Origin of the sequence: Marinomonas sp. KMM3893 (genome assembly GCF_004352855.1) — a bacterium.
GTDB classification, from domain to species: domain Bacteria; phylum Pseudomonadota; class Gammaproteobacteria; order Pseudomonadales; family Marinomonadaceae; genus Marinomonas; species Marinomonas arenicola.
Map to the genome: position 1 here is coordinate 115,344 of NZ_SJSC01000005.1, position 57,671 is coordinate 173,014.

The following is a 57,671-nucleotide window of genomic DNA, read 5'->3' on the forward strand; positions in this document are numbered from 1 at the left end:
CGCTTCGGCAATTTGTTTATCATTACCCGTGGATACTACATCCTCAAGTATAACACGCGCACCCTCATCGTCGCCCATATCCATGTAAGCTCGCGCCAAATCTAACTTGGTCGCTATTTCGTCGCCGCTGGCATCAAAAAAGTCGAACTCTTCTTCCTCATCATCAACGTCTGCGCCTTCGGCGGCTTCTGCCTCTCCGAATGAAGGCACATCGATGTCGGCCAAATCGTCTTGGGCTTCGGCTAAGGTTTCTTCAATACTGGATGCCAAAGACTCATCTGGCGTTTTATCAAACAACGCAGACTCATCAACCGCGTCTTGTTCATCATCGTTTAGCAAACTAGAAACAAAAGATTCTTCTTCACTGAATTCGCCGCCTTCTTCTTCGTCAGCCAACTCAGGCTCAGGCTCAGGCTCTACCGTCGGCACTTCATCGTCAGGAATGGCTTCTAATTCTGGTTCTAGATCGCCAAAGCCACTGTCCAGATCATCGTCTTCCGCCAACTCATCCATTTGCTCATCTAATGATGCAAATGGATCATCCAAGTCATCGTCGATAATCTCTTCTTGACGTTCTTCTGGAAGCTCTTCTTCCGGCAAAGACAAATCTTCTGCGAAGTCGAATATTTCATCGTCCAGATCTTGCTCTTCAACGCTATCGTCCAGTAACGCTTCTTCCGTATCCGATCCATCCAGATCAAAATTGAAAGGATCTTCTTCTGGCATTTCCTCTTGTTCTTCCGCTTTCGCAGCAACCACTGGCGCACTAGCAGCGGCGGCGGCAACCGCAGCAGGCGCTGCTAAGTCAAATTCGTCTGAAGCAGGTTTAGCCTCGTCTTTCTTTTTCCCTAGGCGGCGCATCAACAAGCCCCCTAAGAAACCAAATAACAGCAACACAACGGCGGCGATAGACACCACAATCGGATTACCAAAAATTTTGTTTTTAAGTGAATTTTCTTCCGCTTGCTCTTTGACTCTGCGAGCTTGATCCGCTTCTAGCAGCTGATCAACAGTGTTCTTTTGCTCCTGCAACGACTGCTGCGCACTGGCAAACTGTTTCTCAAGTTCTGCCATTTGCTTATCTTTCAACGCAATCAGTTTTTGCAAGGTCTCTAATTGCTTATTAAGATCACCAAGCTGACTTGAGAGGTCTTCTTTTTCACGTTTTTCTTTATCCAGCATTTCTTCAGCAGCGGACAACTTAGTGTTTAAATTCGCAACACTTTGACCGTTACCCGCATTCGAACTCGCACTGCCTTCAGGCAATAGACTTTGCCCAGATGACAGGGTCAATTTATCGGAATCTGATACCGGTGACTGAGAAGCGCCTTTGGCTTTCGCCTGCGTGTTCATTTGCGCGCGTTCTATTTTTGATTTGTTCGCCGCAACACCCTTCAGCGCCATCCATGCTCTATGCTGACGATTAAATTCTTTTTGCGAAAGGGATTTATTAAACAGAGCGATCTGCTGCTCCGTCGGCAAGCGAAGAACAACCCCTTCTTTAAGCAAATTGATATTATCTGAGTAGAACGCATTTTTGTTCAATGCTTGAATGGCCATCATGGTTTGATAAATATTCAAGCTATTTGAACGCTGATTTTTATCCGCAATCGACCATAAGGTATTGCCTCTCGTGGTAAAAATATTACCCCGTGATGGCATCTGCTCAGCGCTGGAGGCGGCATCACGAAAGACCGTATTCGAAGAGGCTTGCTGAGAAGGAAGCTTAGCTGAACGCACTAACTCTTTTTGGGCTTTATCAACCAAAGCGGATTGATTGAGCGGCGCTTGATACTCACGCACCACCTGTCCGCTAGGCCAGCGAGCCGCCAAGACGAAGTGCAGTTCTTTTTCTTTAATGGGCTGTGCGGACGTCACCGCAATGACCAGACCTTTGCCGTTATTCGCTCGTTGCACATTAAATTTGAGCAATGACAAATCGGCAGCAGGCGCAAAACCAGCCTGACGGAACTCACCTTCACTGCCCAAGCGAACCAAAATATCTTCAGGCGTCAAAACGCCATAATCAGAGAGCGCAATCTGCCCTCGAAAAGGTTCATCCAGATTTGATTGAGAAGTTAATTCACCCAGCTCCAATGCGTAACCGCTCGACACATAAAATGCCCCCGTAACGGCCAGACTAATGAGGGTTTTTCTGAGCATAATATTCCCTTCTTGTTCAAAAATGGCGATAAATACTAATCTAAGTATCTTACACGACTCGCTATTTATCAATAGCTTTAGAATCAATGGTTTGTCTTATAATATAAGATTCGAATAATCGTCTAAATAGTCTACAATTTTACCCTTTAAATGCGAATAAAGTCCTCTCGATAGAGAAACCCTTGTACATAATCCACACCCATCAATGTCGCAAACGCCAAATCCTGGTCCGTTTCCACGCCTTCTAAAATCACACTTTTGCCCGTGGCGTGAGCAAAATCAATTATCTTAGAGACAAACACCATATAGCGTTTATCATCTTGCATTTTAAGAACATGCTTATCAAGTTTAATCCATTCCACCAATTGCATAACAGAAACCGATAACATGGATCTAGGGTTACACAAATCGTCTAATGCTGTACCTATCCCCAAATTACTAAAGGTCTCTATCATCGACAAACTCATCAAGGCATCGTTAATCTCAGAGTTCTCAATTAACTCCACCACAACCCGCCCTTTTCCGACTTGCTGAATCGCCCCTAGAATTGGATTATCCAGCACTTCACCACCACAGGCATAAAAGGCATCTTGATCCAAATTAACAAACACCTGATGATTTTTGGGCATGTGCTCTAGCTGCAAACACTTTTGCGCGTATTCCACCTGATACAAGGACAATGGATTATCATGCAAAGAAGAATAAACAAGATCTGGACGTATTGCCTTTCCCGTCACATCATAAAATCGAGAAAGCGCCTCGTAAGCCACCACTTCATTTGTTTTCAACTTAACAATAGGCTGATACTCCACCCCAAATCGTTGATGCTCAATCAAATCCAACAACACACCATTCAACAAGTGAGGCACTCAATTCTTCCTTTTTTAGAAAATAGACAAAACAAAAGAAGATAATAGTTCTCATTAACAAAAAAATAAAGCACAAAAAAAAGCCCCGCATGAGCGAGGCTTCTTTTGTATCAATGACTTAGGCGATGATTACATCATTCCGCCCATGCCACCCATACCGCCCATGCCACCCATATCAGGCATAGCAGGAGCATCATCTTTTGGAGAATCAGCAATCATTGCTTCCGTTGTGATCATAAGACCAGCAACAGAGGCCGCTGCTTGAAGCGCCGAACGAGTTACTTTCGCTGGGTCAAGAATACCCATCTCTAGCATATCGCCGTATTCACCAGTGGCTGCGTTGTAACCGTAGTTACCTTCACCTTGTTTCACTTTGTCTACTACCACAGAAGCTTCTGCTCCAGCGTTAGTCACGATTTGGCGCATTGGCGCTTCCATCGCACGCAAAGCAAGCGCGATGCCTACGTTTTGATCTTCGTTATCGCCTTTAAGGTCAACTACTTTTGTTAGTGCGCGAACCAAAGCAACACCACCACCAGCAACAACACCTTCTTCAACCGCAGCGCGAGTCGCGTGAAGCGCATCGTCTACACGTGCTTTTTTCTCTTTCATTGCCAATTCAGTGGCTGCACCGATTTTGATCACTGCAACACCGCCTGCCAATTTAGCAACACGCTCTTGAAGTTTCTCTTTATCGTAGTCAGAAGAAGAGTTAGCGATTTCTGCGCGAATTTGCTCAACACGACTAGTAATGTTTGCTGCAACACCAGCGCCATCAACAATCGTTGTGCTTTCTTTTGTCAAAGTAACGCGCTTCGCGGTACCAAGCTGCTCAATCGTTGCTTCTTCAAGTTTGATACCGACTTCTTCAGAAATAACAACAGAGCCAGTTAGAATCGCGATGTCTTCTAGCATTGCCTTACGACGATCACCGAAACCAGGCGCTTTAGCAGCAGCCACTTTAACGATGCCGCGCATCGTGTTAACAACCAAAGTTGCCAACGCTTCGCCTTCAACATCTTCAGCAATGATCAACAATGGACGTGATGCTTTAGCAACACCTTCCAAAATTGGCAACAAATCGCGGATGTTAGAGATTTTCTTATCAACCAATAGGATGAATGGGTTTTCTAATTCCGCACTCATTGTTTCTTGGTTATTGATGAAGTAAGGAGATAGGTAACCGCGGTCAAACTGCATACCTTCTACTACCGCTAGCTCATCTTCAAAGCCAGAACCTTCTTCTACTGTAATAACGCCTTCTTTACCAACGCGCTCCATTGCTTCAGCAATGATTTTACCAACAGAAGAATCAGAGTTAGCAGAAATAGTACCTACCTGCTCTACCGCACGAGTGTCTTTACAAGGCGTAGAAAGCGCTGCGATTTCTTTCACAACGGCATTCGCAGCTTGATCGATACCACGCTTAAGATCCATAGGGTTACGACCCGCAGCAACCGCTCTTAGACCTTCTGTAATGAAAGACTGAGCAAGTACTGTGGCCGTTGTTGTTCCGTCACCAGCAACATCATTGGCTTGAGAAGCAACTTCTTTCACCATTTGAGCGCCCATGTTTTCGAACTTGTTTTCCAGTTCAATTTCTTTCGCAACAGTCACACCGTCTTTAGTTACAAGAGGTGCTCCGAAAGATTTTTCAATAACGACGTTACGGCCTTTAGGACCTAATGTTACTTTCACTGCGTCTGCAAGAACGTTTACACCTTTCAGCATTTGCTGACGAGCGCCATCTCCAAATTTAACTTCTTTAGCTGCCATTTTCTTATACCTTAACTGTTGTAAGTGTTATGAATCGTAATAGAACTGTGGGACGAATTAGGCTTCAATAACGCCGTAAATTTCATCTTCTTTCATGATAAGCAGTTCTTCACCTTCGATTTTAACGGTTTGACCGGAGTACTGGCCAAACAACACGGTGTCACCCACTTTAACGGCCAAAGCTTGCACATCGCCATTTGATTGAATACGGCCAGTGCCAACAGCTAAAACCTCGCCTTGAGTAGGCTTTTCTGTAGCAGATCCTGGTAAAACAATACCAGATGCAGTTGTTGTTTCTTCTTCTTTACGTCGAACAACGACACGATCGTGCAAAGGACGAATATTCATTGATCAATCTCTCCAATTAAAAAACAATACCAGGACTCCCCTGGCAGGACTACACTCACCTACTAAGGCAAGTAACTATATCGAACTCTTATATACGGCTAACAAAAAGCATTTCAACCCTTAACCGTAATTATTTTTTATCAATTAAATCATGGTCATCTTTCGATTCTCTGGAATACTCACCATCAAATACATCCCCTCTTTTCTCGGAGTATTGACCGCCTTGAGTTCCCCATTGACCACCGCGCTTCATCATAGAAGCAATAAAATTCACCACTAAGCCTGCGGCCACTAATTTACGCACTGGCGGAATCAACAATAACCCACCAATCGCGTCAGTCATAAAGCCAGGAATCAAAAGACACAAGCCAGCAAAAAGCAACATAATGCCTTCTGCTACTTCAGAAGCGGGTAATTCGCCGCGGCGCATTTTTTCTTGCGCCTTCATAGAAGTCTCTAAACCTTGCTTACGAATCAAGGTCACCCCTAGAATAGCGGTCAGGAAAACCAACCCAATGGTTGGTAAGGCGCCAATGCTACCCCCCACTTTAATCAAGAGTGTTAACTCAATGACTGGAATTAGAATAAAAAGTAACAGCGCAAATCTCATATTTACCTTCTTTATATTAAGTTCAATTACGTATCTGAGGGCGAAGCGGTGACTAATCAAGCAATAGACAACTTTAAATCACAAGTCTTTTTAATTTTAAACAACGTCCCTCGTGGGGAATGCATTGCTTATGGGGAATTAGCCGCGCTAGCCGGTTTCCCAAATCACGCCAGACAGGTGGGCGCCATAATGAAAAACCTACCTAAAGACACAAACTTACCATGGCATCGCGTGGTTAACGCTCAAAAAAGAATCAGCTTCCCTGAAAACACAGAAGGCTATTTAAGACAAAAAGAGAAATTAGAGCAGGAAGGCTGGGTAATTATCGGCACTAAACTTGCCATGAAGACAGACTAACACAAAAACCAAGAGGACCAGGCGAAAAACACCACACCCAAAAAGAGAAATAGAATGCCAAACTCATCCGTTTGGCATTGGTACCAGAAGCGACGAAGAACTAGTCGCGAAAGTTAGTAAATTGCACTGGCTGATTCAAATCTGCGCCACGCAACAACGCCATAACCTGCTGCAGATCATCACGCTTTTTACCGGTCACACGCAATTGCTCACCTTGGATCTGCGCCTGAACCTTGATTTTGCTTTCTTTGATCATTTTAACAATGCGCTTTGCTTCGTCGGTCTCAAGACCTTCTTTCATTTTCACATCTTGAGCGACTTTCATATTGCCTTTTACAATATCGCCTTTCTCCATACTCTTTAGATCAATACCGCGCGCCACTAGCTTTTGGTTCAAAATATCAGAAAGCTGACGCAATTGAACTTCCGCCTCTGCGTGCATAACAACGCTGGATTTATCTTTCACTTCAAAGCTTGCTTTTACCCCTTTGAAATCATACCGTGTGGTAATTTCTCTGTTTGCTTGGTCAACGGCATTGGTCACTTCGTGCCAGTCCAGTTCGGAAACAACGTCAAATGATGGCATTTTTATGCTCCTTTGCATGTTCAATGATTGATTTGGGCGCGATAATAACAGGGATTGAAATAAAATACCTAATGGAACTCCTACTATGAAAACCACACCTTGGCTTGTTGTCGGTGCCGGCGCCATTGGTCTGCTCTGGACTTGCAAACTTAAAAAGCTCGGCTTCAATGTCCATTTAGTTTATCGAAAAGAAGATCCCAGCAATACACTCACCCTAGATGAGTCACTGGCAGGCGCAGAAGACGCCCCCACATTGTCCGAATACAAAATCAAACGCTTCAAGGCCTCCCAGCTAAAACCCACTTACGACAAAGTGCTGTTTTGCACCAAAGCCTACGACCTAGTAGACGCTTACCAGTCCGTTGCAGAACACATAAGCGACACCGCCGACATCGCCTGCCTTTGTAATGGCCTTGGGGTTCAAGACCGCTTGCAACAGAGCATCAAACCAACACAAACTTTGTGGGCTGGCACAACCAGCGAAGGCGCCTTAAAAATCGCACCGAACAAGGTCAAACACACAGGACTTGGCGACACCTATTTTGGCCCATGGCGCCCTGAAGACACAGACAAAACATTCCCCATCCCCGATCTAACCGTCGCCAACATCCACCAAAGACTGATCGAGAAATTGGCAGTAAACGCCATTATCAATCCGATCACCGCCATTTACGGCATCCAAAACGGCGACATTTTGCACAGCGACTACAAGACTCTGTTTAAAACAGCCACCGCTGAGCTGGCCACTTTTTTCACCCAATCTGACTTTTCATTGCTTGAATACAGCAAACATCTCAACACGGACAATCTCATCAATCGTATTTCGACCGTTGCCCAACTGACACGTTTAAATCGCTCCTCCATGCACGAAGACTTACGATTAAAAAGACAAACCGAAAACGAATTTATTTCTGGTTATTTGGTTGAACAAAGCAACAACGCATTGCCCATTCAAGCCGCTCTCTACCAAGCCATCGCACAACCCGAACAGCGTGAAGAAATCAAAAAAAAGCTACTAAACACCGTTTAGTAGCTTTTTTAAAAAACGCTGGACGTGCATTTGATGCGCCCTCAACAAGCAGCACATAAAATACACAAAGACGTTAGATCTTGCTGATTTTTTCTTTTGTCAGCGTGATTTTCTTGTCTTTATAAAGGGCGCCCAAGGCTTTCTTATAGGTCGCTTTACTCACCTTGAAGACCGCATAAATGGCTTCTGGAGACGCTTTATCGGTTAATGGCGACTCACCGTTGTGCGCGTCTAGATAGTCCAAAATATCATCCAAAATATTTCGTACTTTCTTATAGCCAACTTCTTGAAGACTTAAATCGATTTTACCATCTTCGCGAATTCGCTTGATAAACCCGGTGGTTTTTTCGCCCTTACGAAGCTGTCTAAAGGCATCTTCGAAAAACAACACGCCCCAAAAGCGATTATCAATCACACATTTAAAGCCGATATTGGTTTTGTCACCAATGATAATATTCACTTTTTCGCCGACTTTATACGGTGCTTCTTCGCGATTCAGCAAAGCATCCACTCGCGTCGTCGCCACGATACGGTTGGTAATATTATCTAGATAGATGAAAAGTAAATGCGTTTCACCCTCTTCCACTCGATTCTTTTGCTGACTAAAAGGCACCAATAAATCTTTCGGCAACCCCCAATCAAAAAAGGCACCCACCTGATTCACGGCAATCGCCGTTAACGCAGCAAATTCGCCCACTTGTGCTTTTGGAAGCTCCGTTGTCGCGATCAGCTTGTCATCTGAATCTAAATAAACAAACACTTCTACGTCCTGACCCACTTGAAGGTCTTTAGGAACGTATCGTTTAGGCAATAAAACCTCACCTAATTCATCGGCGTCTAGATAAACACCAAACTCTTTTTCTTTTACGACTCTTAATGTATTTAAGCGCCCAATTTGTGTAGCCATGAAGTCTCCGGCATTAAGTTTTTACGCATTATAGCCAATCATTATCAAGCCCAAACTAATCGTCTGATACCTGCATACTGTTGGATAATATTTTTTCCAATTTCTCTTTTCCCATCTCTTCCATCACATCTATATTGCGTTCTGGAATGGCGTCGGTATCACCATAAAACTCAATGGCTTTTTCGACACTTGCCTCACGCAACAAATGCAACATAGGATAAGGAGAGCGATTGGAGTAATTTGAAACATCTTCCGGCTCAGTGCCAGAAAAACAGTAATTTGGATGAAAGGTCGCCAATTGATACACGCCCTCACACTCTTGTTCCAACATGATATTTTCCGCTAGATCCACAAAATCTAAATAACGATAAAAATCACTAAACAAGGTCGGAAACACAAGAATCGTGGTTTCCGTTTCTGGGTGCTCATCCAACCAATGCACCTCAGACATTAATTCTTCCAGCGCCACTTGCGACTTTTTAGAGCGCACAACGACAAATCGAACGCTTTCTCGCTCCATTTCACGCTTCGCGAAAGGGCAAACATTTAAGCCCACAATAAAATCATTCACCCACTTAATGGTTTGGGTGGTTACCAGCTCATCTGACAAATGCATGATTATCTTCTTCCTATGGTTTTGCCATTTTAGAGCAAAGCACCTAACGGGTCTAACTTAACTCGCCATGAAATAAGGTTTCGATTTCGAAACCCTATAAAACAAGGTATTATTTAAGATATGCAGCCCATTACACGAGTACTTTACCGGTAATGAGAACGAAAACATTCACTTGCTGCTCCTTTTTCCTCGCAACAGAGAGTTTACATGTCATTTGCTGAACTAGATCTTGATGTCACAATAGAGCAAGCCATCATGGATATGGGGTTTGATACCCCCACCCCAATACAAGAACAAGCCATCCCTATTGCTTTAGACGGATCAGACTTGCTGGCGACAGCGCCAACCGGCACAGGCAAGACAATTGCCTTTTGCGCCCCAGCGATTCAACACATCCTTGACCGAGATGAGCAATCTACTACCGCACCGAAAGTGATGATCCTAGCGCCAAGCCGCGAGCTTGCACGCCAAATATACAATGTCGTTGTGCAACTAACGGCACACACCAGAATTGAGTCTCAGCTGATCATTGGTGGCATTCCTTACGGCATGCAACAGCAACAACTAAGCGAAAACTGCGACATTTTGGTTGCCACCCCAGGTCGTTTGGTGGAGCTAGACGAAAAACAATGGTTGGATTTAAGCGATGTGTCCTATTTTGTCATTGACGAAGCAGACCGCATGCTGGACATGGGCTTTTCAAGCGCCATCAACCACCTAGCCAAACAAATCCCCAACGAACATCAAACATTGATGTTCTCCGCCACACTGGAAGGCGAAAAAATGGGACGATTTGCCAATGCCCTATTAAACGACGAAACACAACAACTTCGTCTTGGCGAATCCTCACGCTCCGTGCCTAGCCAAATTCGCCAGGTGGCCTACCGAGTGGACGATGAAGACCACAAAGAAGCCATTCTGAAGCACTTATTAATGCTGGATCGAGTGCAACAAGCCGTGGTGTTTGTCTCCAACCGCGAGCACGTTGACGTCTGGGTGCAACGCATTCGTAAAATGGGCCTAATGTGTGACGGTCTTCACGGCGAAATGAAACAAGGCGACCGCAGCGAACACTTGAAACAAATGGTTCGTGGCCGCTTACAAGTATTGGTAGCCACCGACGTTGCGTCTCGCGGCATCGACCTTCCTGAAATAAATACCGTAATTAACTTACGCTTGCCGCGAAAAGCAGACTCTTATGTTCACCGAGCAGGCCGAGCGTCTCGCGAAGGCGAACCTGGCGACTGCATTTCACTTATCGACATCAACGATTTGCCGATGATCGAAAAAATTCAGCGTTTTATGCAAGCCAACATTAAATTTGGTCGCATCGAAGGACTGGAAGCGAAAACCAAAGCACGCTCACCAAGCAATCGCCCAAGAAAGAAAAAAGCACCGTCTAAAACCAGAGCAAAAAAATAGCAACACCCGCTTGGCCAGCAAACACGACCAAGCACGCTCAAACGACGGACACAAAAAAGGGCTTTTTGAAAAAAGCCCTTTTTTTACACCTCACGCTTCGGCCGGTGTACCAGCCATCTGCGCGCTTTATTCATCGTCAAACACAAGCGTATGCTGCTTACGAGCCGCTTTGGTGTGTAGATAGGAGCGATTATGCTGGTTTACATGCACTTTGGTTGGCACCAATTCCGCCACTTCAATACCATGTTCCTTCAACTGCTTTGCTTTATCAGGGTTGTTGGTTAACAAACGAATTTTCGTCACACCCAATGACTTCAGCATTTCTGCGGCCACGCCAAAGTCACGACCGTCTTCTGGTAAATGCAGCATTTCATTCGCTTGGTAGGTGTCATAGCCTTTATCTTGCAGGGCGTACGCGTCTAACTTAGCGTACAAACCAATGCCGCGTCCTTCTTGGCGCAAATAAAGAATGTAACCGCCTTCCTCATTAATACGGTCTATGGCCTCATCAAGCTGCTCACCACAATCACAACGCCCAGAGCCAAAGACATCCCCAGTCAAACATTCAGAATGCAATCGCACCAAAGGCACTTCGTTTTGAGCCTTTGCGTTTTTTCCCTCACAGAAAATACCAATGTGCTCTTTACCTGATTCATCTCCATTAAAAGAAATAAAATCAGCCATTACGTCGCCCGCTCTTACAGGAATTGTCACTCGACGTTTAACCGTTAACTGACCCATTGTCTCTATACTCTCTTTGTAAAATAATGCTTTATATGCGTGCATTATAAGTACTTTTCAACATACAAACTAAGGAAAACTAGATTAAATGATCTAAAGGTAAAGAAGTGCCGTCTTTGACACTGCGCAATAGAAAACTCGACTGCACTCCTGTCACCCCAGGAATCCGCGTTAACTGACCCAACAAAAAGTCATGGTATTTCTCCATATCCTCCACCACCACCTCTAGTAAATAGTCACAATTTTGCCCCGTTACCAGGTTACAGTTTCGAACTTCGGGAAAACCATTCACTTCCTCTTCAAACACGCCAAAGCGGTCTGGTGTGTGCCTATCCATGCTAATCTGCAAAAAAGCCGTTAACTTCAACCCCAAACTTGAGCGCTTTAATAAGGTAACCTTACGATCTATGATGCCACTTTCTTCTAACGCTTTTACTCTTCTCAAACAAGGCGATGGAGACAATCCCACCCGATCCGCCAACTCCTGATTAGTAAGACCAGAATCTTGCTGAATCTCCTTCAATATACTCAAATCAATCTTGTCAAACTTCATAAAACCACCATTTTTGTCCGATTTATCCAAATACTAGCAATATACTGCCAAACAATATGTGATTTTTATTAAAAAACGCAATCTTTTACCCCAAGTTTTTCGTTACTATAGAAACATAGAAAAGCGCCTATTCGAGAAGCGCATAACACACAGGGGTTTACCGACCCTCAACCAGCAAGGACCTACATCATGACGTCTTTTGACCACACTAAGTACACGCCATTCAAACCAGTGGCGATTCAAAACCGCACTTGGCCTGACCAAGAAATCACTAAAGCACCTATTTGGTCTAGTGTTGACCTGCGCGATGGCAACCAAGCACTGGTTGAGCCAATGACTGTGGAACAAAAGAAACAATTCTTCGCCCTACTGGTTGATGTTGGCTTTAAAGAAATCGAAGTGGGCTTTCCTGCTGCCTCCCAATTGGATTTTGATTTTGTACGCTGGTTAATCGAAGAAGACCAAGTGCCTGACGATGTCTACATTCAAGTATTGACCCAAGCACGCCCAGAATTGATTGAACGTACTTACGAATCCTTGAAAGGCGCTAAAAAAGCCATCGTTCACGTTTACAACTCCACCTCGACCACTCAGCGTGAGCAAGTGTTCCGTATGGACATGGCCGGCATCAAAAAAATCGCAGTAGATGGTGCCCAGTGCGTCAAAGACCACGCCGCGAAACACCCTGAAACAGAATGGGTATTTCAATATTCACCAGAGAGTTTTACCGGCACAGAAATCGATTACGCCATTGAAGTCGTCGACGCGGTTGCTGATGTATGGCAACCAACACCTGACAACAAAATCATCATTAACTTGCCTGCTACTGTCGAGGTGTCCACACCTAACCGTTACGCAGATCAGATTGAATACTTCTGCCGCAACGTGAAAAAACGCGACAGCATGATAGTCAGCCTACACACTCACAATGACCGAGGTTGTGGCGTTGCCGCTGCAGAACTAGGCGTGATGGCGGGTGCAGACCGCATTGAAGGCACCTTGCTAGGCAATGGCGAAAGAACAGGCAACATGGACATCGTGACTATGGCGATGAACATTTACAGCCAAGGTATTGATCCAGAGTTGGCACTAGGCGATATGGACCGCATCATAAGTGTGGTTCAAGCCTGCACCTTACTACAAGTTCACCCGCGCCACCCTTACGCAGGCGAATTGGTGTTTACTGCTTTCTCTGGCTCTCACCAAGATGCCATTAAAAAATGTTTGGCCAATCAGACTGACGACAAACCTTGGGATGTGGCTTACTTGCCAATCGACCCTCGCGACGTGGGCCGCAGCTACCAAGAAGTGATTCGTGTAAACAGCCAATCAGGAAAAGGCGGCATCGCTTACACTCTTGAGCAAGAATACGGCTTGGCATTGCCTCGCTGGTTGCAAGTAGAATTCAGCCCTATCGTGCAGCAATTTGCTGAAAAAGATGGCGGCGTTGTCAACGCTGAATCCATGAAGGATCTGTTCGAAAGCAGCTTCGTAACGGGCACCAGCCCTTACAAACTTGGCCGTTATGACCTTGCAAAAGAAGAGGAAGACACCGTTCGCGCAGAATTGCTTAGCGACAGCGGCAGCGTGAAAATCAGCGGATCTGGCAATGGCGCCTTGTCTGCCTTCAGTGAAGCACTAGGCAATCACTTTAACATGCGAGTGGATATCATCCAGTATCAAGAGCACGCATTGACTGTTGGCAGTGACTCTCAAGCCATCGCCTACGTTCAAGCCAATATTAATGGTGATCGCTTTAACGGCGTAGCAATAGATAACGACATTGTGTCTGCTTCTATTCAAGCCTTGCTTGCTACAGTGAACCAGAAGACACTTCAAACCCAAAACGCGGCGGTTGCTTAATAAAGCAACGCACGTGTCGACATAAAAAAACCGCTTCCATGTGAAGCGGTTTTTTTGTTTTAAAGAGCCGTTTTTTAACTAATAGCGACTTATTTAATTAATGGCTGCATGGCTGGCTCACAACGAGAAAGATCAAATCCTTTGCCAGCCACCAAGGTTTTGAGGTCGTTATAATTTGCCCCTTGGGCAGTATTTAATAGTACCCACAACACAGAAGAACGGGTGCCTGTACGGCAAAATGCCAAGGTTTTTTTCTCACCCGCCAATGCGGCGACCTGAGCGTCCACTTCGGATTCACTCAAGGTCTTCAAATCAACCGGATTATGAACATACTCAAGCCCCAATTCCGCAGCGGCTTTTTCCAATTCAATAGACAAGGGCTGATCATCCACCTCATGATCTGGGCGATTATTGATAATGCTCTCAAAGCCTAGCGCTTTTAGCTGAAGCAGATCTGCAACCGCAATTTGTGGCGCGACAAAATAATTACTCGCCAATGGGATTGGGTTATCCATCGTTATTCTCCTTCGTGTGTGATGTGATTAAGATCGGTACAATACTTTTATCAGATGAAAACCAAACTGAGTTTTGATGGGTCCCTGCACTTTCAACAAAGGGCCACTAAAAACCGCCTTATCAAACGCCGCAACCATATCGCCTTTACGAAACTCCCCAAGGTCCCCACCTTTTTTACCTGACGGGCAAGTAGAAAACTGCTTAGCCAGCTTATAAAAATCCGCGCCTTTATCCAGCTTTCCTTTAATGGATTCTGCTTCTGCTTTGGTTTTTACCAAAATATGACATGCACTTGCTGTCGCCACCCTTCTCTCCAACTCAAATATTGATCAAACTCGCATTCTAACGTATTTGATGTGATAGGATGAGATTTTACACCAAATAAGGCGACTAGGCTGTGGAACCCTATCTAGAAATTCAAGATCTCTCTCTTTTGCTCGTCGAACCTTCCGACATGCAAAAAAAAGTCATCGCCAAAGCACTTGAAGAATCCGGCATTAAGCACATTGAATTTGCCAACAACATCGAAGAAACTCTCGCACTGCTGGCCAGCTTTCCACCAGACCTGATTATTTCAGCCATGTACCTTCCTGATGGCACAGCGAACGAGCTAATCGACGCCATTCGCAGCAATGAAAGGACAGAAGAACAATGCTTTATGCTAGTGTCGAGCGAGAGTAATCAGCACAACCTAGAGCACTTAAAACAAGCGGGAGTATTGGCCATTCTGCCTAAGCCCTTTACTAATAAAGACCTCAAAAGAGCGATTTATTCGACATTGGATTTTATTCTAGAAGAGGAAATCAGCCTAGAGCTGTTTGATCCACGAAACTTACGAGTTCTCGTGGTGGACGACAGCGTCATGTCGCAAAAGTACGTCAGCCGCACCTTAAATGCCATGGGCATAAACCACATACAGGTAGCCGATAATGGCCAGCAAGCCATCGAACGTCTAAATTGCGACGATTTTGACCTTATTGTCACAGATTATAATATGCCAGAAATGGACGGGAGAGAGCTGGCGAGAACCGTTCGACAATCAACCGAACTTGCCCACATTCCCATTCTAATGGTCAGCTCCAACGCCGGCGACAGCCAGCTGTCAAACATTGCCCAAGAAGGGGTAGATGCGATCTGTGGGAAACCCTTTGAGCCTAGGGTCATTCGTCAGCTATTGGCGCAAATCTTAAATTAGATACCCCATTAAACCCAGCAGCGCACAGAAGCCTCGGCGTTAACCTGCAACAATCTGGTTACGGCCGCGGCTTTTGGCTTCGTATAAACGCGCATCAGCGATCTTAATCGCCTCTTCTAGGCCGCCATCCTGGGTTACAAACACACCAATACTAGAGGTCATAGGGATCTTAGCTTCGGTGAAGGTCATTGCCCTCAGCGCGGACATAAAACTCTGCAGTTTAGCATCAAAAGACGCCCCGCCTTCATCAATGACGCAAAATTCCTCCCCACTAAATCGAGCCACCAGCGCCTCGGGAAAAGACAGCAGCATCTGCTCGCCCATTTCTTTCAATAAGGCATCGCCAACCATAAAGCCATAAATGTCGTTCACTTGCTTAAAAGCGTCTAAATCGATCATCGCCAGCCCCACGCCCTCTGGCTTGGCGGCTTGTTTATCAAAAAACGCCTGACCTTCATCAAACAGATAACGGCGACTTCTTAAGCGCGTTAAGGAATCAACCGCATCCATATCACGAATGGTTTCTAACATTTCTTGGGACTCTAAGTTTTGAATCACCCGACAATGAAACTCTTCATGATAAAATGGCTTTTTAATGAAGTCATTCGCGCCCATTTTAATAAACCTTGCCGACAAGGCATTATCTCCCTCAGCCGATAAACCTATGATCACCAAGTCTTGGAAGCGAGTATTCTGACGTAACATTCGAACCAAATCATAGCCGTTAATGAGCGGCATATTATGATCGGTGATCAGTAAGCGAATATCAGGATCTGACTCCAACATAGACAAGGCTTCTTGACCATTTTCTACAGCAATGACGTTAAAACGGTATTGTTCAAGCAAGGCTTTAATAAACAAACGACTGGTCGACGAATCTTCCGCTACTAAGGCTTTAATTGATTGGTTTTTCCTGAGGCGTTCAATCACACTGACGACATGATTAAACGAATAGCGGCTGTCTTTTGTGATGTAGTCCAAGACCCCTTTGTTCAACAAACTTAAGCGCAGCGCATCATCATAGGTGCCCGTTAACACCACACAAGGGATCGAAAGCGACAACACAAGATCGACGATCTCCCCATCTACGGCATCTGGTAAATGAAGATCCACAATCGCCGCAAAAAAAGGCTCACTTCCTTCCTCAGTTAACACCAACTTTGCTTCTTCATAGCTGGCGCATAACACAGGTGAAAAAGAGGCGGTTTGCGACAATAAATGCTTTAAAACTTTTAATACAACGGGGCTATCTTCAACCACTAAAATTTTGTTCATAATGATAATAACAACACTTCACTAAAGGAGGACGTCTCAGGTCGATTTACACACTTATTTAAAGCTTTCCTATTGCCCTATGCTTGGGATACTTTAAAATAGTATATAAATGCATAAGTTTTTGAATATTCTATCTATTTACATAAACTTACTTGCTTATTAAGCCATTTAACAGGGTATCTCGCCGATATGCAATGTCGTTCTCACTGCGGTGCCTGTTGTACAGCACCTTCTATTTCATCCCCCATTCCAGGGATGCCCAATGGGAAAGCCGCTGGGCAGGCATGCATTCACCTTCTAACCGACTATCGTTGCGCCATTTTCAATGACCCATCCCGCCCGAAAGTGTGCCGTGATTTTAGCGCCGAAGCGATGATCTGTGGCAACAGCAGAGAAGAAGCCTTGCAAATTATCACCTCGATTGAACAAGCCACTACCCCAACGGACCACCATGTCACTGCTAGGAGCACCCTATGACGCTTACGCTGAAACGCCCCATCACACTCTTGCTACTCTGCCTCATGCTGAGCGCTTGCTCCACCACCAATACCGGCAACCGATTAGTGGTTGAGCCACCCAGCGAATCACAAATAAAAAGCAGCGTTAAAGACCAAGTCAGCATGATGCTGAACGCGTTTACCCCGGTTGCGGGCCAAGCACTTCCTAACAACACCGTTTTATCGACGTATGCTGAACGCGGCTATCGACCTATTTGGATACAAGACAAGCACATTGTGCCCTCTATCTACAAACTGGTCACCATTTTAGAAAAAGCGAACAGCCACGGCCTTAATCCAATTTACTATCATGTCGGCATCATCAAGCACTATTTGTCGCTAAAGTCCCCAACCACACAACAGCTAGCGGAAATGGACGTCATTACAACCATTGCCCTGTCTAGCTATGCACACGACATCAGCAATGGCCGCTATGAGCCACAACTGATTGACCCAAACTGGCAGCTTGATGCACCCAGTCGCGACTGGAAAGACCTACTTTCTTTAAGCACCGCGGGTGAAATGGTTGACTCTCTGCCGCTGCTTGCTCCGCGAAACCCTCAATATCAAGTGCTACAAAAGTGGTTAGTCTATTACCAACAACTTGCCAAAAAAGAAAAAGACATTGTCGTTCAACCAGGCTCAGCACTCTCAATAGGAGACGAAGGCCCTCGCGTTTCACAACTCAGAGCAAGATTAGTACAACTAGGCGACATTCGCTTCTCCACACGCAAAGTAGACGAAGACAGGTTTGATAAAAAACTAAAAGAAGCCTTACAAAGTTTTCAGCATCGTCATCACTTAAGTGCCGACGGCGCGGCTGGCGCAAACACCATTCAAATGCTCAACGTTCCGCTCAAAAAACGCGCCGAAGAAATCGCCTTCAACTTAGAACGCTGGCGCTGGTTACCCAATAAATTAGAAGCAAACCGCATTTGGGTCGACCTGACCAACTACTCAGTCGACACCTACCTAAACGGCAATCGCACCACCATGAAAACCGTGATTGGCAAACCAGACAGAATGACACCTGTGTTCAAAGGCACAATGACATACATGGTGGCCAACCCTAGCTGGCGCATTCCGCACCGTATCGCAAGAGAAAACTTATTGCCTAAGCTTCAAGCCGACCCAAATTACTTAGGCAAACACGGTTTTCGTGTATTCTCAAGCTGGAGCATTGGTGCAAAAGAGCTAGACCCGACACGCATTAATTGGAAAAACATTGCCCCTGAAGACCTTTCATTCCGCTTCGAGCAAATCCCCGACGAAGACAATGCTCTGGGTTCCTTCAAATTTATGTTCCCCAATAAAAATGAAATTTACTTGCACGACACCCCAGCCAAGTATTTATTCAGACGAACCGATCGCGCTTTCAGTTCCGGCTGTATTCGCCTCGAACACGCGGCGGCGTTTGCGAAAAACATCACCAACAACAGCCCCCAGGCAAGCGTGCTTGCTAGTGTTATGAAGAGCAAGAAGAGCAAAGTCATCACACTGCCAACTTACATCCCTGTTTACATCGTCTATTTTACCGTGGTACCCAACGCCAACGGCATGCCAGAATTTCGTAACGACATATACCACCGCGACGAGCTAATGGAACGCGCCATGGGCTACAAGGCATTTCATGTAAAAGAGTCTCTCTAGACAATAAATAACCAGAGTCTTATAAATTCAAAGCCCCCTCAACAGACAAATAAGGCCTATTGAGGGGCTCTTGCAATAACCGCTAATGCGAACCTCCTAACTCCCCCCAACTAAAAACATTAATTTTCTTAATCTAGATTTAATACAATTCACAAAAAAAACCTAAAAATATTGACAAAACAATGAGCTCCATAAAAAAAGATAGAATGAAACAGACACCATCTTTACAATCCCTGAACTTTTTTGCGCCAACTTACATTTCGTATTCACAAGCAAAAAAAGGAAGTTAATAATTACCGCGATATAGCGTGGTGACTTCCTAACAGCCCACCTATTTGACGCTATATCAAGGAACTCAAGAATGAAGTCAATTCAGTTAAAGATATCACTGTTTACAGGCTTAGCGACTCTCGTCGCGATTATTTGCCTCTCCGCTTTTTCAATAACATCCACTCAAAGCTTACAAAAAGAAGTGCAAGAACACACTCAAAGTGTTGTCCTGCAATTATTCAAAAAGCAGCTAGAAGCTCGTCTTGAAAACAGCGCCGCCCATGTTGCCGCTCTTTTCCAAAGAGCACTTATCATTAACGATGGGATTGCCCGCAGTTTTATTAGTTTAAAAAAGACCGCTCAGACATCGAGCGATGATTACAATCTACGCAACGATTTCAATGCAATTTTAAAAGACGCCTTAGCAAAACGACCTAAAATCTTAGGGGTCTATAGCCTATGGGAACCCAATGCTCTAGACAACAAAGATGAAGAATACAGAAACAAAAAAGCGGATGGCTATGATAATAGCGGGCGCTTTATACCCTATTGGACACTTTCAGGAACAGGTACTCCCAAAGTAAAAGCGTTAATGGATTACAATAATTACAACAAGCCAAATGGTATAGACCGTGTTGGTGAATACTATCTTTGCCCAAAAGACCGCCATACTAGCTGCCTAATTGAACCCTACTCTTACCCAATCAATGGAGTAGACACCTTACTCACCTCAATTGTTACTCCAATTCTAATCAATCAAGAGTTTGTCGGTATTACTGGGATAGATGTGTCATTGAAAAGCCTTGAGTCCATTGCCAAAGAACTTAGTGATGAACTTTATAATGGTGAGAATCGAGTCTTTATTGTTAGCCATCGAGGCGCTATCGCATCAGACAGCCTAGGCCAAACAACAGGTAAGAATATTCGAGATATTTTTCCAGATGCCTCAAAAAAACTGTTAAATACAAGCAATGATAGTAACTTGGAGCTAATCAGCAGCCCTGACAACAATAGTTTTCAAGCTAAAGTAGCCATTAATGTAGGAGACAATATCCCTGATTGGTATTTATGGGTGGATGTACCTAAAACGACTGTTTTAGCAGACCTTACCACCTTAAACAAATTTACCAGTGACAAACAATTTCAACAAAACATACTCTTTGTTCTTGCTGGGTTACTCATTATAGTACTTTCCATTGTTGCTATTTGGTGGCTGTCAAAACAAATATCTCGACCTATCGTAAACTTAACTAATTTTATGGAAAAAGTCGCCGAAGGAGATTTTAGACATAGACTGGAGAGCAAATCGAACGATGAATTAGGCCAACTAAGCGATGCTTGCAATCAGTTTCTTGACCAAATTCAACCACTATTGACACAAGTGGTTTCATCAAGCGATCAAATTGCGGAAAATGCAGATCAATCTGCTGCCATTTCTGCAGAAACACTAGAAGGCGCAAACAAACAACAGGATGATGTTATTCAGTTAGCTTCAGCAGTGACTGAATTAAGCGCAACCGCGCAAAACGTTGCCGAGAATACAATAACCGCTGCAGATGCCACCGCTGAAATTAAATCTAACGTGGCACAAGGGCAACAAGTACTAAACCAAGCAAACCTTTCCATTGAATCTTTGGCAAAAAACGTACAAGCCTCCAGCCAAGTCATTAATCGGGTTAGCAAAGACAGCCAAGAAATTCAAACCGTTATGGACGTAATACAAGAAATTGCCGAACAGACAAATTTACTTGCACTAAATGCCGCAATCGAAGCGGCACGAGCTGGCGAACAAGGCCGAGGCTTCGCCGTAGTCGCAGATGAAGTTCGCTCCTTAGCAAAACGTACTCAGGAATCAACTGCCGAAATCCAGAGTAAAATAGAGCGACTGCAAAACAGCGCCCTAGAAGCCGTCAATTCTATGCATATTGGCAGCGAAAGAGCCGCTGAGTCTGAACTAAGAACAACAGAAGCCAACCAAAAACTGAAAAATATTATTTACAATATCGACGAACTTAACGACCTTATCATTCAAGTGTCTAGCGCCGCGGAGCAACAACGAGCGGTAACAAACAGTATCAGCAACAATGTTAACAATATCACCGCAATTGCCACTCAAACGGCCTCTGGAGCAACCAACTCCAACGACAGCAGCCAACGACTAGAGTCTCATGCAACTCACCTCAAAACACTAGTAGCAGAGTTTAAGCTTTAACAAGTTAACCGTTGCAGGCCTGAATATAACAGCTGCCACTTAGTGTGGCAGCTGTTAACTTATCAAGGCTTGAATCCCAAAAGAAAGGTTAGTGAGCAATAATACACACGGTGATCTCTTCTCGGTCATGGTACAGATGCTTGGCCTGAAACTGATAACCAACACCGGCTTTTTGCAACTGCTTTTCAATCAACCCAAGACACAATACCACTTCTTGATAACGCTTTTTCATCGGCAATTTCAAATTAAAAATAGCCCGACGAGTCCAGCGACTAGCCAGCCATTTCGCCATCAACTCAGCCACCATGATGGGTCTTTCCACCATATCGCACACTAGCCAATCTACTGTGTAAGGCGGCTCAAACTTGAAGCCATCGGCTTTTTCATGATCCACCAAGCCTGTCGACATAAGCTCTTTTTGCATAGGGCCATTGTCTACCGCGATCACGTTAATGCCACGTTTAACAAATTGATACGTCCAACCACCTGGCGCAGCACCAAGGTCAACCGCCGTCATGCCTTCTAGCAAATCGGTGTCTCGCTTATGTTCAGGCACAAACTGCAAGAAGGCTTCTTCTAGCTTCAGCGTAGAGCGACTAGGCCCTGCTGCTGGGAAACGCAAACGACGAATGCCCATTGGGAACTCACTGCGACAGGCCGCATAAGACACCCCTAAGTAAGCACTTTCGCCATCCAATAAAAAAACATGATGGCGCACGCCAACCGCTTTATTACGCAACACACCAGATTTTTTCCAACCCATTTTTAAAGGCTTATCCAGTTTTTTAATTAACCCAGACAAGGCTTTTGCGTCATTTGTGTCGGCGGTTTCAATCCACACTTCTTCTGCAAGAGGCAATTGACGAGCCGCGTCCAACAAGGACTCCACTCGCGAGCCAGATTCAAACTCCACAACCTCATTAATCGCGATCAACTGACGCACAAAAATAAGACGGTTAAACGACAACTGCTTAATTAACTCTTCAATCGTATCCGTCTGATTAAAGCAATAGACCACATAACCCGCGTTTGGAACGACTTTAGCGTAGCCATAAAACCCTTTCTCAGACGACACTTGTGCCAACTCAGCGGCACAATCTTTCTCAAAACCCGGTCGGCAATATGCCAAAATATTTTTCATTTACTTTCCTACCCCAAAGCCACATCAGACTTGGGTTACATTTATTGACCTGACGGCCATTTTAATGACGTTTCCTGAAAGTTCGACTCTAGAAACTCACAAAACGCTGAACTGAAATGCTCCCCTACATTAGGAGAACAACGAAACTCTTGCTTCACACCTTGCCACATAAAACACAAAAAATAGGCATGCAAATAACCACGATCAGAAGGCTCACCGCCATAACGTTCATCACCAAGAATGGGCGCACCCACACTCTTTAACGCGACACGAATCTGATGTGTTTTACCGGTTAACGGCCTTAAAAAGAAAACCCGTTTGCCCTCAAACGCAGCGGAAAAAAACTGCGTCACAGCCAAATTCTCAAGCCCCTTGGTCAATTTCCACTGACCTCGTCGACTCGGCGCCATACCACCACGAACCGCCCCCTGTTTCTTTTTAGGCTTACGATTCGAAATCGCCACGTAGCGCTTTTCTATCAAATGCTGTTCGAACATATGGCCAAATGTGACCGCTGCCTCATGATGCAAAGCAACCACCAGCAAACCTGAGGTTATTTTATCCAATCGATGCACTGGGTAAAACACGTGAGAAGGATAATCACGCTTTAACGTCTGTATAACCCCTAACGTGTCTGATTCTCCATGAAAACTCATGCCTGCAGGCTTATTTACCAACCAAAAATCATCACAGCGGAACACTATGTCTAACAAAGAAGAACCTCAAAAAAGCGAAAATAAAAAAAGCCAACAGAGTTATCCCCAAACTTAGTGGACAACTCATTTGTCAATGGCATTCAAACATTAAAATGTGGGTTGTTGAGCAATAACGCGATTACGCCCTGCTTTCTTGGCTTGATAAAGTGCGGTATCCGCCAGCGCCAATACGTCTTCATAACGTTTGGTTTGGCTCGATATCGCCGCCAGACCAATACTTACAGTCACAGGAATAACGATGCCTTTTTCGGTTGTGATATAAGTGTTTTCAACCGCTTCACGCAGCGAATCCATTTTTTGTTGCGCCTCTGTTAGCGTTGTATTGCCCATAATAGCGACAAACTCTTCGCCGCCATAACGACCGATGGCGTCACCTTTATTTAAACAGGATTGCATAACCCCAGAGATCTCACTCAGAACCAAATCTCCGGCATCGTGACCAAAGGTGTCGTTAATGCGTTTAAAGTGATCGAGATCCAAAATAGCAAACACACAGGGCTGATGGTAATACATCGCCTCGGTGTACATGGTCACCGCATTCGCCAATACTTTGCGGCGATTAGCCAACCCAGTAAGCTCATCTTTCTCTGCTAGCACGCGCAAATAATCGTTCACTTTTCGCAAACGCGCGATCACCACATTGATGACCACAGCCAACGTAAACAAGGTCCATAAAAAAGTCAGAACAGCGGTCAATCCCTGGTCGGCATTGCTCATATGCACGCCTTCTAGGGGAAAGATCTCACAAGCGGTAAACAACATCACGGACAATAAAACCACACCATAACGCATGATCTTCTCATCGGGACGAAACGCCGTAAACGCATAAGCAGCCACTGTCACAAACAACCAGTGGAAATCACTACCAGGCCCAAAAAAATACAAACTTGTAACAACAATTTGCACTATGGTGCTGAAGGGAACAATTAATTTAACAAGAGAGAAGTAATGTCGAGAATGCAGATAAAAACCGAACAGGGAGATGACCATGAAAATGGCGTAAAAACCAACAACCCAGAAAGCCTGCTGCAGCGCAAAAACAAGCATCATGCCGGCATCCGTCACGCAGAGCAAAGCTAAGGCTAAATTAACAACTTGTTTGTAATTTAAATTATTTGCTGAGCCTTCTGAAATACCGAAATTGAGAAGCTTTTCCAGCCAATTGTTCTTTGAAGGTGGCACTTTATTCCTAATCTAATAAAGGCTTCACAAAAAGACGTACTATCATGAAGAACCGCGCTTGATATTTTTATTGCTTAAATTCTACCTAAAAAGCGCGATTTTTCCTACTCATTAGCGCTCAATTCGCCACTCTAGAATTAATAATTTATTTTTCTGCTAATCGAAATGCGGCAATTTTATGCACCTGCGACATCGCGGTCTGAAACTCTTGCGATACATTGTTGTTAATACGAGACTCAAAAGCGGATAAAACCTGCGCTTTGGTCGCTCCCTTTACCGCCATAATAAAAGGAAAATCAAACGCCGCTTTATACGCATTGTTGTACTCGGTAAAACGCGCCAACTCGGCGGGCGTACATTGGTCTAACCCAACCCCTGCCTGCTCTGACGTCGAAGACGGGGTTAATTCACCAGACAATGCCGCCTTCCCAGCTAAGTCTGGATGGGAGCGCAACAAAGCCAATTTCACCTCATAATCACGGCTTTCTACAATCTCATACAAGAGCGCTTGCAGTGCGCTTCGACGATCAAAATCTGCCACGCGAGGACAGCGTTGAATGTGCTGCCACGCGGCGTCAGCCACCCAGGTTGAATGCTCATAAATATCTTTATAATGTTGAATAAATTCATGCTCATTCAAGGCACTGGGCTTATTTAATAGAAGATCGGCCTGATTGCTCATATTTTGACTCTCTACTCTTGGGCTTTATAAGGGAAATGTTCACGCCAATGATGCGCAATATCAATACGACGGGCACACCAAACGCCGTCAAATTGTCGAATATATTCCAAGAAACGGCGCAAGCCGGCAATGCGCGCAGGACGGCCAATTAACCGACAATGCAAGCCAATTGATAACATTTTAGGGCTAGTTTCACCCTCCGCATACAGGGTGTCAAAGGCGTCTTTTAGGTACTGAAAAAAGTGCTCTGCGGTATTAAAACCTTGCAAGGCCGCAAACCGCATATCATTGGTGTCTAGGGTGTAAGGAATCATTAACTGAGGAACGCCGCTTTCCAACCGCCAAAAAGGCAAATCATCACTGTAATCGTCGGCGTTGTACAAGAACCCTCCCTCTTCGGCGACTAAGCGACGCGTATTTGGACTCGTTCTGCCTGTGTACCAGCCTAAAGGTCGCTGCCCCGTTAACTGGCGAATAACCTCAATCGCTTTTTGCATGTCTGCGCGTTCAGTGTCTTCATCAACATACTGGTAATCGATCCAACGATAACCATGGCTACACACTTCATGACCCGCTTCAACAAATGCCTTAGCGATTTCTGGATGCCGTTCCAGCGCCATCCCTACAGCAAAGACGGTTAATGGTATGTCCATTTCTTTGAAAAGTGACAGAACTCGCCATACACCAGCGCGACTGCCGTATTCATAAATGGACTCCATGCTCATATGGCGAACCCCTTCTCTTGCATCCGCCCCCACCATTTCAGACAGAAACGCTTCCGATGCTGGGTCACCGTGAAGAATGCAGTTTTCACCACCTTCTTCATAGTTCAATACAAATTGTAAGGCGACTTTTGCCTTATTCGGCCATTTAGGATGAACAGGATGCCCGCCATAACCTAATAAATCACGATCATAAGACATCTTTATCTCCTATATTTAACAACATCTTGTTTTGACCATTTATACAAAAGAAACTTGACCATACAGACAATTAACTGAAAATCTCGTATCCTTCGCGCCTTTCATAAAAACATTACAACAATTTAAAAAATTTGGCACGATTGTTGTTTGTATGAAACATAAATTTCAAGAAAAAACAGAGTAGCAAGTTATTAACCGATCGGTCAAAGTTTTACCGCGTCATTTCAGCAACAAGATAGAGCACACCCATTAACTTGCGCACTAAATTAGGGCGGTAGTTAAATGATTAATACGAGGTCACACAACTAACTCAACTCACGTACAGTTAGTATATTTAGGGATCATTGACTAAAATCTGCTCCTTATGAGCACAACAGCAGAGAACTTACGGTGGCGGAAACATTGAAAAAGCGGCATTCGATAGCACGTATCGAATTAGCAAATATCACTAAACAGTACCCCGGTTGCCTTGCCAATGACAGTGTCAGCTTGACGCTCATGCCAGGCGAAATTCATGCTCTATTGGGTGAAAACGGCGCAGGAAAAAGCACCCTAGTAAAAACCATTTATGGCGTTGTCGCTCCTGACAGTGGCGACATTCTCTGGGATGGCAAAGCGGTTGAAATTAAATCACCATCGAAGGCAAGAGAACTTGGCATCGGCATGGTGTTTCAACATTTTTCATTGTTTGAAACATTAACGGTCAGCCAAAATATTGAATTGTGCCTAAGCAAAACACAATTGACCTCGATTGGTAATCTTTCTCATAAAATCAGTGAGCTCTCAACGAAATATGGTTTAAACGTCGACCCTAGCCGCTACGTTCATTCATTATCCATCGGCGAAAGACAACGCGTTGAGATAATGCGCTGCTTAGTGCAATCCGTGAAGCTATTAATACTAGATGAACCAACCTCAGTGTTAACACCACAGGAAGTCTCTGGTCTGTTTGTGGTATTACGCACTTTGGCAAAAGAAGGCTGCAGCATTCTTTTTATCAGCCATAAACTGCATGAAGTGACTGAGATTTGCCAACAAGCCACCATATTGCGAGCAGGCAAAGTCATTGCAACCTGTGAACCTGCTCGAGAAACCCCCGCGACGATTGCCAAAATGATGGTGGGGGAATTGGCCGAGCAAGACGCAGGCTACTCGAAGAAAGAAGGTCATCACACGTTGTTCACCGTGAGCGCCCTGAATCTCACCACCAAACAGCCTTTTGGCACCAGCCTAAAAAACATTAACTTTGAGTTAAAAGCCGGCGAAATTCTTGGTATTGCAGGTGTTGCAGGCAATGGTCAAGATGAACTCATGGCCATAATCAGTGGTGAAGACGAGCGCAACACAGGTCACGCCCTGTCACTTGAAGAACAGAGTATTGGCCAACTCAGCGCCGGACAACGTCGCAAGCTTGGCATGGCGTACGTGCCTGAAGAACGCTTAGGTCGTGGCGCAGTGCCAGACATGAGCCTCACGGAAAATACGCTACTGACCCACAGCCAAGGTTTTATCAAAAAAGGCCTAGTGCAATGGCAACCCTTAAAAGCATACGCCAACAAATTGATCGTTCAATACAAGGTCAAATGCCACGGGGAATTCTCGGAAGCCAAAAGCCTCAGTGGTGGTAATTTACAGAAATTCATCATGGGCCGCGAAATTGGCCAAAACCCAAAAGTATTAATTTGTGCGCACCCGACCTGGGGCGTTGATGTCGGCGCGGCATTGGCTATCCATCAGGCTTTACTCGCTCTGCGCGATCAAGGCGCGGCGATTTTGCTGGTGTCTGAAGACATTGATGAGTTGTTTTTGTTAGCGGACCGCATGGCTGCCGTGTGTGACGGGCATTTATCTCCGGTTGTCAAAACCGCCGACACTAGCATTGATCAAATAGGCCAATGGATGGCGGGCACCTTTATTAGCACTCCCGCTCACCACACTGAGGAAACAACGGCATGATGCGCATCCAAGCTAGGACCGAGCCCAGTTCACTAATGAAGGTCGCATCACCACTGATCGCCATTGTGTGCACCTTACTTTTCGGCTGCATTCTCTTTTCAGCCCTAAATAAAAACCCTTTTGAAGCCTTGCATGTTTTGCTGATCGCACCTCTTTCCGACATGTACAACGTTGGCGAAATGCTGGTCAAAATGGGACCGCTATTATTGTGCGCTGTTGGCTTGTCGCTTTGTTACCGCGCCAATATGTGGAACATTGGTGCTGAAGGCCAGCTACTGGCAGGCGCCTTGGGTGGCTCGGTGGTTGCTCTGACTTTCATCGATTCAGAGTCGGTATTCGTACTGCCTTGTGCTCTGCTCGCCGGCATTGTTTCTGGCATGTTATGGGCCGCCATTCCGACCTTTCTCAAACTGCGCTTTAACTCAAATTTAATATTGACCACCATCATGTTTAACTACATAGGTCTGTATCTATTAATTTGGGCTGTCAATGGGCCTTTAAGAGACCCTGACGGCTATGGCTTCCCGGAATCCGCGTTGTTTTCAGAAGCCGCCACTTTGCCGACCTTGTTTGACGGAAGCCGCATTCACTTGGGCATTTTATTTGCCATTCTGTCTGCCTTCATTGGTTGGTTTGTGCTCACAAAAACTCACCTAGGCTTCCAGATTCGAGTCTTTGGTGCGGATGAGCCTGCCGCTAAATACGCCGGTTTTAATAGCAAAAAACTCAGCTGGTTTGTGATGCTTTTTTCTGGCGCACTGGCAGGACTGGCTGGCGTATCGGAAGTCACCGGCCCCATTGGTCAACTGGTTCCAAATGTGTCTCCTGGTTATGGCTATTCTGCCATCATAGTGGCCTATTTAGGTCGCTTGCACCCACTGGGCGCGATCGTTGCGGCCATCTTTTTGGCGGTGCTCTACATGGGCGGTGATTTAGCGCAAATTCAAATGGGCATTCCCGTGGCGGTGGTTGGTATGTTCCAAGGTGTTTTACTGTTCTTCCTATTGGCGTGTGACTTCTTCATTCGTAACCGCCTTATTTTCAACAAACAAGCTACTCATTAGGAGCCCGTTGTGGACGCAGATTTAATCGTTCAAATCTTATTTGCCGCCATTAAAACCGGCACGCCGTTATTGCTTATTGCATTAGGAGAAGTCATTTGTGAAAAGTCAGGTGTGCTCAATCTAGGCCAAGAAGGCATGATGCTCATGGGCGCTGTGGTTGGCTTCATTGCGGCCTACGCCACAGGCAACGCTGGACTGGGCGTATTGGGCGCCATGCTAATGGGCAGTTTTATGAGCCTTATCTTTGCCGTATTAGTGCTTCAGCTGGGCGCGAATCAAGTGGCCACTGGTTTGGCTCTCACCATCTTCGGCACAGGCCTAAGCGCTTTTGTTGGTTCTGATTTTGTGGGCAATACCGTGCAAGGTTTCCAGCCAATTGCCATTCCCGTGCTGTCTTCTATCCCTTACTTAGGAGACATTTTATTCAAACATGACATCTTGGTTTATCTGTCTTTCGTATTAGCGGTTGTCATTGCTTATGTGGCCAATAAAACGCGTGTGGGCTTGGTACTCAAGGCCGTCGGAGAAAACCCTCATGCGGCCAATGCCATTGGCATCAAGGTGCTGCAAGTCCGTTATCTTGCCATTCTGTTTGGTGGTGCCATGACAGGACTAGCAGGCGCCTATATGTCCCTTGTTTATACCCCAATGTGGGCCGAAAACATGACCGCTGGCCGTGGTTGGATTGCATTGGCCTTGGTGGTATTCGCCTCATGGCGCGTTGGTCGCATCATGCTTGGCGCGTATTTATTTGGCTTTGCCAGCATCATGCATTTGGTTCTACAAGGGCTGGGCGTGAACATTTCGTCCAACCTGTTGGCCATGATGCCTTACGTGGCCACTGTGATTGTTATGGTCATTATCAGCGCCGATCAGTTTAAAGAAAAATTGTTAGCCCCCAGATCTCTAGGAAAACCATTCGACCCTAGGAATATGGCGTAACGATGATAAAACGTGTGAAATCACACGCCCTTGTTTATAAATAGATATCATAAAAAAAATGCCTTAGGGCACAAAAGGAGCTCAAAATGAAACTAAAGAGTTTGTTAGTTGGTCTTGGACTGATGGCGGGGGTCAGCTTGGCGCACGCCGAAGAACCTTTCAAAGTTGGCTTTGTCTATGTTGGCCCTATTGGCGACCTTGGCTGGAGCTATGAGCACGACCGTGGCCGTGAGGAAATGCAGAAATACTTTGGCGACAAGGTCAAAACGACTTTTGTGGAAAACGTCGCAGAAGGAGCCGATGCACAACGCGTTATCACCCAGCTTGCTAAAGCAGGCAACCAAGTTATCTTTACCACGTCGTTTGGTTTTATGAACCCTACGGTCAAGGTAGCAAAACGCTTCCCTAACGTGGTGTTCGAACACGCTACTGGCTACAAACGCGCTAAAAACCTCGGCACTTACACCCTTCGCACGTATGAAGGTCGTTATGTCTCTGGTGTCACCGCCGGTCTATTAACCAAAACCAACACCATTGGTTACATTGGCGCCTTCCCTATTCCTGAAGTCATTCGTGATATTGATGCGACTTATATGGGGGCGAAAAGCGTTAACCCTGACGTTAAGCTAAAAATTGTGTGGGCAAACACCTGGTATGATCCAGGTAAAGAAACAGACGCGGCCAATGCGTTAATGGATCAGGGCGTCGATGTTCTAATACAGCATACAGACAGCCCAGCACCGCTTATTGCGGCACAAAAACGTGGCATTCGCGCGATCGGCCAAGCCTCAGACATGAGTAAATTTGCGCCCAAAGCGCACGTTTTCTCCGTCCGTGATAACTGGGCGCCGTACTACATCAAAACCGTGCAACAAGTCATGGACGGTACTTGGAAATCTCAAGATTTCTGGGGCGGACTCCATGATGATATGTTGCAGCTTACTTCTATTAACCCGAACTTACCTGCCGATGTGCGCGCCAAAATTGACGCCACTTATCAAGGTGTGAAATCTGGTACGATTCAGCCATTCAAAGGCCCAATCACAGACAACACTGGCAAGATAGTGGTACCAGCAGGCCACACACTAACTGACAAAGAGTTAGCAAAAGTAAACTGGTATGTTGACGGCATCACAGATAAAGTTCCTAATTAGTCTTTTAAGGCAGCCAACACCATTGGCTGCCTTTTCTCTTTATCCATTTTAACGTTTAACCATACCGTTTGATCCCCTTCCCACCTTTGCTTCACCAAGGGTTTATTATATTAAGGAAAGACAATGGGCTATCTAACAACACATGTTCTAGATACTGCGCACGGCACGCCCGCCGCCAAGGTATCCGTCACATTGTATCGTCTTAATGACGGCCAAAAGACGACGATAATGAACACGGTTACCAACGAAGATGGGCGCTGCGAGCAGCCGATCCTGCCCGACAGTGATTTCAAAAAAGGCGTTTATGAACTTGAATTCGCCATTGGTGACTATTACCGAAGCAAAAACATCCCATTAGAAGAGCCGTTATTTTTAGATGACGTCATCATACGCTTCGGCATCAGTGATGAATCCAGCCACTACCATGTGCCTGTGCTTGTTTCTCCCTACGGTTACAGCACCTACCGTGGCAGTTAACCAGTAATGAGGGACGACACATGAACACCAAATGGCTACAAGAAGCGGCCCGATGGGAAAAATCTGGCATCGATTTTGTGATGGTCTCAGTATTGTCGATTAAAGGTTCCACGCCTAGGGAGATCGGAGCTCGCATGTTAGTCAGTCAACATGCCTTATATGGTACCGTCGGCGGTGGCAACCTTGAATGGCAAGCCATTGCCAGAGCAAGAGAGAGGCTGGCAACAGGCGACAATGTTCCGCAAACACACGATTACCCATTGGGCGCGACACTGGGGCAATGCTGTGGTGGATTTGTGACTTTATTATTTGAGAGCATGATGCAAACACCGCTTCATATTGCCATCTTTGGCGCTGGGCACGTTGGCAGAGCCATTGTCCATTGCCTAGAAAACATCCCATGCCAAGTCACATGGATAGACAGCCGTGAACAAGAGTTTCCTGCTCATATCCCAAGCAATACTCGAGTGCAATTGAGCGAATACCCCGTTGATGAAATCAATGCGCTGCCAACCCAAAGTTACTTTTTAATAGTCACTCATAATCACCAACTGGATTTAGAACTTACCGAAGCCGCGCTAAAGCGCAATGATGCCGCTTTTATTGGTGTCATCGGTTCGAAAACCAAAAGCGCTCGCTTTCGCCACCGACTGCACAGTAAAGGTTTCAGTGACGCACAAATCGCCAGCATGCACTGCCCTATGGGCGATACAGAAATACACTCCAAACAACCGGGTGAAATTGCCATCTCAGTTTTAGCACAAGTGTTAAAAATACGAGCAACACAAGAAGTACCCGCCACACAAGCGGTGTCAATTTAATAGAAAAGAGGTAAGCCATGAGTGTAACCACACTGATGACACTGGCTGAGAAAATGCCAAAAACAGAACTCCATCTACACATCGAAGGAACCTTCGAGCCAGAGCAAATGTTCGAATTGGCAACGCGCAACAAGGTAACGCTAAAATACGCGTCAGTGGATGAGTTAAAAGCCGCCTATCAGTTTACTAATCTGCAAGATTTCTTAGACCTATACTATCAAGGCATGTCGGTTCTGCTAAAAGAAGCGGATTTTTACGACCTAACCATGGCGTACCTGCGCAAAGTACACAGTGAAAACGTTGTCCATGTAGAGATTTTCTTCGATCCTCAAGGGCATTTATCCCGTGGTGTGTCGTTCGAAACACAAATAACGGGGATCTACCGAGCACTGCAAGACGCAGAACAACAATGGGGAATGAGCTTTAAGCTTATTATGTCTTTCTTGCGCCACCTAAGTGAAGAAAGTGCTTTTGACACCCTAGAGCTGGCCAAACCCTTTTTGCATTGGATTGATGGCGTAGGGCTCGACAGCTCTGAATTGGGGCATCCGCCAGAAAAATTCCAACAGGTTTTCAAAGCCTGCCAAGACCTTGGCCTTAAAGTCACCGCACACGCCGGAGAAGAAGGTCCTCCTGAGTACGTCTGGCAAGCCATTGACTTGATCAAGGTGGACCGTATCGACCACGGCAACCGCGCCTTAGAAGACATGAATTTGGTGGCTAGCGTAAAAGAAAAGCAGTTGACCTTAACGGTTTGCCCTCTGTCCAACTTGAAGCTTTGTGTGGTCGAAGATCTCTCAGACCACCCGATTAAACACATGCTAGCGTTAGGGTTAAAAGCCACAGTGAATTCGGATGACCCTGCGTATTTTGGGGGCTACATGAACGACAACTACCGCGCCCTAATTAAAGACTCAGGCATTGATAAAGCCGAACTCTATCAATTGGCACACAACGGCATCGAAGGGAGCTGGATGAGTAACGAACAAAAAGCGGCGCACTTGGCCACATTAGCCACACTGTTCGCTTAATCGCCATTCCTCGCGCTAACCCGCAATCCTGCTCAAACACTACTGACAAGAAACCATAACATGCTATTATGGTTTCTTTTTTATTTTGAGCTTCATATCAATGACAACAACAGACTTCTCTTCCGATGCTTTTTTCCGTTTACCAAGTAACAGCCGTTATGAGGAAGTCATTAAACATCTAAAAAGAAATCGCAGTATTTTTGTATTAGCCGACTCGGAAGGTTGTTTAATCATTGATTTAGGCAGCGATAAAGTATTGCCTATTTGGCCCACCGCTGAACTTGCCACGGAATGGGGCGCTCAAGAATACGCCGGTTTCCAAGCAATGGAAGTATCTGCACAAGACTGGTCTGAAAAATGGCTAACCGGAATGAACAATGATGGTTTCTGTGTTGGCGTGGCTTCTAACTTAGCGGGCGAATGCATTGTTTCTTCTGCTCAAGAGCACCAACACGACATTCAAGCATAATCCTAATCGCCATAAAGTAATCACTTATTAGACAGTATTTTGATGACGTTGAGCTCGGCCACTAGGCACGCAACAGCCGTTTCTCAGATTATGCGCCGGAACGCTTTTATTAGCTTGTTCGCAATGGCGCTTATCTATATTGCGCCGCTTATTTCTCAGCTAAATCATGCCTCTATGAACCATGAATCTATGAATCATGGGGCTATGAATCATGAGAGCCATCAAAATACGGCCCCGTCCCTCGCCGCTCAACCCCTTGCGACATCAGACAGTGCCGCCAACCACTTTGGGTTAGAAGCGGCTTGTGGCTACTGTACGTTATTGTTTCATTTAAACTGGCTCAATGTCTTTTCGTTCTCGTTACCGATTATTCCGCAACAGGCTTACCTTGCCATTGCCGCCGCCATTTTAGAGATTGAACTGCCCCCCACTTATGCCGCCATACAACCTAGGGCACCGCCACGCCTGTCGCTCCATACTGATATCACCTAAATAACACACGACGGTTTCTAGTTAATTTAGTCACTCAACTCAGGCATTTGAACTGAGCACAAGGCTGAATTAAAAACGGTCGTCTTTATCACAGTTACCCTGTTTACCTGAAGTTTGCCGCCGCTTTCTGCGAACAGACACTCAGGCGAAACGGTTTTATGGACTTTATCTTGTTATGTCTACTGATAAAACGTTAAACAAAGCGCCTCATTCGAACGCCTTGCTAATGCTAATAACACGCCTGCACTTTTACATTGGCTTGTTTATTGGCCCTTTTATTCTGGTTGCCGCTTTAACCGGAACCCTCTATATCTTAACGCCGCAAATTGAACATGCGCTGTATAAAGACGCGCTAACCACGGACAGCACAGGGCCATCACGCCCTCTGTCGTCACAAATTGCTGCCGCCAAAGCATCACTTAATAAAGACTTAACCTTGTTCGCCGTCAGACCTGCGCCAGAACAAGGAGACACCACACGTGTGATGTTTCTCGACGCCACCACCGCCTCAGGCGCTCGCGCGGTCTTTATTGACCCAGCTACACTCGCCGTCAAAGGCGACATGGCGGTTTATGGCACCAGTGGTATTTTGCCATTTCGTATGACCCTAGACTTCCTACACAGACAACTTTTGTTGGGTGAATTTGGGCGTAATTACAGCGAACTTGCCGCATCATGGTTATGGATTGTCGCGTTCGGTGGCGTGTTCTTATGGTACAAAGGCGGCAAGAAAAACCAGCCCAATGTCGCCTCACGAACCCCTTACTTAACAACCAGAAAAAACCACAGCCAGCTGGGCCTTATTTTGTTCATTGGTTTGCTCTTTTTCTCGGCCACTGGGCTAACCTGGTCAAAATGGGCTGGCGGCAACATCTCCACGCTTCGTCAGTCTTTAGGGTGGTACACGCCATCCCCTAACACCAACCTAGTGAACATAGACGCCAGCAAAAACACCGACATCTTATTTGATCAAGTACTGGCCACAGCCCGCGCCGCTGGAATTGACGCAAATAAGATCGAGATAAAGCCCCCAAGAAAAGCCAATAAAGCTTGGTTTGTTCGTGAGATTGATCGTTCATGGCCCACACAAGTCGATTCTGTCGCCATTGACCCAAGCGATATGAAAGTGGTGAGTCGAGCCGATTTTGCCACCTTCCCAATCGTTGCCAAACTGATCCGTTGGGGTGTCGACTTCCACATGGGCGTCTTATTTGGTGTTGTAAACCAAATACTCTTAGTCTTTTTTGGGCTAGGCTTGTGCACCATGGTGGTATGGGGGTATCTGATGTGGTGGCGTCGTCGCCCTGCTCCAGGAGCCGCATCAAAACCCTTGCTAGAGGCATGGCAAAAACTCAGCATCACAACAAAAAGCGTGACCCTGGCGATCGCCATTATTCTGGGTGTGTCGTTGCCAGCCATGGGCGTGAGCCTATTGTGCTTTTTAGTCATCGACTGCATACGCTGGAAAAAAGCCGTCCACTGATCGTAAGGCCTCGCCACGCTCTCTTTTGGCGAGGCCTTACGCGGTTTTTTACTGACTCAAGAAGCCATTTCACCTAAAATACGCCATCGCGTCATTCACAACGAAAAATACATTATGCATACCGCCTCGTTACCCATTCTAAGCCAACACACCCTAAATGCACTGAGCACCATTGAGCACGAAACTCGTCGTCTTTTTCACGGTCGAGGTCGCTGTTTTGAAGGACTAGAACACATCACGGTGGATTGGTTACAAGGGCAAGTGCTGGTTTCTTTATTCAAGGCGCCTGCAGAGGATTTTCTATTGGCGCTACTGGACACTCTTGAGCAATGGACGAGCACTCCACAATGGCAATCCAGCTCAACCAGGTCCCTGTTACTCCAACACCGCTACCAACAAAATACGCCGATAGAATGCATTTGGGGCGAACATCACACTCAGCAGCTGATCACTGAAAATGGTTTAACATTTAAGCTTGATCTCGACCGAAATCAAAACAGCGGATTGTTTTTAGACATGCGCTTAGGTCGAAAATGGGTAAAAGAAAACAGTCAACACAAACGTGTTCTGAATCTGTTCTCCTACACCTGTGGTTTTTCCGTTGCGGCGCTGGCGGGAGAAGCAGAATACGTGGTGAATATAGACATGGCTAAATCGGTACTGAACAGGGGCAGAGAAAATCATCGCCTAAATGGGCACGACCTTAGTCAAGTCTCTTTCTTTGGCCATGATATTTTCAAATCTTGGGGGAAAATCAAAAAATACGGTCAGTATGATCTGATTATTATCGACCCACCTACGTTTCAGAAAGGCAGCTTTGCCATCACCAAAGATTACCAGAAGATTTTACGCCGCTTACCAGAATTACTAACGCAAAAAGGCAAGGTACTCGCCTGCGTTAACGACCCAACATTAAGCGCTCAATTTTTGATTGACGGCATGAAAGCAGAAGCCCCAAACTTACAATTTCTGTCACGCTTAGACAATCCTGCCGAGTTTCCTGACATTGACTCAGAAAGTGGCTTGAAAGCACTTATTTTTCAAGCTTGATGCTTATGTTTCAGTATTTTCTTTTTTTGATCACATAGATAAAAAAACGCAGTATTCTGCATCAATAACATCTGATCAGTCTTAAAAAAATGAAAAATAAATAAAATATTTCTCTTTTTAATGCAAATTAATTGTCTTTTATTGAGATAATGAATTTGCATTAGAAAACAACATTTACATTTTTTTCATCCTGTCATTATTAGCATTCGCCCCCTAAGAAAACACCCTTCTGGAAAAGCGAATGAAAGCAGATAACACTCAAACAAACAACAAACCAAAAAATAAACGATCGTTAGCATTATCTTATACAAGCTTGCCTATTGTTTTGGCTTTTTATTATGCCATTGTGGTTAACATCCCTCTTTATAATGATTTTTATAAAATATTATCTGGCCTAGATAATGTTCACATAAGCTTTATCATCGCTATTCCATTGTTTATTTTTTTATTGAACAGTATTATTTTTAGCGTCTTTAGCTGGCCTTATATTGGCAAACCCATTTTCGCCTTACTCTTGATCACCTCCAGCATGGTGAGCTATGTCATGTTGTTTTACGGCATCAATGTCGATTACGGCATGATCGAAAACGCATTTGAAACAGACGTCAGTGAAGCTGCGTCTTATCTCAATCTACACTCTTTCACCTGGGTGACCATCACGGGTGTTATTCCGGCTATCCTGGTCGCTCTCGTGCCAATGAAACCAGGCCTTGGGCTGCTTAAAAAGGCCATTTCTATCATAACGTTATTCGCCTTACTCTTATTCTTATTGTTTTTCACCTACAAAGATTTTAGCGCTGTTGGACGCAACAATTCTTATCTGAAAAAGATGATTCTCCCAGGGTATTATGTCTACAGCACTTACCACTATGTTCGAGATACTTACTTCTCTACACCAATGACGTTTAAGCATATTGGAGAAGACGCAAAAATAGTGGTTAAAAATGCAGACCCAAAAGTGAATGAGAAGCCTACTTTGTTTTTCTTTATTCTTGGCGAAACAGCACGCTCACAAAATTATGCATTAAACGGCTACGCCAAAAACACCAACCCTTATACTGAAAAACAAGACGTTATTTCCTTTCAAAGCGTTCACTCTTGCGGTACCGCCACTGCGGTGTCTGTTCCTTGTATGTTTTCCCAACAAGGGCGACACGATTACGACAAACAACGTTCATATAATCAAGACAACGCACTGGATATACTGCAACGCGCTGGCGTGTCTTTGCTGTGGAAAGAAAACGATGGGGGAGATAAAGAGGTTGCCAAGCGTATTCCGAAAGTACAAATCGACCGCTCGCATGACAACCAGTTTTGCAACGGTGGTACCTGCTTAGACATGGCGCTACTGCAAGGCTTAGACAGTGAAATCAATGCCATGAAAGGCAATGAAAAGCTGGTCGTCATGCATCTTATGGGCAGTCACGGACCCACCTATTATTTGCGTTACCCAAAGGCTCAACAGAAATTTTTACCGGATTGCCAAAGCAGCGAAATAGAAAACTGCTCGACCGATCAAATCGTCAACACCTATGACAATACGATTGTGTACACAGATTATGTGGTGAGCCACGCAATTGATAAACTCAAGGCACTAAGCAATCAATACAATACCGCGTTGCTTTATCTCTCGGATCACGGAGAATCTCTAGGCGAAAACGGCCTATATCTACATGGCGTACCTTATGCGGTAGCGCCTGATTTTCAAACCACGGTTCCCTTGATCTTATGGATGTCCGACGGCTTTAAGAAAAGCAAAAACATTGACGAGAGTTGCTTGAAAAAAGCCGCCAAAAACGGAGATTTTTCTCAAGATTATGTGTTCAGTTCACTCCTTGGCATTATGGATGTTCAAACCACCGCTTACGATAAGAACCTAGATATCTATCAGGCTTGTCGCTCCTAAAACCGATACCTACACTCTTCTCTTAACAAGGGAAGAGTGCACGCCAATGACACTTCCTTATAATTGCCTCTTTTTAATCACTTTAAACCCTTTTTCTTTTGTGTTTTTTTCAACCGCCTTTCACTAGAATCACGCCTTTGTTTTTCATAAACTAGGAATAAAAATGAGCGAGAAAAAGACGTCTCAAAAAAAGGAACCTAGGTTTCAGCTTTCTTATAGCTCACTGTCTTTCATTCTGGCCATTTATTATACTCTAGTCGTCAACCTTCCTTTTTATCGTGAGCTGAAAACAGTATTAACCAGCATTGGAGACATGAATGTCGTTACCATTCTGCCTATCCCGCTTTTTTTGCTGTTAATACTCAATATTATCTTCAATCTTTTTAGCTGGCCTTATGTCGGCAAAGCGTTTTTTATCTTTCTACTCATCACCTCCAGTATCGTCAGTTACACCATGTTGTTTTATGGCATTAATGTCGATTATGGGATGATAGAAAATGCGCTTGAGACAGATTCAAGTGAAGCGGCGTCTTACTTGAACCTACACTCAATCAGTTGGATTACCATTACCGGTGTTATTCCGTCCCTATTAGTGGCCTTTGCCCCAATGAAACCAGGGATTGCCTTGCTTAGAAAAGCCATCGCGATAGGCCTGTCTGTCATTCTGCTTTTGCTCTTGTTGTTTTTCTCTTATAAAGATTTAAGTGCCGTAGGAAGGAATCATGGCTCACTCAAAAGAATGATCATTCCGACCTATTACCTTTACAGCGCTTATAACTATTTACACGATACTTATTTTACTCGCCCGATCCCTTTCAAACACATTGGCGAAGACGCGACACTGAGTAACAAAAGTAGCAATGAAAAACCCACTCTGTTTTTCTTTATCCTTGGTGAAACCGCACGCTCACAAAACTACGCATTAAATGGATACGCGAAGAACACCAACCCTTATACAAAAGAACAGAACGTCATTTCATTCCAAAGCGTCCACTCTTGCGGCACGGCGACGGCGGTCTCCGTACCTTGTATGTTTTCGCAACAAGGGCGTCACGACTACAACAAAAAGCGCACTTATAACCAAGACAATGTGATGGATATTTTGCAGCGCGCTGGCGTCTCTTTACTGTGGAAAGAAAACGACGGCGGCGATAAAGATGTGGCCAAGCGCATCCCTAAAATAGTCATAGACAGATCACGCAAAGATCAATTTTGCAATGGCAGTACCTGCTTAGACATGGCACTACTGCAAAACCTCGACAGCCAAATAGCAGCCATGAAAGGCAAGGACAAATTACTGGTCATGCATGTAATGGGCAGCCATGGACCAACCTATTATCTACGCTACCCAAAAGAACAAGAAAAGTTCTTACCGGATTGCCAAAGCAGTGAAATAGAAGATTGCTCTGTAAACAGCATAGTCAACACTTACGACAACACCATTGTTTACACTGACTACGTCATTAGCCAAGCGATTAACAAGCTGAAAAGCTTAAGTGGGCAATACAACACCGCCCTTTTTTATATTTCAGATCATGGAGAATCATTAGGGGAAGATGGCTTGTTTTTACACGGTGTTCCTTATGCCGTTGCGCCAGCCTTCCAAACCACAGTGCCGCTTATTTTATGGCTGTCTGACGGTTTTAAACAAAGCAAACACATCGACGAAGCCTGTTTAAGGAAAGAAGCCAAGAAGGGCGACTTTTCTCAAGATTACGTTTTTAGTTCCTTGCTTGGCATCATGGACGTAAAAACCAACGCCTACGATAAAAATCTAGATATTTACCAGCCCTGTCGTGACTGATCGCGCGGCATTTTATTGGGCTATTTTGGCGGGCTTCCTTTTACCAAAGCGCCCTCTATAAACATCTTTAACCCCGCTGCCTGCCACTCGATTCTGCTTAGCCAAAGCGGTTCGAGTGTCAGCTAAAGCGAGTTAGGTTCATTGAAAACTTGTGCATTTTTTTACAAACAAACGCAGCCTATTCCTCTCTATTTGTCTCAACGCTTCGTAAAAACGCCAGATATTTCACGAAAATCATCAGATTCCACCATCAAAATGACTTTTTTCTTTAATAATACTGCCATATTTAGATCATATTTTTTATACTAGCGGCCTTTTTTAAAAAGTCTGACCATTTGCTCAAACTTTATCCCCTCGTTGGTCTAATCTCTACCAATAAGCAGCGCCACAGCGCTTATTTGGAACGAAATTAGGTAATTTAACTAGAAAAGGTCACTCAATGCTCGAACGTTTCTTTCAACTAAAAGCTCACAACACGACGATACGTAATGAAATCATAGGCGGGATAACCACCTTCCTGACCATGGCTTATATTATTTTCGTCAACCCTTCCATCCTTGCTCAGGCAGGCATGGATCAAGGCGCGGTGTTTGTCGCTACCTGTATTGCTGCGGCCGTCGGCTGTTTGATTATGGGGCTGTATGCGAATTACCCAATCGCCTTAGCTCCTGGTATGGGGCTTAATGCCTTTTTCACTTACGGTGTGGTTCTAGGCATGGGCTACACATGGGAACAAGCATTAGGCGCTGTGTTCCTTTCTGGTTGTGTGTTTATTCTGATCAGCGTGTTTAAAATTCGCGAATGGGTGATTAACGCCATTCCTTCTTCCTTAAAACTCGGCATCGCCGCTGGCATTGGCTTATTCTTAGCCATGGTCGCACTGCAAAATGCGGGCATTATCGTGAAAAACCCAGCCACCTTGGTCACCTTAGGTGACTTATCCAAGCCGGCGGCTATTTACGGCTTCTTGGGCTTCTTCATCATTTCTGCTTTGTCCTACTTAAGAGTCACAGGCGCGGTGATGATCGGCATTCTTTGCGTGACCGTACTGTCGATTGTGTTTGGCAACAGTGAATTTGCTGGCGTCATATCCACTCCGCCGTCTATCGCACCCACTTTTTTACAAATGGATGTGAAAGGTGCCTTTAATATTGGCATGATCAGCGTCATTTTTGCGTTCTTGTTTGTCGATCTATTTGATACATCAGGCACCCTATTGGGCGTGGGGCAACGCGGTGGTTTATTGGACAAAGACGGAAAACTTCCACGTCTTAAGAAAGCCTTACTAGCCGACTCCACTGCCACTGTGATTGGTGCTTCTTTTGGTACCTCCTCTACCACAAGCTACATCGAAAGTGCATCAGGCGTTGCGGCTGGCGGTCGTACTGGTCTGACCGCTGTGGTCGTGGGACTGCTCTTCTTATTGAGCTTGTTCTTCTCGCCATTGGCAGCGTCTATTCCGTCTTACGCTACCGCGGGTGCCTTGCTTTATGTGGCTGTGTTAATGACCAGCAGCCTTGCAAAAGTAGATTGGGAAGATATTTCAGAATCTGCACCTGTGTTGATTGCCGCCTTCACTATGCCATTGACCTACTCCATTGCACACGGTATTGCGCTGTCTTTCATCAGCTACGCGGTTATTAAGTTGCTATCAGGACAAGGTAAGCAAGTTGGTATTAGTGTTTATGTTTTAGCGGTGTTCTTCATTGTGAAATACCTGTTCTTCACATAACTCGACATCCTGCTATAGACCAAAATTACGCCCCGCTTTATGAGTGCATAAAGCGGGGCTTTTTGATAAATCGACTAGCAGATTTGTCTGCCAGGTCCTGTCTTTCTTAAAACCTCTGGGAAGTCGAGCCTCCTCACAGTCATCACTTCTCATGATCTTTTCATCAATCACTGAGGCCAACATCACTTGGTGGCGGCCACGTAAATTCATATAGACTCTTTGCTCCTTGAATAGTAAAGCAGCAGAGGTAGGACGATACGATTCATCCTATAAACGCTTAACGCCTTTTAAACGTCATCGTGCTTATGGTGTCACCTAGGTGTGTTTAGACAATATCTAGAAACGCACCAACGACAAAAAGATGAATGGTATCTCGCATGCCATTGTCGATGGTCTCTATCGGCTGTTGTCGCAATATCGACTTAATAAAAAAGCAAGAGAAAAGGTCTATAAAGTGACGATCCATAACCACTCAGGCACAACGAATGATTTGAACACGCGCTTATCGAAAAGAAGAAAGGCTCTACAAGGCCGCGTAGAATATTTGATAAAACAACGCACACCTTGCTACATTATTGACACAGAGACGGTGTTTTTGCGTACCAAAATAGTTCATAAACCTATTTTAATAGGTCTGTGATTGGTTATTTCTCTGTATACATTTTCTCATCGGCCAGATGAATTAACTCATCTAAAGTGCGGCCATCCTGCGGAAAAACGGCGGCTCCGATCGAGGCAGAAATAGAGATAGGTCTGGGTCCACAGAGAAAAGGGCTGGCTATTTTCAACTTTAAGCTCTGTTGGTACTCTTCAGACTGCCGACCTTTTTTTATTACCAAAAACTCGTCTCCCCCAATACGAAATGCAATATCATCAGGGGCTAAACAGGCTTTTATTTTCTGGGCCACCTTGATTAGCACTTTATCACCAAAACGATGGCCAAATTGATCATTAATGTTTTTAAACTTATTTAAGTCGATAAAAAATAAGATAAGAGACCCTTCTCCGTTTACTTCCTTTTCTACTTCTTTGCTTAAGGCCGTAAATTTTTTACCTAAATAAGAACGATTGTATAAACCTGTAAGTTCATCATGAATAGCCATATAATTTAGTTTTTCATAGCTTATTTTCCATTCAATTAAGCTAAGCAATAAACCTTTTATCTTATCCGCTGTTTTTTCAAAGCTTATATCCAGAATATGATCTGACTCTTTGACTAATTCAACGATCCCTTTCATATTCTCCATCGAAAAATCCATCACCCCAAGCGACTTTCCCCCTTGAGCGCCAAGCCCTTTTAGGGCTTCCAAAAGTTCATCGTTGGTACCTGTATGATGCAATATCATTTGTTCAGATTTTTTCAGAATTTGACTGCCTGAGTAATCAGAGAAATGTGAAAACACATTTTTCTTTAGTAAAGAGAAGCGCACGGACATAAAATACACGTTATCTGACAGCTCTTTCACCAAATCTGCAATGAATTGATCTAAAGTAATGGCTAAATCAGACGCTTTATTGAAATAATCTCGTTCAATCATTAAAAGCGCTTCGTTCACTCGATTTTGCTTTTCACGCTTTACCAGTGATGTGTAATCTACAATTCGGATTAGAATTCCAGTGCTTCCTTGCAAGGGAGAAACCAGAGCAGAAACATTTAATGCATGTTCTTCAGAGATGACTTTATCACGATAAAATGGCAAGATTTTCTTATGCATTTTATGGGACAACACTCGGCTCAATGATGAACTAACGGCACCATCAACAGCATCAACAAGTTGACTTGAAACGTCACCACAAAAAGCCTCAGTTAATAACAGGCCTTGATAATCTTCTTTTGCTTTAACACTGTTTTTCTGAACCCAGTCATTAAGGTATACGATTCCACCCTCGGGGTTTAAAATAATCACCCCACCTTCAATACAATCAAATGATGACAACAAAACATCAACAGGTATCAAGCCTTTCATCACTAGAGTTCCTCTAGACTTCTAAGATAATCTTGTAAGGTATCTTTAAAGGACCCATTTTCTGTAAAATCAATAACAAAGACCACATGCCCTGATAAATTCCGACTTTTTAGATAAAAATCAATTTTCAAAAGCATAATAACCGTTTCAGCGCTTTCTTTTGGGACCAACTGATTAACCAAACGTGCTGGCTGCGTATGGAAAGTATGAGGTAATAATGTGGCAAGTGGTTTATTTAAAATATTAGAAATAGTAGACAAGCAATTATTAAGAAGAATATTACCCAATTCAGACAAGGCCTCTTCTTCCAACTCTACGTCCACTTCTCCGTCAAAATCATCTCCCCCCAGCATAACATTTACCAAGTCAAGGCTACGGGATTCAGGAAAAAGCAACGCAGCCTTTCCTGAGAAAAAGCCAGAGAATTCTTGGCTAACCCCTGTTAAGGAGCTAGGTAATCGTTCTTCAAACACATGAGTCGCATCATCTAACGTTAAGAACTCTAGAATAGGGACACATAAGAGCACCTCTTCACCTGCAATTTGTGATAAAGAAGCCGCTGATTTACCCACCCCAATATTGACAAGTTCAACCACCAAATCAAATTCATCATCGCTTAAAAACGATTTCATATTAAACACCTACAACACTGGCAAGCTCTTCAGGTTTCGCTGGTTTTGCAATGAAACCTATGCCTAACGAAGCCGCTCGATCTCTAATAGCATCTTGAATATTCGCCGTTACCAAGGTTTGTTTCACTGTAGGATGAGTCATTAACAGCACTTCAGCCAATTCAAGGCCATTTCGATCTGGCATGTTGTAATCAATGAGCGCCCGATCAACCGTGACTGTCTTCAGCAGCTCCTCCGCTGCATCGGCGCTGGCCGCTTCGCTGATAATAATCGAGTCATCAAGTCGTCTTAATGCTTTAGATAAAGCCAAACGACTCACTTTACTATCGTCAACCAATAAAATTCGTAATGCCATAAGGGTCCTATTAAATTTGCGCTACTGATATAACGCCTTATGATATATGAGGTTTTCTGAATTAGAGACTGTCAGCTAACAGATATTTGTTACTCTTTGTCTATATATGTATTTTTCAGTAAAAATAAAAAATTTCTTTCTCATCAATGAAAAATTCATCCAACTCTCCCCCCTTATAAGATACCGCTCTAGCAGGGCTCTCCATTTGCACTTTATAAGCAAATAAGGCAAAAAAAACGCACAAAGAGGTCAATTTTCACACAATTTCACTCGCCGCCTTTAGCAAGATTGACGTCAATCCATAAAATGCGCAGAATTACTTGCCTATGCACCTATTGCATAGACAAGTAACTCTTAAATTCTTATTGCAAGGTTCTTCATGACATCGCCATACCACGTAATCGATGAAACACTTTTAACCAATCTCGGCTTTTTACTCGGCAAAAGCGCGCAGATAAAAGATCGCCTTCTGGATCATTATCTCGCTGTCGAAGACATAACATCGAGTCAAGCTAAGGTGCTATTCACGGTTTTCTTTCTTAAAAACCAACGCTCTTCTGACATCAGTAAAGCGCTAAACGTCGACAGCAGTGCGGTCACTCGAATGCTAGATCGACTCGAAAAGAAAGAACTGATTCAGCGTATGGCAGACCCTGATGATCGCCGCTCAGTGTTTATTGAGTTGACAACGAAAGGACATGAAATCACCTCACGAGCTTTGCCTCTTGCTAATGAAGCCATTGATAAATTAACCGAGTGCTTAACCCCAGATGAAAAACAAAGCTTGCAGCATTGCTTAGGAAAAATTGTCAATTTTTTTCACACCGAAGAGTGTCTGTTGAATAATAAAAAGGATGCAACATGCTAAAACTGGCGAAGATTACGACCTATGTGTCGCTATGCCTTCTTTATGGGTGCGCGCCACCGTCAAGTATCAAAACACACAACACCCTAACGGACAAAACCTTGGTGAGTCACGCGACTAGCCTAGAAAGCAAAAAGCTGTATTCGGCTAACTGGCCTTCTCAATCATGGTGGTTGTCGCTGGGGGATATCCAACTAAACAACTTAATCGAGCAAGCACTGCAGCACAGTCCCAACATCCAGTTGGCCAATGCTAATTTAGAAAAAGCATCCGCCTTAGTGATGGCAGCAGACAGCAAATTTGATCCCGTCGTGTCCGCCAATGCGAGCGCCACTCGCTCTCGTTTGTCTCGCTCAGAAGATTACACCTACCAAGGTAGCCAATACGGCACCCTATATGGTCTTGGGCTAAACATGAGCTATTCCTTCGATTTATGGGGAGGCAATAAAGCCGCTTGGGTTGCCAGTGTAAGCAATCAAAAAGCCGCTGAAATAGACCATCAAGCCGCGAAGATAAATTTATCATCCGCCATCATTCGAACTTACATTCAACTGGCCAATGCATATGCATTAGAAGACCTTGCCAAAGACGATTTCGAACGCACCCAGCGTATCGTTTTGATCACGGAAAAATTATTACAAAGCGGTCTAACCTCAAATGATCGCTTGTACACAGCACAAAGCAACGAAGCGTCTTCTAAACAGGTTCTAAAGCAGAGAGCGCTGAGCATTCAGTTGCTAAAAAATGCCTTGGCAACATTGATAGGCGATGGACCTGACCTTGCCAATAACATTCAGCGCCCAAGCGCGCACCTAAGCGCCAAACTCAACTTACCTGCTGAGCTACCAGCGAATCTTATGGCACATCGCCCTGACATTGTGGCGGCGAAATGGCGCATCGAAGCGGCCAGCAAAAACATTGATGTGGCCAAAACACGCTTTTACCCTAACGTCAATTTGAGCGCCAGTGCTGGCTTTAAAAGCGTGCTAGGGGACTCCATGTTTGGCGAACCAAGCCGCTCTTGGAGTGTCGGCCCTGCCATTTCCTTGCCCTTATTTACGCAAGATCTCAAGGCCAACTTGATCGATCAAAGCGCTGATTATGATTCGGCCGTGGCGCATTACAACCAAACGATCAGCAAAGCCTTTGGCGATGTGACCGACCGAATTTTGACCATTAAATCGGTTAACAAACAAATCGCAGATGCCCAACGCAGCGCCAAACTGGCTGCTCAGAGTTACCACATCACGGAAAAGCGTTACCAATCCGGGATGGGCAGTCAATTGGAAGTGTTACTCATCGAGAATCAATTATTGCAAGCTGAGTCGGCACTGACACTACTGAAAAATCAGCTACAAGAACAGCAAGCCGCTCTTATTGAAGCCCTAGGCGGTGGTTTTGGGGATGATCAAACGGTCTCTACCTCTAAACATTAATGGTGAATAAAATTATGCAAAACAACGACGCAAACACAGCAGCACCAACAAACAGCAAGCGCAAAAAAAGCTTAATCATACTGTTTATGATTATTGTCTTAGGCGCCATCGCCGTTAGCTGGTATTACGAGACATACATTGTTGGCAATCAAACAACAGACGACGCTTACGTTAATGGCAACATTGTTTCGATTACGTCTGAAACAGTCGGAACAGTCACACAAATCACCGCTGATGATGGGGATTATGTGAAAAAGGGGCAAGTCCTAGTGCGTTTTGATGAAGCAGATGCCGACATCGCCTACGAAGACGCAAAAGCAAAATTAGCGCAGGCCGTGCGCCAAGTAAGAGCCATGTTCAATAACGTGACCCAAGCGGAAGCCGTTGTCGCGTCTCAAGAAATCACCCTGCACAAGGCACAAAAAGATTACCAACGCCGTAAAAACATGGTGAAAGCCGGTGGTTTGTCACAAGAAGACTTAAGCCACGCAAAAGACATGGTCGATTCGGCACAAAAACAATTGGCGGTTTCCGTTGAACAATTAAAAGCGCAGCAATCGATGATATTTGGCACCACAGTCGAGACACACCCAGTCGTCAAATCCGCGATTGCCAACGTAAAACAAGCGTACCTAGCCAAACAACGCACACAAATAGTGGCACCAGTGACCGGCTATGTGGCTCGTCGACAAGTGCAACTTGGACAACGTATCTCTCCCAGCGCAACATTAATGGCCGTAGTGCCCTTGCATGATGTTTGGGTAGACGCCAATTTTAAAGAGACGCAACTCGACAATATGCGCATTGGCCAGCCCGTGTCCTTGGTCAGTGACCTGTATGGTGACGAGGTTGTTTTCCACGGCACAGTCGAAAGCTTGGGAATTGGTACCGGCAGTGCCTTCTCCGTGTTGCCAGCGCAAAATGCAACGGGTAACTGGATCAAAATTGTGCAGCGCTTACCGGTGCGCATTAAGCTTGATAAAAATGAGCTGGCTTCACACCCTCTTCGCATTGGTTTATCCATGAATGTCGATGTGAACACAGTAAGTCCATCAGGCAAATTATTGGCCACAGACAGCCCTGCAAAACCTCGTTTTGAGACCGACGTTTACCATCAAACGATGCAAGGCGTGGCACAAGTTATCAGCCAAATCATCAAAGAAAATGATGCGCAACGTCACCCTGCATCCGCGAACCAGCCGTAAGGACTATCTATGAGTCAACAAGAAGGGTTTCGTCCCGCTAATATGGCTCTGTGTGTGTTTGCCATTGCGCTGGGTGTTTTCATGCAAGTGCTGGATACCACGATTGCCAACGTCTCTTTGCCCACCATTTCAGGCAGCATGGGCGTCAGTTTTAACCAAGGCACCTGGGTTATTACGTCTTTCACCGTCTGTAATGCCATCGGCTTGCCTATCACTTCGTGGCTCAGCCGACGCTTTGGTGAAGTGCAGCTTTATACGGCGGCACTGTTAAGCTTTATTACCACTTCTTTTTTGTGTGGCATATCGCAAAACATGGCGGAATTAGTGGTCTTTCGAGCATTACAAGGCTTGTCTGCGGCGCCGCTTTTTCCAATGAGCCAAGTGCTATTAATGTCTATTTTCCCTCGTGCAAAACGCGGCATGGCATTGGCATTAATCGGTATGGTAGCGGTAGTAGGGCCGATCGTAGGGCCTATTTTGGGCGGTTGGCTTACCTATAACTACAGCTGGCCATGGATTTTCTTTATCAACATCCCTGTAGGATTGTTCTCCGTGAGCGTTATCTTGGCGCAATTGAAAGATCGTCCGCAGGAAAAAACCAAGCCCAAACTGGACATTATTGGCTTGACGGCCATGGTATTGGGTGTCGGAGCATTGCAGATTGTATTGGATAAAGGCAACGACCTGGATTGGTTCTCTAATCAGTGGATTATTATTGGGTCGGTCTTTGCTGCAATTATGTTGGTATTTATGGTTATTTGGGAATTAACCGACGAGCACCCTGCTATTAACTTGCGCTTGTTCGCCAATCGTAACTTTTGTATTGGCACCATATTGCTAACGTTAGGGTACGCAGGCTTTTTCAGCATCAACTTAATATTGCCCCAGTGGATGCAAACGCAATTGGGCTACACCGCATTGTGGGCAGGCCTAGCGGCTGCGCCCATGGGCATATTGCCCTTGATCATGTCACCACTACTGGGGAAATTTGGCCATCGTATGGACATGCGTTGGTTGGCCGGCAGCTCATTCGTTGTCATAGGCATCAGCTGTTACTTGCGCACCTTGTTTAATTTGGACATAGATTTCGCCACCATTGCGCTTATCCAACTGTTTATGGGCATTGGCATCGCGCTTTTCTTTATGCCAATGACAACCATATTGATGTCTGACCTTAATGGACCCGACATTGCCGATGGCGCCTCGTTATCGACCTTTATACGAACCCTAGGCGCCAGTTTCGCCTCTTCATTAACCGCTTGGATATGGGCACGAAACTCAAGCGTCCATCATTCGGTGTTAAGTGAGCAGATATCACCTTACAACCCGCTTGTATCACAGCAATTGCAAAATCCAAGCACGGCCACTTTGATGAACTTCAATCAAACATTGACGTCACAGGGCTTGATGATGTCTACCATCGATCTATTTACCATGCTAATGGTGCTGTTCTTTGTACTCACACCGTTTATTTTCTTCACGAAAAAAGCCCTAAAAGAACACTAACCATACCACCACACAGAGGCCTAGAACCATTCAAGGACAGGCACCCTTAAAAAGCAGTAACCACAAGGGTTTTAGCATGCCTGTCTTTTTTAAATTAATAAGACAGGCATCTTTAAAAGCCAACGATGACAAAGGCTTTAATATGTTTGTTCTACTAATTTATTTAATAAAAGGAGGAACTTGAGGCTAGAGCGCACATTCTCGTTTAGTGAAGTGGTTATTTGGCCTTTTTTGGCCATGAGACCCCCTCAACGCCATGCTGATACCTTGTAATTTATTCGACTATTTCAATCAGGCGAGTCGCTGAGCGCTTTTTCGGTTTCTTCTGCGATGGTGCGATTCGCAGTACTGGTCAATGGACGATGCCTGCCCGACGACTCTTCCTGTTCTGGCTTCGAACTCGGTTGCAATACACACCCAATTGTCAGATGAAATATGCAATCGCTGTAGGATGGGAAGTAAGGAGGCATCAATCGAGCCTTTTTTGCCCTCTTTCACTATGCGCCCTGTCATATCGACTAGCTCTAAATAATCCGCCAGTTTAAAAGGCAAACCGTTGGGCATGCCTTTTCGTGGATGACCGACAAAAGGATGCAGCGTCTTGGGCTGGCTGTTTTCTTTCACGGCAAGCACTCGCTTCTTAATGCTGGTAAAATCGGAGCTTTCTGGAGTGTCACTAATACCCGACCTGACTGGGTTTAAATCCACATAGGCCATGCAAGCGATCAGCGCCGATTCGTCCAATAAAGCCTGGGATTTAAAGCGCCCTTCCCAAAAGTGACCTGTGCATTCGTCTTCTAGATTAGCTCGCCGTGCAATCGGCTCGTTAAGCTCTTTCATAAACCAGCTAATGTCTGTTAAGCGTGCTCGGTAGGTTTCTGCCGCCGCTTCTGCGAGCGTAATGACATACGCTGGTAGAGTACCGCCAAGCAGGTATTGCTGAGTATAGGTCGTGCCTTTATGAAGCTTATGCCAGCGCTCTAACACCTCCACGACAGACCAGTTTTTCACAGTCACTGAATCGATATGCAGCACAACATGAAGATGGTTACTCATCACCGCATAGGCACACACATCGATCGAAAAGACACTCGCGAGGAACAGCAAACGATGCTCAACCCAACTGCGTCTATGTTCGTAGCTCGCACCTGTAAATGGATCTTCACCGCACAAAAAAGCACGACGCACACATCGAGCCACGCAATGATAATAAGGGGTATCGTCTAAGCAAACCTGCTGACTTCTGGGCATTGGCATAATCCCGTTCCTCTTCCTTGAGAAAACAAAAATTAAGTATAGAAGAAGTCTGAAAAATAAACCGAAAAGAGCGGTAAGCACCGTGGTTACAGCCTTTTTCGTATGCCTGTCTTGGGTGTAGGTCTTGGGTGTAGTTGCCGTGGTTACTGGCTTTTTCGTATGCCTGTCTTGGGTGTAGTTGAGCGTTAGGGGGTGTTAAATGGGAGGTTAAACGATAAACGCCCTTTATAAGTGCGTCTGATTGTATCTTTTGTAGTATTATTGGACAACAAATAGGTCACAATACAAAATCATGCTAATCTTGATCTATATTTTGAAGCCGCTTATTAAAATTGGCTCGCGACGTTTGACGCTAAGGACACCATGACCAATAATTTCACTTCTATTTCGACCTCTTCAAGAAGCTTGCATATCCAAGTGGCACGAACCATTGCGCGTCGTATTTTGTCTGGAGAAATGCCGCAAGGCTCAATTGCGCCAAACGAAATGACATTATGTGAACAATTTGGCGTGAGCCGAACAGCGCTGCGTGAAGCCATTAAATTGCTAACCTCTAAAGGTTTGCTTGAATCCAGACCTAAAATTGGCACCAAGGTTGTCTCAAGAGATCGCTGGAACTTTCTCGACCCACAATTGATTGAATGGATGGATGGCTTAAGCGATCCAGCGGAGTTCTGCACACAATTTCTTGGCCTAAGACGGGCGGTAGAACCAGAAGCCTGTGCTCTGGCAGCGCTCCACGCCACGCCAGAACAGAAAGCAGAGCTCACTGTCATCTTTCAGCAAATGGAAAAAGCCGCTCAGCATTTCGAGCACGATACTTGGACAAGCGTTGACTTAAGCTTTCATCGACTTATTTTCAACTCAACCAATAACGATTTCTACTTACCATTTGGCAATATTTTAACCACCATGTTTGCCACCTTTATCAAACACTCATCCGCCCACGGCGGCGTCTGTTTGAACGAACACAGGCTCATTTTTGAAGCCATTATTGCCGGCGACAGCGATGGCGCACGCAACGCCTCTCGCGATCATTTGCAATCCACTAAGCACCGTTTGCCAGAAGCCGTCTAATCTCCCTCTCTTTTAAGCGCAGCATGACGCGATAACCCTGATGCTGCGCTTAATTCCGTTTTTCTATAACAGCCTCACTCTAATTCCACCCTGGCCGTTTCTTTTCTAGCACTTCAGACCAACAGAGTGTCGTGTTTTTTTGACTAAAACATTTTTATGATATTATAATACAATTAGGCATTATAAAAATAAGACGAGGGGTTTCTATGAGCACATTTTTTCAATCTCAAGAACACGAATGGGAAGATCTGGGCAGCGGCATTAAACGCAAAATTGTTGGTCACACAGACAACTTAATGGCCGTGCATCTTTGCTTTGATAAAAACGCCGTCGGCCACCCACATGCCCATGATATTCATGATCAGATTGGTTATGTCGTAGAAGGCAGCTTTGAGGCCGAAGTGAATGGCGTAAAACAGATCTTGAAAAAAGGCGATGCGTACATTGCACAAAAACACTTTGTTCACGGTGCGGTGGCATTAGAAAACAACAGCATTTTGTTAGACATGTTCTCCCCTGCTCGAGAAGATTTCCTCAATAAAACACTCACGCCCTGATTTATCCGAACACACTTTTAGAGGTCTGAAACAAGGCAAGCGCCCTGCTTCAGACGATCTAATAAGATTATAAATCAACTAATTATAATGAAAGCGGGGTAATTGCTCTTACCTTAATAGAGTCCAACTCTATAAGCTCCCCTACTTTTGGGCGCACCTCATTGACCCACCAATCATTGTAAGTTTGCTCAGACACTTGTTGGCGTTGCTGCTCACTATCAAACTCACGCGTCCAAATAAAGAACTCATCACCCTTGTCGTCTTTATACAAATTGGTGCTGAGAATTCTCATGCCTTGTGAACGCTGGTACGGCAACAATTCGTCGCGCATCCATGTCACCCATTGGTCCGCTTTGCCTGGTTTGATTTTATATTCACGAAGTTCAACGATTTTCAAAATACATCCTTACTTAATAAAAATCCAAAGTGGCTCAATGAAAAACATCGAGAATCGCCACTTTGAGAAAAAGTCTCAACAACAGAGTCCATTAAAATGAAACCATGGCAGCCATCAAAAAATGAGCGATGAACACCATGCTATTCGCCCCTGTGTTATTAAGACTTACTGTTTAATTGCCAATCATAATCCAAGAAATCAAGGGTCAATGATTGACGCTTTAACTGGTCTACGGCGCTTGGCGTTAACGACAAATCAGCAGCATGATCAACAAGAAACGCGTCTAATGAGTCATAACCATGCCAACCTTTTTCAAAATCTTCTCGATACCATTTAAAAATAGAAGACAATGCCAAGGTGTCGCCTTGCAAACGATTGCGGCTGCGATCCGCTAAAAAAAGTCGAGTTTGCTGACTTAATAACGCATCAAGATTGTCGCCCTGATACGCCTGGTTAGCCAATGCTGGACAACCAATGCTGGCACAATTAACAGCAAAGTGAATTCGCGGGTCCTGATAACGATCAGAGCCTCGAATCAGGGTATGCTCAATATTGTCCAACGAGCGCTTCTCACCTAACAGTGGAATGAACTTTTTGCTCCAAGGCGAACGAAACAAACTACCAAGATCTTTGATTGATGTTAAATCAGGCCACTTGGTCAAAATTAACTCAACCGTCCAAGCGTTGTAAGCATTAATAAGCCAGGCTAACTGATCGTTTTTTGGCCACGCATCAAACTGTTTCTGCGTTACGCCAGACAAGCTTGTTAAATAACTATCTAGCTGCGCTTTGTCATCAGCAAAGCCTTGATAATCGACCTGACTTGCCTGCCCGCCATTCAGTAAATACACGTGTCGCTGTAGTAAGTCATTCCATTTGCTGTGATCAAAAGAAGCCGCGCTTGCAAACGCACTTTGCCCAGCAAACAACGCAAGCAGTAAAACCAGTATTTTTGTCATGATAAACGCCTCAACACCTTAATATTTTGTGATTGTGCTTATGAAAAGCTCATAAATAGTCGGCATTAGACGCAACACCTCACTCGCTTCTTACAGTTTTTCTGAAAAACTCAAACACTGGATCGGCAAAGTGAGGCAACCCCTCTCGGGATAATCTGATTTAATTCCTCTCAAGAGACGATTGCAAGAGTGCCCGAGCTTTGTCCAAATGATTCAATATTTCTTGAGCATTCTCTCCCTGCTTGGTTTTTACCGAGGTACTGGAACGGACAATTAACCGCGTCGGCAAAATCAATTGGCAATACGAATGAGGCGACTGCTCTGTGCTGTCCAACAAACGCTTAACCGCTTGCTGACCTAACGCCAAGAAATCTTGTTCCACCGTGGTCAAAGGAGGCGTAAAAAAGGCACTGTCACTGATGTTATCAAACCCGACCACAGACACCTTATCTGGCACTGATATTCCTAACTCATTTAACGCACACAGCACCCCCAAAGCCATTTGGTCGTTCGCCACCAACACAGCATCAAAAGATTGCTTCTTAGCAAGCGCATCACGAATCGCCAAATAGCCGCTTTGAGCGTCCCAATCCCCTTCATAACTTGCCACTATATTTTTCCCATTTTGCGTCAGCTCGTCACGCCATCCAGCCCGTCTTAACGACGACCCGGTTGACGCATTAGGCCCTGTAACAAGCAAAAAATTCTCTCGCTGGCAGGCGATCAAATGCTGCACGGCCATTTTGGCGCCTTCCGTATGTTCTGCACACACATAGTTCACCTTGCTGTGTTCAGGCACATCAATAAACATAAAATTCAGCGAGGTAAACTGCTCAACCAACTGCTCTGCCATCTCTTGCGTCAAGGGCACATTCACCACAATGTAATCCACTTGCTGAGAAGCCAACTCTCTGATGGCCGCTTTAATTCTGCCAAATTCATTATTTTCGACAATAGACAAAGCGGCCCCATAGCCTTTTTCATAGGCCTGCTGGCGCACCCCATTGACGATCAAAGCCACCCCATGCAAGGCGATATCAAGCGACACAATGCCCAAGGTTTTGGACTTGCCGCGACTCAGCATTTGTGCGCCTTTATTGGGAATATAGCCTAGCGCATTGATCGCTTGGTTCACTCGATCACGAGTCTCAGGGGAGACATTATCCGCGCCATTAGTGACCCGAGACACAGTTTGTGTCGATACCCCCGCTAATTTCGCGACGTCTTTAAATGTTACAGACACCCAAGCACTCCTCTCATCGGTCTAAAAAATCAGTCTTTTTTCTACTGTAGAGACAAACAATAACACATTAATGTTATCGAAAACATTTCACACGACATTGAAAAACATCAAAAAACGTTAGGTTTTTAGCGAAATAATTCTATTATCTATAACAATTGATCATTTTTTATCGTTTTGCTACTCTGCGTTTCAATTCCAGAAAGACACCAATAAATATAAATATTTACGCAAACATAGTGAGCTTCAACATGAATCAATTCATTCATTTAACCAGCCTCAATCACAGCTGCATCATTAAGGTGGATCGTGTCCCTGAAATCGTTCATTGGGGCGCGCGCATCGCTCAGATTGACGCAGACCTATTGCTCTCCACTGAACGCCCTATTTCTCAGGCTCGCCTAGACGTTGACATTCCTTTGTCTCTGTGCCCCGAATTAGGCAGCGGACACTTCAATGCGCCAGGCATCGAAGGGCATCGCAATGGCCATGATTGGGCGCCGGTTTTCCACACCACTGACACGCAAGCCAATGACCACCAAGCGGTGTTCACACTGCAAGACGACATAGCCAATCTTGAACTCACTATCGAGGTGCTACTGGATCACGATTCTGATGTCCTACAAAAACGCATTAGCGTGCGCAACCTAGGTTCAGAGGTTTACACACTCAATAAACTATCATCGACGTTAACGCTGCCTCACCATGCAAATGAACTGATGACCTTTCATGGTCGTTGGTGCCAAGAGTTTCAAAACCAACGCCAAGCGTTAGAGCACGGCGGGTTTATGCAAGAAAACCGCCGCGGCCGCACCTCCCACGAAAATTTCCCCGGGCTGTTTGTTGGCAGCAAAGGGTTTAGTGAACAACAAGGAAATGTTTGGGGCTTTCACCTCGGCTGGAGTGGCAACCACCAACTGCGAGCCGATGTGAAGAGTGATGGCCGCCGCTTTGTGCAAGCCGGAGAATTGCTACTGGCGGGGGAGATCCAGCTGGCTGAAAATGACATCTACCAAACGCCTTGGCTATATGGTGTGTACAGCAACCAAGGACTAAATGGCATTTCCGATCGTTTTCACACCTTTGTTCGCCAAAGCATTCTTCGCTTCCCAACACAAAAACCGCGCCCTGTGCATCTAAACACATGGGAAGGTATCTATTTCGATCACAACCCTGACTACATTATGAAAATGGCCAGCGAAGCGGCCGACATGGGTGTTGAGCGCTTTATCATTGATGACGGCTGGTTTGTTGGCCGCGATCATGAACGCGCCGCACTCGGTGATTGGTATCTCGATGAAAAGAAATACCCAAATGGTCTAGAGCCAGTCATTGAGCACGTCAACACACTGGGTATGGAGTTTGGCTTGTGGGTTGAACCAGAAATGGTCAGCCAAGATTCCAATTTATTCCGCGCCCACCCTGACTGGGTATTAGGCTTATCAGGCTATCAGCAACCTTCTGGTCGCTGGCAATACGTACTCGACCTGCAAAATCCTGAGTGCTTTCAATACTTATTTGACAGGCTCGACGACCTACTCACACGCTACAACATCTGCTATCTAAAATGGGACATGAACCGCGAACTCGTGCAACCTGGGCATCAAGGTAAAGCCGCCGTTCGCGGTCAAACACAGGCTTTGTACCAACTGCTGGACGCGCTAACCAGCGCCCATCCGAGCGTTGAAATCGAGTCTTGCTCCTCTGGTGGCGGACGCATTGATTTTGAGATCCTAA

55 protein-coding genes (2 of these 55 cut by a window edge) are annotated in these 57,671 nt (G+C 45.0%); 29 read left to right on the forward strand and 26 right to left on the reverse strand.

The window, feature by feature from the left end; all coding sequences use genetic code 11:
• The 5 genes from E0D71_RS13005 to E0D71_RS13025 all read right to left on the reverse strand — a co-directional run.
• A protein-coding gene (locus E0D71_RS13005; RefSeq protein ID WP_133003745.1) for a FimV/HubP family polar landmark protein crosses the window boundary here: on the reverse strand, nucleotides 1-2,163 show its 5' portion. 36 nt of this gene lie to the left of the window's left edge; the window shows 2,163 of its 2,199 coding nt (coding positions 1-2,163); its start codon is at nucleotides 2,161-2,163; the stop codon falls past the left edge of the window.
• 146 nt (nucleotides 2,164-2,309) lie between these two features.
• Complete coding sequence (locus E0D71_RS13010) at nucleotides 2,310-3,032, reverse strand: EAL domain-containing protein (RefSeq protein ID WP_133003746.1); 723 nt, start codon at nucleotides 3,030-3,032, stop codon at nucleotides 2,310-2,312.
• Nucleotides 3,033-3,161: 129 nt separating this feature from the next.
• Nucleotides 3,162-4,808 carry a chaperonin GroEL gene (gene groL / locus E0D71_RS13015; RefSeq protein WP_133003747.1) on the reverse strand — a complete coding sequence of 549 codons (1,647 nt, stop codon included), beginning with the start codon at nucleotides 4,806-4,808 and terminating at the stop codon, nucleotides 3,162-3,164.
• A gap of 57 nt (nucleotides 4,809-4,865) precedes the next feature.
• On the reverse strand, nucleotides 4,866-5,156 hold the full coding sequence (locus E0D71_RS13020; RefSeq protein WP_133003748.1) for a co-chaperone GroES: 291 nt from the start codon (nucleotides 5,154-5,156) through the stop codon (nucleotides 4,866-4,868).
• Nucleotides 5,157-5,286: 130 nt separating this feature from the next.
• Nucleotides 5,287-5,766, reverse strand: coding sequence for an FxsA family protein (locus E0D71_RS13025; protein WP_133003749.1), 480 nt, complete (start codon nucleotides 5,764-5,766; stop codon nucleotides 5,287-5,289).
• A 48-nt stretch (nucleotides 5,767-5,814) separates the two neighbouring features.
• On the opposite strand from E0D71_RS13025, the gene E0D71_RS13030 reads away from it, so the two are divergent.
• Nucleotides 5,815-6,123: an MGMT family protein gene (locus tag E0D71_RS13030; RefSeq protein ID WP_133003750.1), complete on the forward strand. Its 309-nt coding sequence runs from the start codon at nucleotides 5,815-5,817 to the stop codon at nucleotides 6,121-6,123.
• 100 nt (nucleotides 6,124-6,223) lie between these two features.
• Here E0D71_RS13030 and E0D71_RS13035 read toward each other — a convergent pair whose 3' ends face one another.
• Complete coding sequence (locus tag E0D71_RS13035) at nucleotides 6,224-6,709, reverse strand: YajQ family cyclic di-GMP-binding protein (RefSeq protein WP_133003751.1); 486 nt, start codon at nucleotides 6,707-6,709, stop codon at nucleotides 6,224-6,226.
• A gap of 85 nt (nucleotides 6,710-6,794) precedes the next feature.
• On the opposite strand from E0D71_RS13035, the gene E0D71_RS13040 reads away from it, so the two are divergent.
• Entirely contained in the window at nucleotides 6,795-7,739 is a 945-nt protein-coding gene (locus tag E0D71_RS13040) for a 2-dehydropantoate 2-reductase (RefSeq protein ID WP_133003752.1), read from the forward strand.
• 73 nt (nucleotides 7,740-7,812) lie between these two features.
• On the opposite strand, the gene E0D71_RS13045 is transcribed toward E0D71_RS13040, so the two are convergent.
• Together E0D71_RS13045 and E0D71_RS13050 are read right to left on the reverse strand one after the other, a co-directional pair.
• On the reverse strand, nucleotides 7,813-8,646 hold the full coding sequence (locus E0D71_RS13045) for a S1-like domain-containing RNA-binding protein (RefSeq protein ID WP_133003753.1): 834 nt from the start codon (nucleotides 8,644-8,646) through the stop codon (nucleotides 7,813-7,815).
• 55 nt (nucleotides 8,647-8,701) lie between these two features.
• Nucleotides 8,702-9,262 carry a DUF1415 domain-containing protein gene (locus E0D71_RS13050; protein ID WP_133003754.1) on the reverse strand — a complete coding sequence of 187 codons (561 nt, stop codon included), beginning with the start codon at nucleotides 9,260-9,262 and terminating at the stop codon, nucleotides 8,702-8,704.
• Nucleotides 9,263-9,469: 207 nt separating this feature from the next.
• Here E0D71_RS13050 and E0D71_RS13055 point away from each other — a divergent pair, with 207 nt between their 5' ends.
• Nucleotides 9,470-10,684, forward strand: coding sequence for a DEAD/DEAH box helicase (locus tag E0D71_RS13055; protein ID WP_133003755.1), 1,215 nt, complete (start codon nucleotides 9,470-9,472; stop codon nucleotides 10,682-10,684).
• A gap of 126 nt (nucleotides 10,685-10,810) precedes the next feature.
• On the opposite strand, the gene ribA is transcribed toward E0D71_RS13055, so the two are convergent.
• Together ribA and E0D71_RS13065 are read right to left on the reverse strand one after the other, a co-directional pair.
• Nucleotides 10,811-11,425 carry a GTP cyclohydrolase II gene (ribA, locus tag E0D71_RS13060; protein WP_133003756.1) on the reverse strand — a complete coding sequence of 205 codons (615 nt, stop codon included), beginning with the start codon at nucleotides 11,423-11,425 and terminating at the stop codon, nucleotides 10,811-10,813.
• Nucleotides 11,426-11,504: 79 nt separating this feature from the next.
• Nucleotides 11,505-11,978, reverse strand: a complete 474-nt coding sequence (locus tag E0D71_RS13065; RefSeq protein ID WP_133003757.1) for an Lrp/AsnC family transcriptional regulator — start codon at nucleotides 11,976-11,978, stop codon at nucleotides 11,505-11,507.
• Nucleotides 11,979-12,167: 189 nt separating this feature from the next.
• Between E0D71_RS13065 and leuA the strand changes: the two genes are divergently transcribed.
• Complete coding sequence (leuA, locus tag E0D71_RS13070; RefSeq protein ID WP_133003758.1) at nucleotides 12,168-13,841, forward strand: 2-isopropylmalate synthase; 1,674 nt, start codon at nucleotides 12,168-12,170, stop codon at nucleotides 13,839-13,841.
• Between the two features lie 89 nt (nucleotides 13,842-13,930).
• Here the strand turns inward: leuA and E0D71_RS13075 are convergent, their stop codons facing one another.
• Both E0D71_RS13075 and ppiC read right to left on the reverse strand, forming a co-directional pair.
• Nucleotides 13,931-14,356, reverse strand: a complete 426-nt coding sequence (locus E0D71_RS13075; protein WP_133003759.1) for a TIGR01244 family sulfur transferase — start codon at nucleotides 14,354-14,356, stop codon at nucleotides 13,931-13,933.
• Nucleotides 14,357-14,383: 27 nt separating this feature from the next.
• Nucleotides 14,384-14,662, reverse strand: a complete 279-nt coding sequence (gene ppiC / locus E0D71_RS13080) for a peptidylprolyl isomerase PpiC (RefSeq protein ID WP_133003760.1) — start codon at nucleotides 14,660-14,662, stop codon at nucleotides 14,384-14,386.
• 92 nt (nucleotides 14,663-14,754) lie between these two features.
• Between ppiC and E0D71_RS13085 the strand changes: the two genes are divergently transcribed.
• A complete protein-coding gene (locus E0D71_RS13085; RefSeq protein ID WP_133003761.1) occupies nucleotides 14,755-15,552 on the forward strand; it encodes a response regulator in 798 nt (265 codons plus the stop codon).
• 39 nt (nucleotides 15,553-15,591) lie between these two features.
• On the opposite strand, the gene E0D71_RS13090 is transcribed toward E0D71_RS13085, so the two are convergent.
• Nucleotides 15,592-16,827 carry a response regulator gene (locus E0D71_RS13090; RefSeq protein ID WP_133003762.1) on the reverse strand — a complete coding sequence of 412 codons (1,236 nt, stop codon included), beginning with the start codon at nucleotides 16,825-16,827 and terminating at the stop codon, nucleotides 15,592-15,594.
• Nucleotides 16,828-17,016: 189 nt separating this feature from the next.
• Between E0D71_RS13090 and E0D71_RS13095 the strand changes: the two genes are divergently transcribed.
• From E0D71_RS13095 to E0D71_RS13105, 3 genes are all read left to right on the forward strand, one after another.
• Nucleotides 17,017-17,304, forward strand: a complete 288-nt coding sequence (locus E0D71_RS13095; protein ID WP_133003763.1) for a YkgJ family cysteine cluster protein — start codon at nucleotides 17,017-17,019, stop codon at nucleotides 17,302-17,304.
• Nucleotides 17,301-18,974, forward strand: a complete 1,674-nt coding sequence (locus E0D71_RS13100) for a L,D-transpeptidase family protein (protein ID WP_133003764.1) — start codon at nucleotides 17,301-17,303, stop codon at nucleotides 18,972-18,974. Before E0D71_RS13095 ends, E0D71_RS13100 begins: the two co-directional genes overlap by 4 nt.
• 361 nt (nucleotides 18,975-19,335) lie before the next feature.
• Nucleotides 19,336-21,456 carry a methyl-accepting chemotaxis protein gene (locus tag E0D71_RS13105; RefSeq protein ID WP_133003765.1) on the forward strand — a complete coding sequence of 707 codons (2,121 nt, stop codon included), beginning with the start codon at nucleotides 19,336-19,338 and terminating at the stop codon, nucleotides 21,454-21,456.
• An 88-nt stretch (nucleotides 21,457-21,544) separates the two neighbouring features.
• Here the strand turns inward: E0D71_RS13105 and rlmM are convergent, their stop codons facing one another.
• From rlmM to puuE, 5 genes are all read right to left on the reverse strand, one after another.
• Nucleotides 21,545-22,597, reverse strand: coding sequence for a 23S rRNA (cytidine(2498)-2'-O)-methyltransferase RlmM (rlmM, locus tag E0D71_RS13110; RefSeq protein ID WP_133003766.1), 1,053 nt, complete (start codon nucleotides 22,595-22,597; stop codon nucleotides 21,545-21,547).
• Between the two features lie 41 nt (nucleotides 22,598-22,638).
• Complete coding sequence (locus tag E0D71_RS13115; protein WP_133003767.1) at nucleotides 22,639-23,310, reverse strand: TIGR01621 family pseudouridine synthase; 672 nt, start codon at nucleotides 23,308-23,310, stop codon at nucleotides 22,639-22,641.
• Between the two features lie 90 nt (nucleotides 23,311-23,400).
• On the reverse strand, nucleotides 23,401-24,495 hold the full coding sequence (locus tag E0D71_RS13120; protein ID WP_133003768.1) for a GGDEF domain-containing protein: 1,095 nt from the start codon (nucleotides 24,493-24,495) through the stop codon (nucleotides 23,401-23,403).
• Between the two features lie 145 nt (nucleotides 24,496-24,640).
• Nucleotides 24,641-25,177, reverse strand: coding sequence for a 2-oxo-4-hydroxy-4-carboxy-5-ureidoimidazoline decarboxylase (uraD, locus tag E0D71_RS13125; RefSeq protein ID WP_133003769.1), 537 nt, complete (start codon nucleotides 25,175-25,177; stop codon nucleotides 24,641-24,643).
• 11 nt (nucleotides 25,178-25,188) lie between these two features.
• On the reverse strand, nucleotides 25,189-26,100 hold the full coding sequence (puuE, locus tag E0D71_RS13130; protein WP_243712035.1) for an allantoinase PuuE: 912 nt from the start codon (nucleotides 26,098-26,100) through the stop codon (nucleotides 25,189-25,191).
• 390 nt (nucleotides 26,101-26,490) lie between these two features.
• On the opposite strand from puuE, the gene E0D71_RS13135 reads away from it, so the two are divergent.
• The 14 genes from E0D71_RS13135 to E0D71_RS13200 all read left to right on the forward strand — a co-directional run bounded on the left by E0D71_RS13135 (nucleotide 26,491) and on the right by E0D71_RS13200 (nucleotide 42,481).
• Complete coding sequence (locus tag E0D71_RS13135; protein WP_243712036.1) at nucleotides 26,491-28,056, forward strand: ABC transporter ATP-binding protein; 1,566 nt, start codon at nucleotides 26,491-26,493, stop codon at nucleotides 28,054-28,056.
• On the forward strand, nucleotides 28,053-29,120 hold the full coding sequence (locus tag E0D71_RS13140) for an ABC transporter permease (protein ID WP_133003771.1): 1,068 nt from the start codon (nucleotides 28,053-28,055) through the stop codon (nucleotides 29,118-29,120). The genes E0D71_RS13135 and E0D71_RS13140 overlap by 4 nt, the downstream gene beginning before the upstream one ends.
• A gap of 9 nt (nucleotides 29,121-29,129) precedes the next feature.
• Nucleotides 29,130-30,062, forward strand: a complete 933-nt coding sequence (locus E0D71_RS13145; protein WP_133003772.1) for an ABC transporter permease — start codon at nucleotides 29,130-29,132, stop codon at nucleotides 30,060-30,062.
• Between the two features lie 86 nt (nucleotides 30,063-30,148).
• Entirely contained in the window at nucleotides 30,149-31,216 is a 1,068-nt protein-coding gene (locus E0D71_RS13150) for a BMP family ABC transporter substrate-binding protein (RefSeq protein WP_133003773.1), read from the forward strand.
• A gap of 123 nt (nucleotides 31,217-31,339) precedes the next feature.
• The gene (gene uraH / locus E0D71_RS13155) at nucleotides 31,340-31,693 is read left to right on the forward strand and encodes a hydroxyisourate hydrolase (protein ID WP_133003774.1); all 354 of its coding nucleotides are present in this window, start codon (nucleotides 31,340-31,342) and stop codon (nucleotides 31,691-31,693) included.
• A 20-nt stretch (nucleotides 31,694-31,713) separates the two neighbouring features.
• Entirely contained in the window at nucleotides 31,714-32,514 is an 801-nt protein-coding gene (gene xdhC, locus E0D71_RS13160) for a xanthine dehydrogenase accessory protein XdhC (protein WP_133003775.1), read from the forward strand.
• A 17-nt stretch (nucleotides 32,515-32,531) separates the two neighbouring features.
• The gene (locus E0D71_RS13165; protein ID WP_133003776.1) at nucleotides 32,532-33,545 is read left to right on the forward strand and encodes an adenosine deaminase; all 1,014 of its coding nucleotides are present in this window, start codon (nucleotides 32,532-32,534) and stop codon (nucleotides 33,543-33,545) included.
• 100 nt (nucleotides 33,546-33,645) lie between these two features.
• Nucleotides 33,646-34,014: a DUF2750 domain-containing protein gene (locus E0D71_RS13170; RefSeq protein WP_133003777.1), complete on the forward strand. Its 369-nt coding sequence runs from the start codon at nucleotides 33,646-33,648 to the stop codon at nucleotides 34,012-34,014.
• Nucleotides 34,015-34,056: 42 nt separating this feature from the next.
• The gene (locus E0D71_RS13175) at nucleotides 34,057-34,506 is read left to right on the forward strand and encodes a DUF2946 domain-containing protein (RefSeq protein ID WP_243712038.1); all 450 of its coding nucleotides are present in this window, start codon (nucleotides 34,057-34,059) and stop codon (nucleotides 34,504-34,506) included.
• A gap of 175 nt (nucleotides 34,507-34,681) precedes the next feature.
• Nucleotides 34,682-35,989 (forward strand): PepSY-associated TM helix domain-containing protein, encoded by a 1,308-nt coding sequence (locus E0D71_RS13180; protein ID WP_133003779.1) that lies wholly within the window; start codon nucleotides 34,682-34,684, stop codon nucleotides 35,987-35,989.
• A 114-nt stretch (nucleotides 35,990-36,103) separates the two neighbouring features.
• On the forward strand, nucleotides 36,104-37,039 hold the full coding sequence (locus E0D71_RS13185) for a class I SAM-dependent methyltransferase (protein ID WP_133003780.1): 936 nt from the start codon (nucleotides 36,104-36,106) through the stop codon (nucleotides 37,037-37,039).
• Between the two features lie 241 nt (nucleotides 37,040-37,280).
• A complete protein-coding gene (locus E0D71_RS13190) occupies nucleotides 37,281-38,945 on the forward strand; it encodes a phosphoethanolamine--lipid A transferase (protein ID WP_133003781.1) in 1,665 nt (554 codons plus the stop codon).
• 163 nt (nucleotides 38,946-39,108) lie between these two features.
• Nucleotides 39,109-40,749, forward strand: coding sequence for a phosphoethanolamine--lipid A transferase (locus E0D71_RS13195; RefSeq protein WP_133003782.1), 1,641 nt, complete (start codon nucleotides 39,109-39,111; stop codon nucleotides 40,747-40,749).
• Between the two features lie 439 nt (nucleotides 40,750-41,188).
• A complete protein-coding gene (locus E0D71_RS13200; protein WP_133003783.1) occupies nucleotides 41,189-42,481 on the forward strand; it encodes an NCS2 family permease in 1,293 nt (430 codons plus the stop codon).
• A gap of 325 nt (nucleotides 42,482-42,806) precedes the next feature.
• On the opposite strand, the gene E0D71_RS17415 is transcribed toward E0D71_RS13200, so the two are convergent.
• From E0D71_RS17415 to E0D71_RS13215, 4 genes are all read right to left on the reverse strand, one after another.
• Nucleotides 42,807-42,947 (reverse strand): hypothetical protein, encoded by a 141-nt coding sequence (locus tag E0D71_RS17415; protein WP_165942999.1) that lies wholly within the window; start codon nucleotides 42,945-42,947, stop codon nucleotides 42,807-42,809.
• A 178-nt stretch (nucleotides 42,948-43,125) separates the two neighbouring features.
• Nucleotides 43,126-44,448: a GGDEF domain-containing protein gene (locus E0D71_RS13205; protein WP_133003784.1), complete on the reverse strand. Its 1,323-nt coding sequence runs from the start codon at nucleotides 44,446-44,448 to the stop codon at nucleotides 43,126-43,128.
• 2 nt (nucleotides 44,449-44,450) lie between these two features.
• Entirely contained in the window at nucleotides 44,451-45,080 is a 630-nt protein-coding gene (locus tag E0D71_RS13210; protein ID WP_133003785.1) for a hypothetical protein, read from the reverse strand.
• A gap of 1 nt (nucleotide 45,081) precedes the next feature.
• Nucleotides 45,082-45,435, reverse strand: a complete 354-nt coding sequence (locus E0D71_RS13215) for a response regulator (protein WP_133003786.1) — start codon at nucleotides 45,433-45,435, stop codon at nucleotides 45,082-45,084.
• Between the two features lie 379 nt (nucleotides 45,436-45,814).
• Between E0D71_RS13215 and E0D71_RS13220 the strand changes: the two genes are divergently transcribed.
• Genes E0D71_RS13220 through E0D71_RS13235 form a run of 4 tightly spaced genes read left to right on the forward strand, consistent with a single transcriptional unit; the run spans nucleotide 45,815 to nucleotide 50,447 of the window.
• A complete protein-coding gene (locus E0D71_RS13220) occupies nucleotides 45,815-46,303 on the forward strand; it encodes a MarR family transcriptional regulator (protein WP_133003787.1) in 489 nt (162 codons plus the stop codon).
• Nucleotides 46,297-47,736, forward strand: coding sequence for an efflux transporter outer membrane subunit (locus E0D71_RS13225; protein ID WP_133003788.1), 1,440 nt, complete (start codon nucleotides 46,297-46,299; stop codon nucleotides 47,734-47,736). Before E0D71_RS13220 ends, E0D71_RS13225 begins: the two co-directional genes overlap by 7 nt.
• Nucleotides 47,737-47,750: 14 nt before the next feature.
• Nucleotides 47,751-48,941 carry an efflux RND transporter periplasmic adaptor subunit gene (locus E0D71_RS13230; RefSeq protein ID WP_133003789.1) on the forward strand — a complete coding sequence of 397 codons (1,191 nt, stop codon included), beginning with the start codon at nucleotides 47,751-47,753 and terminating at the stop codon, nucleotides 48,939-48,941.
• A gap of 9 nt (nucleotides 48,942-48,950) precedes the next feature.
• Nucleotides 48,951-50,447, forward strand: coding sequence for a DHA2 family efflux MFS transporter permease subunit (locus E0D71_RS13235; protein WP_133003790.1), 1,497 nt, complete (start codon nucleotides 48,951-48,953; stop codon nucleotides 50,445-50,447).
• Between the two features lie 291 nt (nucleotides 50,448-50,738).
• On the opposite strand, the gene E0D71_RS13240 is transcribed toward E0D71_RS13235, so the two are convergent.
• Nucleotides 50,739-51,704, reverse strand: coding sequence for a transposase (locus E0D71_RS13240; RefSeq protein ID WP_133003791.1), 966 nt, complete (start codon nucleotides 51,702-51,704; stop codon nucleotides 50,739-50,741).
• Between the two features lie 363 nt (nucleotides 51,705-52,067).
• Between E0D71_RS13240 and E0D71_RS13245 the strand changes: the two genes are divergently transcribed.
• Both E0D71_RS13245 and E0D71_RS13250 read left to right on the forward strand, forming a co-directional pair.
• The gene (locus E0D71_RS13245; RefSeq protein ID WP_133003792.1) at nucleotides 52,068-52,781 is read left to right on the forward strand and encodes a FadR/GntR family transcriptional regulator; all 714 of its coding nucleotides are present in this window, start codon (nucleotides 52,068-52,070) and stop codon (nucleotides 52,779-52,781) included.
• A gap of 206 nt (nucleotides 52,782-52,987) precedes the next feature.
• The gene (locus tag E0D71_RS13250) at nucleotides 52,988-53,338 is read left to right on the forward strand and encodes a cupin domain-containing protein (RefSeq protein ID WP_133003793.1); all 351 of its coding nucleotides are present in this window, start codon (nucleotides 52,988-52,990) and stop codon (nucleotides 53,336-53,338) included.
• A gap of 82 nt (nucleotides 53,339-53,420) precedes the next feature.
• Here E0D71_RS13250 and E0D71_RS13255 read toward each other — a convergent pair whose 3' ends face one another.
• From E0D71_RS13255 to E0D71_RS13265, 3 genes are all read right to left on the reverse strand, one after another.
• Entirely contained in the window at nucleotides 53,421-53,735 is a 315-nt protein-coding gene (locus E0D71_RS13255) for an NIPSNAP family protein (RefSeq protein ID WP_133003794.1), read from the reverse strand.
• Between the two features lie 158 nt (nucleotides 53,736-53,893).
• Nucleotides 53,894-54,694: a DUF547 domain-containing protein gene (locus E0D71_RS13260; RefSeq protein WP_133003795.1), complete on the reverse strand. Its 801-nt coding sequence runs from the start codon at nucleotides 54,692-54,694 to the stop codon at nucleotides 53,894-53,896.
• 160 nt (nucleotides 54,695-54,854) lie between these two features.
• Nucleotides 54,855-55,937, reverse strand: coding sequence for a LacI family DNA-binding transcriptional regulator (locus tag E0D71_RS13265; protein ID WP_133003796.1), 1,083 nt, complete (start codon nucleotides 55,935-55,937; stop codon nucleotides 54,855-54,857).
• Nucleotides 55,938-56,185: 248 nt separating this feature from the next.
• On the opposite strand from E0D71_RS13265, the gene E0D71_RS13270 reads away from it, so the two are divergent.
• Nucleotides 56,186-57,671, forward strand: partial view of an alpha-galactosidase gene (locus E0D71_RS13270; RefSeq protein ID WP_133003797.1) — the 5' portion only. Its footprint extends 632 nt past the window's final position; only the first 1,486 of its 2,118 coding nucleotides appear in the window; the start codon lies at nucleotides 56,186-56,188; the stop codon falls past the right edge of the window.

Excerpts from the sequence above, each read along its gene's own strand:
- groL (WP_133003747.1), bottom strand. The coding sequence starts at position 4,808 with ATGGCAGCTAAAGAAGTTAAATTTGGAGATGGCGCTCGTCAGCAAATG.
- E0D71_RS13020 (WP_133003748.1), bottom strand. The coding sequence starts at position 5,156 with ATGAATATTCGTCCTTTGCACGATCGTGTCGTTGTTCGACGTAAAGAA.
- E0D71_RS13025 (WP_133003749.1), bottom strand. The coding sequence starts at position 5,766 with ATGAGATTTGCGCTGTTACTTTTTATTCTAATTCCAGTCATTGAGTTA.
- E0D71_RS13035 (WP_133003751.1), bottom strand. The coding sequence starts at position 6,709 with ATGCCATCATTTGACGTTGTTTCCGAACTGGACTGGCACGAAGTGACC.
- E0D71_RS13040 (WP_133003752.1), top strand. The coding sequence starts at position 6,795 with ATGAAAACCACACCTTGGCTTGTTGTCGGTGCCGGCGCCATTGGTCTG.
- E0D71_RS13045 (WP_133003753.1), bottom strand. The coding sequence starts at position 8,646 with ATGGCTACACAAATTGGGCGCTTAAATACATTAAGAGTCGTAAAAGAA.
- E0D71_RS13050 (WP_133003754.1), bottom strand. The coding sequence starts at position 9,262 with ATGCATTTGTCAGATGAGCTGGTAACCACCCAAACCATTAAGTGGGTG.
- E0D71_RS13055 (WP_133003755.1), top strand. The coding sequence starts at position 9,470 with ATGTCATTTGCTGAACTAGATCTTGATGTCACAATAGAGCAAGCCATC.
- ribA (WP_133003756.1), bottom strand. The coding sequence starts at position 11,425 with ATGGGTCAGTTAACGGTTAAACGTCGAGTGACAATTCCTGTAAGAGCG.
- E0D71_RS13065 (WP_133003757.1), bottom strand. The coding sequence starts at position 11,978 with ATGAAGTTTGACAAGATTGATTTGAGTATATTGAAGGAGATTCAGCAA.
- leuA (WP_133003758.1), top strand. The coding sequence starts at position 12,168 with ATGACGTCTTTTGACCACACTAAGTACACGCCATTCAAACCAGTGGCG.
- E0D71_RS13075 (WP_133003759.1), bottom strand. The coding sequence starts at position 14,356 with ATGGATAACCCAATCCCATTGGCGAGTAATTATTTTGTCGCGCCACAA.
- E0D71_RS13090 (WP_133003762.1), bottom strand. The coding sequence starts at position 16,827 with ATGAACAAAATTTTAGTGGTTGAAGATAGCCCCGTTGTATTAAAAGTT.
- E0D71_RS13095 (WP_133003763.1), top strand. The coding sequence starts at position 17,017 with ATGCAATGTCGTTCTCACTGCGGTGCCTGTTGTACAGCACCTTCTATT.
- E0D71_RS13100 (WP_133003764.1), top strand. The coding sequence starts at position 17,301 with ATGACGCTTACGCTGAAACGCCCCATCACACTCTTGCTACTCTGCCTC.
- E0D71_RS13105 (WP_133003765.1), top strand. The coding sequence starts at position 19,336 with ATGAAGTCAATTCAGTTAAAGATATCACTGTTTACAGGCTTAGCGACT.
- rlmM (WP_133003766.1), bottom strand. The coding sequence starts at position 22,597 with ATGAAAAATATTTTGGCATATTGCCGACCGGGTTTTGAGAAAGATTGT.
- uraD (WP_133003769.1), bottom strand. The coding sequence starts at position 25,177 with ATGAGCAATCAGGCCGATCTTCTATTAAATAAGCCCAGTGCCTTGAAT.
- puuE (WP_243712035.1), bottom strand. The coding sequence starts at position 26,100 with ATGTCTTATGATCGTGATTTATTAGGTTATGGCGGGCATCCTGTTCAT.
- E0D71_RS13140 (WP_133003771.1), top strand. The coding sequence starts at position 28,053 with ATGATGCGCATCCAAGCTAGGACCGAGCCCAGTTCACTAATGAAGGTC.
- E0D71_RS13150 (WP_133003773.1), top strand. The coding sequence starts at position 30,149 with ATGAAACTAAAGAGTTTGTTAGTTGGTCTTGGACTGATGGCGGGGGTC.
- uraH (WP_133003774.1), top strand. The coding sequence starts at position 31,340 with ATGGGCTATCTAACAACACATGTTCTAGATACTGCGCACGGCACGCCC.
- xdhC (WP_133003775.1), top strand. The coding sequence starts at position 31,714 with ATGAACACCAAATGGCTACAAGAAGCGGCCCGATGGGAAAAATCTGGC.
- E0D71_RS13165 (WP_133003776.1), top strand. The coding sequence starts at position 32,532 with ATGAGTGTAACCACACTGATGACACTGGCTGAGAAAATGCCAAAAACA.
- E0D71_RS13170 (WP_133003777.1), top strand. The coding sequence starts at position 33,646 with ATGACAACAACAGACTTCTCTTCCGATGCTTTTTTCCGTTTACCAAGT.
- E0D71_RS13175 (WP_243712038.1), top strand. The coding sequence starts at position 34,057 with ATGACGTTGAGCTCGGCCACTAGGCACGCAACAGCCGTTTCTCAGATT.
- E0D71_RS13180 (WP_133003779.1), top strand. The coding sequence starts at position 34,682 with ATGTCTACTGATAAAACGTTAAACAAAGCGCCTCATTCGAACGCCTTG.
- E0D71_RS13185 (WP_133003780.1), top strand. The coding sequence starts at position 36,104 with ATGCATACCGCCTCGTTACCCATTCTAAGCCAACACACCCTAAATGCA.
- E0D71_RS13190 (WP_133003781.1), top strand. The coding sequence starts at position 37,281 with ATGAAAGCAGATAACACTCAAACAAACAACAAACCAAAAAATAAACGA.
- E0D71_RS13195 (WP_133003782.1), top strand. The coding sequence starts at position 39,109 with ATGAGCGAGAAAAAGACGTCTCAAAAAAAGGAACCTAGGTTTCAGCTT.
- E0D71_RS13200 (WP_133003783.1), top strand. The coding sequence starts at position 41,189 with ATGCTCGAACGTTTCTTTCAACTAAAAGCTCACAACACGACGATACGT.
- E0D71_RS17415 (WP_165942999.1), bottom strand. The coding sequence starts at position 42,947 with ATGGATCGTCACTTTATAGACCTTTTCTCTTGCTTTTTTATTAAGTCG.
- E0D71_RS13205 (WP_133003784.1), bottom strand. The coding sequence starts at position 44,448 with ATGAAAGGCTTGATACCTGTTGATGTTTTGTTGTCATCATTTGATTGT.
- E0D71_RS13210 (WP_133003785.1), bottom strand. The coding sequence starts at position 45,080 with ATGAAATCGTTTTTAAGCGATGATGAATTTGATTTGGTGGTTGAACTT.
- E0D71_RS13215 (WP_133003786.1), bottom strand. The coding sequence starts at position 45,435 with ATGGCATTACGAATTTTATTGGTTGACGATAGTAAAGTGAGTCGTTTG.
- E0D71_RS13220 (WP_133003787.1), top strand. The coding sequence starts at position 45,815 with ATGACATCGCCATACCACGTAATCGATGAAACACTTTTAACCAATCTC.
- E0D71_RS13225 (WP_133003788.1), top strand. The coding sequence starts at position 46,297 with ATGCTAAAACTGGCGAAGATTACGACCTATGTGTCGCTATGCCTTCTT.
- E0D71_RS13230 (WP_133003789.1), top strand. The coding sequence starts at position 47,751 with ATGCAAAACAACGACGCAAACACAGCAGCACCAACAAACAGCAAGCGC.
- E0D71_RS13235 (WP_133003790.1), top strand. The coding sequence starts at position 48,951 with ATGAGTCAACAAGAAGGGTTTCGTCCCGCTAATATGGCTCTGTGTGTG.
- E0D71_RS13240 (WP_133003791.1), bottom strand. The coding sequence starts at position 51,704 with ATGCCAATGCCCAGAAGTCAGCAGGTTTGCTTAGACGATACCCCTTAT.
- E0D71_RS13245 (WP_133003792.1), top strand. The coding sequence starts at position 52,068 with ATGACCAATAATTTCACTTCTATTTCGACCTCTTCAAGAAGCTTGCAT.
- E0D71_RS13250 (WP_133003793.1), top strand. The coding sequence starts at position 52,988 with ATGAGCACATTTTTTCAATCTCAAGAACACGAATGGGAAGATCTGGGC.
- E0D71_RS13260 (WP_133003795.1), bottom strand. The coding sequence starts at position 54,694 with ATGACAAAAATACTGGTTTTACTGCTTGCGTTGTTTGCTGGGCAAAGT.